Source organism: Mesorhizobium sp. M0909 (assembly GCF_040319515.1).
GTDB lineage: Bacteria > Pseudomonadota > Alphaproteobacteria > Rhizobiales > Rhizobiaceae > Mesorhizobium.
Genome location: NZ_JAMYOA010000002.1, coordinates 283,725 through 339,857 on the forward strand (window position 1 = coordinate 283,725; position 56,133 = coordinate 339,857).

A 56,133-nucleotide genomic window follows, 5' to 3' on the forward strand; every position below is an offset into this window, starting at 1 on the left:
CCACCGTCGGTGGCGAGTCGATCTATGAGGCAGTGCGCAAGCTCGCCGCCGACAAGCCAGTGGTGGCTGAGGTCGGCACGCTCGCGGCTTCGGCGGGCTACATGATCGCCACTGCGGCCGACCATATTGTCGCACGCAAATCCTCGATCGTCGGCTCGATCGGCGTGCTGATCCAGTACCCGGACGTCAGCGGCCTCATGGACAAGCTCGGCGTCAAGCTGGAGGAGGTGAAATCCTCGCCCTTGAAGGCCTCGCCTTCTCCGTTCAAGCCGACCAATGACGATGAGCGCGCCATGGTCCGCAAGCTCATCCTCGACAGCTACGACTGGTTCGTCGGCATCGTCGCCGAGCGCCGCAACATGACCAAACCGGAGGCGCTCGCGCTCGCAGACGGGTCGATCTTCACCGGCCGGCAGGCGGTCACCAACAGATTGATCGACGCGGTCGGCGGCGAAGCCGAAGCGATCGACTGGCTTGCAGGCAAGGGTGTCGATGCCAAGCTCAAGGTGGTGGAATGGAAGGACACGGAAAAACGCGGTGGTTTCCTGTTCTCCAAGGCGATGGCGCAGACCGTCGGCGCTGCGCTTGGCCTGCCCGGCCATGGCGGCGACATCCTTCACGAAATTGGAGTGGACCGCTTGTTTCTTGACGGTCTCGTTTCCGTCTGGCACCCTTGAGGAACCGCTTGGGACGAGTGAAAAACCAAATAAAATCATTCTGATAATTTCGGCGGCACTGCTTTCACGGGGAGCCTTTTCATGATCAAATCCGAACTTGTTCAGATCATCGCCACGCGTAATCCGCATCTTTTCCTGCGCGACGTCGAAAACATTGTCAGCGCTATCTTTGATGAAATCACCGACGCGCTTGCCGAGGGCAACCGGGTCGAGTTGCGCGGCTTCGGCGCGTTTTCGGTGAAAAACCGCCCTGCCCGCACCGGCCGCAACCCGCGCACCGGCGAATCCGTGGAGGTTGAGGAGAAATGGGTACCGTTCTTCAAGACCGGCAAGGAATTGCGTGAAAGGCTGAACGGAGGCAAATAGGCGCGGCACGCGCCACCGCTCCTGCCTTTTCTTCCGAACGGAAAAACATGTTCAATCGCTTCATTCTCATCGTGGTTTTCGTGCCGCTGGCCGTCATCCTGATTGCGCTGGCCGTCGCGAACCGCGAACCGGTAGCCTTCACACTCGATCCGTTCAATCCCGGCAATCCGGCGCTGACGCTGACCGTGCCGCTCTTCATTTTCCTGTTCCTGGCGCTGGCTATCGGCATGATCGTCGGCAGCCTGGCGACCTGGATCAAGCAGGGCCGCTACCGCAAGCTGGCGCGCCAGCGCGGCGCCGAGGCCGAGAACCTGCGCCAGGCGGTCAGCCGCGCGCCCACCGCGTCGCAGAGCCCAGTCTTGCCGAAGCCGACGAACTGAGCCGCGGCTCGGGCCTGAGGCACAACCGGCCTAGTTCTCCACGGAGCCTTTCATGCTGACCATTTCCGCCGCCGAGGTCGACCGCGCGCTGACCTTTTCCGGGCTGGTCGAGACGTTACGCGCCGCCTTTCGCGATGGCGCCGTGCAGCCGGTCAGGCACCATCACACTGTCGAGCGGCCCGATGGCGCCGCCTCGACGCTGCTTTTGATGCCGGCCTGGACCGACTTCAACGCAGCCGGCACCTCGGCCGATGGCCATATCGGCGTCAAGATCGTCACCGTGTCGCCTGACAACAATGCCGTCGGCAAGCCCGCGGTGATGGGGCTTTACCTCTTGCTCGACGGCGCCACAGGCGAGCCTCAGGCCTTGATCGATGGCCAGAGGCTGACACAGTGGCGCACGGCCTGTGCCTCGGCGCTGGCTGCCTCCTATCTGGCCCGCGAGGATGCATCACGGCTGCTGGTGGTCGGCGCCGGCGCGCTGTCGCCATTCCTTGCAAAGGCGCATTCGGCGGTGCGTCCGATCAAGAACATCCGCATCTGGAACCGCACGTCGTCGAATGCCGAAAAGGTCGCGGCAAAATTGCGTGCCGAGGGTTTTGCGGCCGAAGCAGCTGGCGATCTCGACGCCGAACTCGGAAAGGCCGATATCGTATCGTCGGCGACCATCACCACCATGCCACTGATCAAGGGCGCACTCTTGAAGTCCGGCACCCATGTCGATCTCGTCGGCGGCTTCACGCCGGCGATGCGCGAAAGCGACGACGACGCGATTGCACGCGCCCGCGTCTATGTCGACACCCGCGCCGGCGCCACCAAGGAAGCCGGCGATATCGTCCAGCCGCTGGCCTCCGGCGTTCTGAAGCCGGAAGCCATCGTCGCCGATCTCTATGAACTGGCGCGCGGCCAGAAAAAAGGCCGGCAGAACGACGACGAGATCACGCTGTTCAAGTCGGTCGGCGCAGCCCTCGAGGACCTCGCCGCCGGCATTGCCGTGTATCGGGCAGCGAAAGGGGAGTAGGAAACCGCACTGATCGTGCGGCGCCGCGCCAGCTATGTTTCCTGTCACGTACTGCCCTACTGCTCTACTGCCTCACTCCCTTTGCCAATAAACCCGCAGCCGGTGGCTGTCGGGATCAAGCGCGACGAAGGTGCGGCCGAAATCCATGTCGGTCGGCGTCTGCAGAATTTTCAGCCCGCGGCCGGCCCACTCGGCATGGGTGGCGTCGACGGCACCCGGCGTGTCCAGCGCAAAGACGATCTCGGCGCCGCCGCCCGCTGCCGCAGCGGCCGGCTCCACGGTGTGACGCGACCAGAGGCCGAGCTTGAAGCCGTTGTCGAGCACGAACAGCACGAAGGTCGGCGAGGTCTCGACCGGTTGCCGCCCAAGCAGCGCGCCATAGAAGGCGCCGCTTTGCTCAGGCTTGTCGACATAGAGGATGACGAAATTGGGCGGTGTCATGAATTGCTCTCCAGATGGTTTCGACTGGAGGAGCATAGCGTATGCCACTGCCAGATTCTGGCAGCAGTCTCAACTGAGCAGCAGCCTTAGCTTGGTGTGTCGAGCGTCGCCCGCCATTCTTTGAGCAGCACCTGACGGCGGCGCGGATAGCGCATCTCGGTGGCGTTGAGGCCGGATATCCGATCGGCGCGAAAGTGCCTGAAATCCTGGCGCATCTCGCACCAGGCCGCGACGACGCGCACCTTGTCGAAGAAGCCGAGTGCGGTGCGCTCGGAGGCAGCGCCGCCGGCGTCGCGATAGACAAAGCTCAGCTTGCGCTCCTCGCGGATGGCCTGCCGCACCACGCCGAGATCGATGCCTTCTGTGACCTCGGTGCGCGACCCGACCAGCAGCGTCGAGGCATCGAGTTCCTCGCGCAAATCGTCCGGCAGCACCGCCGCGATCTTGGCCAGCGCGTCGGTGGCGGCGTTCGCAAGCCGCCAGTCCGGCTGCTTGGCCACCCAGCGCGAACCGAGAACGATCGCCTCGATCTCCTCATCGGTGAACATCAAGGGCGGCAGCATGAAACCTGGCCTGAGCACGTAACCCAGCCCCGCCTCACCCTCGATCGGCGCACCCTGCCCCTGCAGCGTGGCGATATCGCGATAGAGCGTGCGGATCGACACACCCATTTCGCCCGCGAGGCTGCGGCCGCTGACCGGCCGGCGATGCCGGCGCAGGATCTGGATCAGGTCGAGCAGGCGTTCGGCGCGGGACATGGATCGCAACCCGGTTTGATGGATGTCCAATTTGAATGGACGATAGTGCGCCTGCCCTTTCGACGGCAAGCAAGACGATCGCCGACCGGAACGTCTGCGCCCTGACGTCGTTGTCTGGCCATTATGGATATACGCGGTTTTCTGTTGTTCTGGTCGGTTTTGACCGCCATCGTCGCGGCGCTCAGCCTTGGGCCGTCTTTCGCCCATGTGCTGGAATCGGTGCCGCGGCTGACCAGATGGCCGCCTTCGCTCTGGCGTGAAACCACTGTCTTTAACGCTCAGTTCCAATTCTTCGCGATTGTCGGCGCACCGCTGGACCTGGCGGCAATCGTCTGTCCGGGCCTCCTCGCCTGGATGCTGCGCAGCGATCGCCCGGCATTCTGGTGGGTCTTGGCCGCCACCGTGCTCTACCTGATAGCGCTTGGGGCGTGGTTTGCGCTGGTCAAACCGGCAAACGATGTCCTGGCCACCTGGGTACCTGGACCGATCCCGGACAATTTCGAAACTATCCGGAGCCGCTGGGAAACCGGCCATATGGTCGTCACCGGCTTCAAGGCCGTTGGTTTCATAGCGCTCGCAATCGGCCTGCTGTCGATCAGGCGCGGCTGATCCGGCTGCGCACGTCGGCAGCCCTTTTGTTGCGCCGGTCAATGTGCTGTGGCAGAAGCGGCCAAGCCGCCGTCCGGAGATGCGCCTTCTTGAAACCTTTTCGCGACAGACGCCGCGATAGCCGACCGCCCGCAAAAGGCGGGGCGGAGCATGTCCGGCGGCGCGACGCCAGCCCAACCGCCGGTCCGGAGCCTAGACCGCAAGACCGGTCCGAGCCAAAAGCCGCGCCGCGCATGCTCTCGCGCCGCGATGGCGCGCTGCCTGCCGAACATTTGCCGCTGATCCTCGAAGTCGGCCCCAATCAGGACTACGCGCTGCTAGACAGTGGTGCCGGAGAAAAACTCGAGCAATACGGCCCCTACCGCATCGTTCGGCCGGAGGGCCAGGCGATCTGGCAAAAGGCATTGGCGGCCAGGGACTGGGAACGCGCCGACGCCATTTTCACCGGCGATACCGACGAGGAAGGCATCGGCCGCTGGCGCTTCCCCAAGACGCCGCTCGGCGAGACCTGGCCGATGAAGCATGACGGCATCGACTATCTCGGCCGCTTCACTTCGTTTCGCCATGTCGGCGTCTTTCCCGAGCAGGCCTCGCACTGGGACCACATGGCCGGACTGATCGCGGCGGCAAAACGGCCGGTGAAGGTGCTGAACCTGTTCGGTTACACCGGCCTTGCCTCCCTGGTGGCGGCGCATGCCGGCGCCGAGGTCACCCATGTCGATGCTTCCAAGAAGGCGATCGGCTGGGCACGCGAAAACCAGGAGATGGCTGGGCTGTCGCAAAAGCCGATCCGCTGGATCGTCGACGATGCCGTGAAATTCGCCGAACGCGAGGAGCGCCGCGGCAGCCGCTACGACATCATCCTGTTCGACCCGCCCGCCTATGGCCGCGGACCGAAAGGCGAGGTCTGGCAGTTGTTCGAGGACCTGCCGGCGCTGACCGACATCTGCCGCGCGATCCTGACGCCGAAGCCGCTCGCCGTGGTACTGACCGCCTATTCGATCCGCGCCTCTTTTTTCGCGATCCATGCCCTGATGCGCGACACCTTCGCCGGCATGGGCGGCACGGTCGAGTCGGGCGAATTGATCATCCGCGAGAAATCTGCCGGTCGGGCGCTTTCGACCTCGCTGTTCTCGCGCTGGGTGGCCTGAATGAGTGCGTACGAACGGCACGCAGGCGCGCCAGGGCAGGTGAAGGAAGTCACCAGCCTCGCCAACCCGCTGATCAAGGAGATCAAGGCGCTCGCGCTGAAGAAATTCCGTGACCAGCAGAATGCCTTCATGGCCGAAGGCCTGAAGCTGGTCATCGACGCGCTCGATCTCGGCTGGTCGATCAGGACATTGGTCTTCGCCAAGGCCGGACGTGGCAACGCGGCAGTCGAAAAGGTCGCGGCGCGCACGGTCGCCGCCGGCGGCACGGTACTTGAAGTCTCGGAAAAGGTGCTGGTCGCCATCACCCGCCGTGACAATCCGCAAATGGTCGTCGGCGTGTTCTCGCAGAAATTGCTGTCGCTGAAGGACATCCGCGTCGAGGACAGCGATGTCTGGGTAGCACTCGACCGCGTTCGCGACCCCGGCAATCTCGGCACCGTCATCCGCACGGTCGACGCTGTCGGCGCCAGGGGCGTCATCCTGGTCGGCGAGACCACCGATCCCTTTTCAGTCGAGACGGTGCGCGCCACAATGGGCTCGATCTTCGCCGTGCCCGTCGCCAAGGCGCCGCCCGAGGCTTTTCTCGCCTGGCGAACGAGCTTTCCCGGCCTCGTCGCCGGCACCCATCTGAAGGGTGCGGTCGACTACCGCTCGGTCGATTTTTCAAAAGGCCCGGTGCTTTTGGTGATGGGCAACGAGCAGCAAGGCCTGCCTGACGAGCTTGCCGCAAGCTGCGACAAGCTGCTGCGGATACCGCAGGCCGGCCGCGCCGATTCACTCAACCTTGCGGTGGCCACCGGCGTCATGCTGTTCGAGATCCGGCGCGACGCGCTGAAGCTCGGCCCGGAGGACGCCAGATCGTGACATCTCAAACCGTGAAACTGCAAACCATGAAGTCCTGGAGGCCGTACGCTCTTCTGGTCATCGCCGCGATAGCGCTCGACCAGTGGCTGAAATACCTGGTCGAAACCGGCCTTGCCTTTCAGGAACGGCTCGACCTGCTGCCGTTCCTGGCGCTGTACCGCACCTACAACACCGGCATCGCGTTCTCGCTGTTTTCGTCCTTCGGCGACACCGGCCTGGTGGTCGTCGCAGTTCTGGTGGTCGCTTTCGTGCTCTATCTTGCGGCCCGCACGCCGCCCGGCCACCTGCTTGCCCGCATCGGCTTCGCACTGATCGTCGGCGGCGCGCTCGGCAACCTGATCGATCGCGCAATCTACGGCCATGTCATCGACTATGTCCTGTTCCATACGCCGGTCTGGTCCTTCGCCGTCTTCAACCTCGCCGACGCCTTCATTTCCGTTGGTGCCGTGCTGGTCGTCTTCGATGAGCTCATTGGTTGGCGGCGCGGAATGTCGAGCGATTGACCTCACTCGCCTGGCGCCGCACATTCTGATCTGCAAGCCCGAGGAGAAAACATGCCCGAAACCTTCAAAGCCATCCTCGTTTCGCGCGACGCCGAGAAAAACCAGTCGGTCGCGGTGACCGAGCTTACAGAGGCAGACCTGATGGAGGGCGACGTCACCGTCGCGGTCGAGGCGACGACGGTGAACTACAAGGACGGCCTTGCGATTACCGGCAAGGCGCCGGTAATCCGCCGCTGGCCGCTGGTGCCGGGCATCGATCTCGCCGGCACCGTCATCTCGTCCTCCAATCCTGACTGGCGCAAGGGTGACAAGGTCATATTGAACGGCTGGGGCGTCGGCGAGACGCATTTCGGCGCCTTTGCCGGGCGCGCCCGCGTCAAGGGCGACTGGCTGGTGCCGCTGCCGGACGGAATGAGCCCGCATGATGCGATGGCGATCGGCACCGCCGGCTACACCGCCATGCTTTGCGTCATCGCGCTGGAGCGCCACGGCATCGTGCCCGATCGTGGTCCGGTGGTGGTGACCGGCGCTGCCGGTGGCGTCGGCTCGGTCGCGATCTCGATCCTGTCCAGCCTCGGCTATCACGTCATTGCCTCGACCGGCCGCGCTACCGAAAGCCCCTATCTGATCGACCTCGGCGCCGCGGAAGTGATTTCACGCGACGAGCTTGCCCAGCCGGCAAAACCGCTCGCCAAGGAACGCTGGGCCGGCGGCGTCGATGCCGTCGGCAGCCACACGCTGACCAACGTTCTGTCGATGACCTCCTATGGCGGCGCCGTCGCCGCTTGCGGCCTCGCCGGCGGCATGGACCTGCCGGCCAGCGTCGCCCCGTTCATCCTGCGCGGTGTCTCGCTGCTCGGCATTGATTCGGTGATGGCACCCAAGGCGGTCCGCCTCGAGGCCTGGCGCCGCATCGGCACCGATCTCGATCACGCAAAGCTTGCCAGTCTGTCGACCAGCATCGGCTTCGACGGCATCATCGGCGCCGCGCATGACATCGTCGAGGGCAAGATCCGCGGCCGTGTGGTGGTGGACATGTGAGCCCCCGGGGAAAAAGAGCGCGACCGCTAAAATTCGAACGATCAATCACAACCTTCGATAAGCTCTGTCTGGCAGGAGTTCCGTATGATTGCGGAACCCGGCATCAGAGCGGCGGAACCAGCCGAACGGGCCGACGGGCCGGCCCCCGAGGCGCCAGCACGGCAGCTTGTCGCCGCGCCACCGCTGGCGCCGGAATTACCCGACGCCAACCGCGAAGGCCTGTCCTTCCTGACGCTGGTCGCCATCGTCGTGCTGGCGGGCCTGTCGCATTTGACCGGAGCGCCGATCTTCATCACCATCGGCCTTTTGGCGACAGCCATGGCCGGGCTCGCCATGCATCTGCACAACAGGCGCACCGAGCGCCGCGCGGTGGCCCTGCTCGATGCCACCACCGCCCGCAGCCGCGCCGAAATCGAGACGCTGGCCGACCGCATGTGGGAGATGCAGGAGAGCGAGGAGCGCTTTCGCGGTCTGATCGATGCACTCGGCGATCTCGTCGTCCACCGCGACCGCGACGGCCACATCGTCTACGCCAACAAGGTTTTCGCCGACCTTGTCGAAACCGACCAGCGCGAGTTGGCCGGCAAGACCCTGGCCGAACTAGGCATCGATGTCGGAATCGTCCCCGACGCCGCCTTTTCCGACCATGAATGCCTGAGTTCCACCGACGTCGCCATTCGCACGCCGGACGGTCCACGCTGGTTCTCTTGGATCGAGCTGTCGGTGCGCGACAAGGACAGCGGCGCCGTTTCGCATCGCGCCATCGCCCGCGACATCACCGCCCGCAAGCGCGCCGAATCCTCGCTGATCACCGCCCGCGAGCGGGCCGAATATGCGAGCCAGGCCAAATCGCGTTTCCTCGCCACCGTCAGCCACGAGATCCGCACGCCGATGAACGGCATCATGGGCATGGCCCGGCTTCTCGCCGACACTAGCCTTTCGCCCGAGCAGCGGACCTATGTCGGCGCCATCTCGACCTCGGCCAGCGCGCTGCTGGCGCTGATCGAGGACCTGCTCGACTACTCCAAGATCGAGGCCGGCCGCTTCGACCCCGAACCGCAGCCGATGTCGGTGCGTGAGATCGCCGACAATGTCGTCGAGCTTTTGGCGGCGCGGGCTTTTGCCAAGGATATCGGCCTCGGCTGTCATGTCGAACCCGACGTGCCGCAGCTGATCACCGCCGACCCCGGCAGGGTCAGGCAGGTGCTGCTCAACCTCATCGGCAACGCCGTCAAGTTCACCGACAGCGGCGGCGTCCTGGCAAGCATCGCCCGCGTCCGCACCGAAACCACCGACCGCATCCGCTTCACCATCACCGACACCGGCCCCGGTCTGCGCGAGGAGGACATGGAGCGTATCTTCGAGGACTTTGAACAGGCTGACGGCACCTCGACCCGTGCGCATGGCGGTGCCGGCCTCGGTCTTGCCATTTCCAAGCGCCTGGTGACCGCCATGGGCGGCACCATCTCTGTTTCGAGCCGCCTTGGCCAGGGATCTGAATTCGTCTTCGAGATTCCCGCTATTTCCGCCGTCGAGGCGCCGCAGATCCGCGAGAACCCGCTGTCGGGCCGGCATGCGGTGATCGTGTCGAAGAACCCGGTCGAGGCCGAAGCCATCGCCCGCACCATTCGCGCCAATGGCGGCACGGTCGATCTGGCCACCGCCGCCGCCCAGGCCACCGCTTTCGCCGAGGGCTGTGACGTGCTGCTGATCGATGCTGCCATGGAGCAAAGCGACGGCAGGCTGCTCAGGCGCCTGCGCCAGAGCGGATTTGCCGAGTGCGAGGCAGTGACGCTGATCGCGCCGACCGACCGCGGCATGCTTGGCGAGTTCCGTGCCAATGGTTACGCCACCTTCCTGGCGAGGCCGGTGCGCGGCGAGACACTGCTGCGCGTGCTTTTGACCAGCCATGCACCGGTCATCGCCGAGCCGCAACTGCAAAGGCGCGGCGCGCAGGCCGGGCATGCCATTGGCGCCCGCCAGCAGGGCCTGTCGGTGCTGATCGCCGAGGACAACGACATCAATGCCATGCTGGCCCGCGCCACGCTGCTGAAGGCCGGGCATCGCGTGAAAGTGGTCGGCAACGGCAAGGCCGCGGTCGAGGCGGTCATCAGCACCGGCCACAAGCACCGCTACGACGTGGTGCTGATGGACTTGCACATGCCTGTCATGGACGGCCTGGACGCCATCGCCGCCATCCGCCGCCATGAGGAGGAGACCGCGGTGCCGCCGGTGCCGATCATGGTGCTGTCGGCCGACAGCCAGGAAAAGACCCGCCATGCCGTGCTCGCTCACGGTGCCAGCGGCTTCGTCACCAAGCCGCTCGACCCCGATGCCCTGGTTCATGCCGTCGAGGGGCAAGTGGCCGCCTGAGGCACAACATAGACGGTTGATAGATTACCCAGCCGACGAAGTATTGCCCGCAGAGCCGTATCACGGTACTGTCACAATCCTGTTGCACCTACACCGTATCCCCGTGCCAAGAGGGATGGCTCGAAGGAGAATCACTCGTGCATACAGTCATGCCGGAATGTGATGCTCGGCCGAACGCCAGCGGGCCTTTGCTCGTCGGCCGGAACGCCGATGCCGTCATAAAAGGCGCATCGCTCGGCCGCATCGGCAATCTCGAAGTGCGGCTCGCCCGCAACGAGGCCGAGATCGCTGCCGCGCAGGAAGTGCGCTACCGGGTGTTCTACGACGAGCTTGGTGCCAGGAAGGACCTGTTCCAGATGCAGGACCGCCGCGATGCCGATCGCTTCGATCCCCTCTGCGATCATCTGCTTGTGTTCGATACTTCGCTTTCCGGCCCCGAGCATCGCCGCATCGTCGGCACCTACCGCCTGCTGCGGCAGGAGATTGCCGCGGCGGCCGGCGGCTTCTATTCCGAAGGCGAATTCGAGCTGACCAAGCTGATCGCGCGGCATCCCGGCCAGCGTTTCCTCGAGCTCGGCCGCTCCTGTGTTCTGCCGGAATACCGCTCGAAGCGCACCATCGAGGCGCTGTGGCAAGGCATCTGGGCCTATATCAACCATTACGGCATCGGCGTGATGACCGGATGCGCGTCGTTCCACGGCACCGTGCCGGCGGCACATGCGGAGGCGCTGACCTATCTTGCCCACCACTGCCGGACGAATTCATCCTGGGACGTGCGCGCCGTCGCCGGGCGCTATTGTTCCATGGACCTGATGCCGATCGAGGCCGTCAACACCAAGGCGGCGATCGCCGCGATGCCGCCGCTGGTCAAGGGCTATCTGCGCGTCGGCGCGCGCATCGGCGACGGCTGCGTCATCGACCGTGAATTCTCGACGGTCGACGTGTTCGTGGTGATGCCGGTCAAGGAGATCGGTGCCCGCTACGTCAATTATTATGGCGGAGAAGCGCAGCGGTTTGCTGCCTGAGTAGGGCAGTAGGGGAGAGAAGGTAACGGCCGGAGTAGGCAATTGCTCTACTTTATCCGACGTAGCGTTAATCCCTGATCCCCTACTCCCCTAACCTACGCATCCTTCTCAGCTTGCTCATTCACCGGCCCCGGCTCCACCGGCGCTTCGCTCGCCACATGCTTGGGGCCGCCCTTGGCGACGCCGACCATGGCCGGCCGCAGCACACGCTCGCCGATCGAATAGCCGGGCTGCACGACCTGCACGACCGTGTTGGCCGGTACGTCGGGATTGGGCACCTCGAACATCGCCTGGTGGAAATTCGGATCGAATTTCTCGCCCTCGGGCTCAAGCTTCTTCACGCCGTGACGTTCCAGCGCCGACAGCATGGCGCGCTCGGTGATCTCGACGCCGTCGATCAGCGCCTTGAAACCGGCATCGCCCGAAGCCTTGGCCTCCTCCGGGATGGCATCCAGAGCACGGCGCAGATTGTCTGACACCGAAAGCATGTCGCGGGCAAAGTTGGCAACCGCATAGGCACGCGCATCGTGGACGTCGCGGGCGGTGCGGCGGCGCAAATTCTCCATGTCGGCCGCGACGCGCAGCGCGCGATCCTTCAGCTCTTCGTTTTCCTTCAGAAGCCGCACAAGCGCTTCATAGTCGCCGTCGGCGCCGCTTTCCCTTGGCTCCGCGGCAGCCTCGGTCTTCTCGGCTTCATCGGGCGCGCGTTCGTCTTTTGCCTGGTCGCTCATCGCCGTTTCCCGTCATTTTCGATGGTGTGGATTTGCGCCCGATATCGAGGTTTGGCGGCCAAAAATCAAGGGGCAAGCGCTACTGCAGCCGCTGCCGCGGCTGGAAGGCGAACAGCGGAGACTTTTCGATTTTAATTCAAACTTTACCGTATCCGACGGCTTTGCTTGCCAGGCTACTACAATGCGGGAACCATTTCTCTCCTGGAGGAGTTTCGAAGCCGACACAGGATTTTGGAAGATGTCCCGCACCAATGGCGAAAAGCACGACGCGCTCGCCGTCGATATCCGGCGCCAGCTCGGCAATGAGACCACCAAGCGCTTCCTGCGCACCCTGCCGGCATTCCGCACGGAGACGGATATTCCCGACCGCCTGAAGAAATTGCTCGACCGCCTGGATGGCATCGAAACCAACATGGTCGCAGGCGGGCGCCGTCGATAGGCGCCGTTGCCGGCGACGCGCCCGGCGACTGTGGCCGGAATTCGTCGCATCGCGCGACATTTACCCGCAGTAACTTTGCGTGATCTTCGTCTTGCGGCAGCGCCCTGCTCCGCCTATGTTTCATGATGAACATGATTTCCCCCGAAGCTGTGGCAAACAGCAAGCGCGCCTGGTTGAAAATCCTGTCGCGCTATAAAAAGCCCGACAGGCGTCGCAGCGCCGTCGAACTCGCCATCACCCTCATTCCCTTCGCCACGCTGTGGGCACTGTCTTCGGCCGCCTATGCCTATGGCCATTGGTGGGGTCTGGTCCTCATCCTTCCGGCAGCCGGCTTTCTGGTGCGGATCTTCATGATCCAGCACGATTGTGGCCACGGTTCCTTTTTTGCCAATCGCTATGCCGACGACTGGATCGGCCGTGTGCTTGGCGTGCTGACGCTGACGCCCTACGATTGCTGGCGCCGCGCCCACGCAACCCATCACGCCAGCGCAGGCAATCTCGACGAGCGCGGCACCGGCGACATCAAGACACTGACCGTCGCTGAATATCGGCAACTGTCGTGGCGGGGCCGGCTCGCCTATCGCCTCTATCGCCATCCGCTGGTGATGTTCGGCCTTGGCCCGATATGGATTTTCATGTTCGAGCAGAGACTGCCCTTGGGCATGATGCGGGGCGGTTTCACCCCCTGGGTGTCGTCGATGTCGACCAACCTCGCCATTGCGGTCATCGCCGCGCTGCTCATCTGGTTCGTTGGCCCCGGCGCGTTTCTGGTCGTGCATCTGCCGATCGTCATCCTCGCCGGATCGGCCGGCATCTGGCTGTTCTATGTCCAGCATCAGTTCGAGGAGACGGAGTGGACAAAGGACTCCGAGTGGGAATTCCAGCACGCTGCCCTGCACGGTTCGTCCTATTACGACCTGCCGCCGGTGCTGAACTGGATCACCGGCAATATCGGCGTCCACCACGTGCACCACCTTTCGGCCAAGGTGCCGTGCTACCGGCTTCCGGAAGTGCTGAGGGACTATCCGGAATTGCGTGAGATCGGCCGCGTCACGCTCCTCGACAGCCTGCGCTGCGTCAAGCTGGCGCTGTGGGACGAGACCCGCAGCAAGCTGGTATCGTTCCGCGAAGCGCGGATGGCCGTGTAGGCGCACCGCCGCACCTAAGGCGCGTCGCGCTCGACCAGCCTCATGCGACGCGCTCTAGGTTCTTGTTTATGCATGCCGTTATCACAAAACCGCTGAACACACTTTTGCGCGACATGCGTTAGGGGTGCGGCAGGCTCCAAATTCCGAGCTTAAGCCGCCTGGCGTTGGTCGCGCATCAGGATCTCGCCTTGGCGGATCTCGGTGCCCAGCACTTTCAGGCATTCGCGCATGAACGCGGCAAGGCCCGGCCAGCCCTTGGCCGACACCAGATTGCCGTCGACATGGGCGCCGGTCGGCGCAACATCGATATAGATGCCGCCGGCCAGCGTGACTTCCGGCTCGCAATATTGCAGTGCCGCGACTTCGCGGCCGCGCACCACGCCGTCGACTGCGATCAGGATCTGCACGCCGTGGCAGATGGTGAAGATCGGCTTTCCCGTCTCATGGAAATGCCGCACCAGCGCCTGCACGCGTTTGTCGATGCGGATATATTCCGGCCCGCGCCCGCCCGCCGCGTAGACGGCATCGTAGTCGGAGGGATTGACCTCGGAAAACGTCTTGTTGAGGATGTAGTCGTGGCCGAGCTTTTCCGTATAGGTCTGGTGGCCCTCGAAGTCGTGCAGCGAGGTCTTCAGGATATCGCCGGCCTTTTTGTCGGGGCAAACGACATGGACGGTATGGCCGACCGCATGCATGGCCTGTTCAAAGACGAAAATCTCGTACTCCTCGCTGAACTCGCCAACGAGCATCAATATCTTCTTGCCAGCCATACCCGGTTCCTCCCTTGTGGCCACATTTATTCTGATCGCGAAATAATGGGCCTATCCTAAGGCGGATAGGCGCAAAATAAAAGGCTGGAATCAGGATGTGGTCCGACCAGATAGGCTTCTGGCCCTCTGGAGGGGATCAGCCGGGGCGCACCCGCCGCCAGGAATATTTCGGGCCTTTGGGCTCCGGCTTCACCGCCGGCTGATAGAACAGCGGCAGTCCGCCTGTGCGGCCTTGCTCGAGCCGCTTCAGCAGCACCGGGTGCGAGATCTCGAATTCGTCGAAGCCGAGGCGCAGCATATGCGGCAGCTGGTCGATAAGCACCTGCCCGGTGGCGCGCATGGCGCCGGTGAAGTGGTAACGGCTGCGCAGCAATTCGCCCTTGGAGAAGGAGCGGCCGTCATTGAACGCCGGAAAGGCCAGCGCCACCAACGACAGCTGGTCGAGCAGGCCGGCGATCTTGTCGAGCTGGTCGCCGGGCTGCAGCAGCACGCCGATGCGTTCCTTCGCCGACCGCCGCACCTCCGGATCAAAGCCGAGAAACGCCTGCAACGGCAGGATGAAACGGCCATTGCCGCCCAGCGCCTCGGCGCTTTCGGCATGAACCCACTCGTCCTCTCGGAACCCATCCGGTGTCCACAGCCGCATGGCGTTTTCGGCTATCAAGTCGCTCATCAAGAAAATTCCCAAGTCCAAAGATTCTAAAGTGCAAAACACCTCAGGGTGCGTTGAGATTCAGGTCAGGCCGAGCCGGAGCCGAAGGCGGACGCGAAGCGACCAAAATGGTGGCTTCCAGGAACCGGAGCGGAGCGTACTCTTGGGTACGTGAGCACCGGAAGCGCAGGAATCCGCCGTTTGCAGGCCGGCTGAATATCAATCTACCCTAAAGTGAGGCGTCAGTCAGCGACCTTTCCAACCCCGACAAGTGGATGCCGCATTCGGTCTTGGCGTGCCCGGCCCAGCGGCCGCTGCGCGCGTCGTCGCCCGGTTGCACCGGCTGCGTGCATGGGAAGCAGCCGATCGACAGATAGCCATAGGCGACCAGCGGGTTTTCACGCAGCGCATGTGCGCGCATGTAGCCGGCCTGGTCCGATGTCGTCCAGTGCGCCAGCGGATTTATGCGGATGCGCGAGCCGACCGCCTCGAACACCGGGAGCGCTGCCCGGGTCGCCGCCTGGAAGCGCTTGCGGCCGGTGAACCAGGCGCGGAACGGCTCGACGCCGCGCGCCAGCGGCTCGACCTTGCGCACCTCGCAGCAGGCGTCGGTGTCGGTCTCGTTCAGATTGCCGGTCGGATCGATCCTTGCCAGCGCCGCATCGTCGGGCCTGATCACCCGGATATCGGTCAGCCCGAAATCGGCGGCCAGCGCGTCACGATAGCCGAGCGTCTCCTCGAAATGCTTGCCGGTGTCGAGAAAGATCACCGGCAGCGTGCGGTCGATCTCGGCGATCATGTGCAGCAGCACCGCCGAATCCGCGCCGAAGGACGAGACGGCGGCGATTTCGCCGTGAAAGAATTCCCGGGTTGACCGCTCGATGATCTCCAGCGGCTTCAGATGGCCGTAGAGCGCGTCGAGACCCGCCGCTTGGGCGGCGATGCCGGCCTCGACGTCGACAATACGGTCAAGCGGCCTTGGCTTCGCCAGCATAGAGCGCCTCCTTGAACGGCGCAGGACCGACACGGCGGTAGGCGTCGATGAATCTTTCGTTTCTGTCCAGCCGAAGCCCGAGATAGGTCTCGACGATCTGCTCGATGGCATCGGTGATCTCTTCCGAACTGAAGCCGCGGCCGATGATCTCGCCGACCGAGGTGTTCTCGTCGGCCGAGCCGCCGAGCGTTACCTGGTAGAGCTCGGCGCCTTTCTTCTCGACCCCGAGGATGCCGATATGGCCGACATGGTGATGGCCGCAGGCATTGATGCAGCCGGAAATCTTCAGCTTCAATTCGCCGATCTCGCGCTGGCGCTCCAGTGAGGCGAAGCGCCGCGAGATTTCCTGCGCCACGGGAATCGAGCGCGCCGTCGCCAGCGCGCAATAATCGAGGCCGGGGCAGGAGATGATGTCGCTGATCAGGTTCGAATTGGCCGTCGCCAGCCCGATATCGACAAGCGCGTCATAGACCGCTTTGAGGTCGGCCCGCGCGACATGCGGCAGGATCAGGTTCTGCTCGTGGCTGACGCGCAGCTCGTCGAATGAATATTTTTCGGCAATGTCGGCGACCGCTTCCATCTGGCTGTCGGTGGCATCGCCCGGCGTCTCGCCGATGCCCTTGAGCGAGATGGTCACCGCCGCGTAGTCGGGATGGCGATGGGTGACCACATTCTGGTCCAGCCATTCGGAAAAGCTCTTGGAGTCGAGGCGGGCAAGCTTGACCGCCTCGTCGCCTTCCGGCCGGTCGACAAGCGGAGGCGGCGCGAAATAGGCATCGATGGCGCGGATGTCTTCTTCCGGCAGCCTCAGCTCGGCGTCCTTCAACTCCTGCCATTCGGCCTCGACCTGGCGGGTGATCTCCTCGACGCCGGTCTCATGGACCAGGATCTTGATGCGCGCCTTGAACTTGTTGTCGCGACGGCCGTAGAGGTTATAAACGCGCAGGATCGCCGTGCAGTAGGACAACAGATCCGCTTCGGGCAGGAAATCGCGGATCTTCTTGGCCACCATCGGCGTGCGGCCCTGGCCGCCGCCGACATAGACGGCGAAACCAAGCTCACCGGCGGCGTTCTTCTTCAGGTGCAGGCCGATGTCATGCGTCTGGATGGCGGCGCGGTCGCGCTCGGCGCCGGTCACCGCGATCTTGAATTTTCGCGGCAGGAACGAGAATTCCGGATGCACCGAGGACCATTGCCGCAGGATTTCGGCATAGGGACGCGGATCGGCAACCTCGTCGGCGGCGGCGCCGGCGAAGTGGTCGGCGGTGACGTTGCGAATGCAGTTGCCGCTGGTCTGGATGGCGTGCATCTCGACGCTTGCCAGATCGGCCAGGATCGCCGGGATGTCCGACAGCGCCGGCCAGTTGAACTGGATGTTCTGGCGCGTCGTGAAATGCCCATAGCCCTTGTCGTATTTGCGGGCGATGTGGCCGAGCATGCGCAGCTGCTTGCTGTTCAGCGTGCCGTAGGGCACCGCGATGCGCAGCATATAGGCATGCAGCTGCAGATAGACGCCGTTCATCAGCCGCAGCGGCCGGAACTGGTCCTCGGTGATCTCGCCGGCAAGGCGCCGCGCGACCTGGTCGCTGAACTCGGCGACGCGGGCCTTGACGAAATCGTGGTCGAACTCATCGTAACGGTACATATTCAGGTCTTTCCGGGCGCGTCCGCCCGTTATTTTCTTCGTTCGAGCATGATCGGGATCATGCTTGTGTCATCTATGCCGCGCGTGCGGCTTGCAGACGGGCCTGCTTGCCCAGATCGTTGCGGGTGGTCGGGCCGGCGGCACGGATCTTTTCGCGCAACCGGACCGCTTCGACCGTGCCGTTGGCCACGGTCACGTCTATCAGGTTGACGTCGACCACTTCGTTGGCGGCGGAGGCCTTGGCGCCGATCGCCTCCAGCCGGTCCTCGGCCGCCTTGTCATGGGCGATGTCGGCATGGTCGATGGTCTCGGCCCAGCCGCCATTGGCGTACCAGACGGCTATGCCGTCGGCGAGGCGGTTCGCGGTCAGGACTTTCATTGGCTCACTCCATGCGCGGCAGACCGGAGCACGCTTTCCTGCCTGTGTGCCGCCAGCGGCTCGGACCGTTCGAAATTGGCGCCGGCGACCGCGTCGCCGATGATGGTCATCACCGGGCCGCTAAGGTCGGCGCGCGCCTCCAACGACGGCAGGTCGGCGAGTGTGCCGTGGAAACGGCGGCGGTTGGCAAGGCTGGCATTCTCGACCACGGCGACGGCCGTATCCGGCGACAGGCCGGCTTCGATCAGCCGGCCGGCGACCTCGGCGGCGACCGAGCGGCCCATATAGACGGCGACCGTCGCGCCGGAAATGGCGAGCTTTGCCCAGTCGGGCAGCGAATTGCCCTTGAGGTCATGGCCGGTGGTGAACACCATCGACGACGACACGCCGCGCAGCGTCAGCGGCAGTTCGAAATCGGCGGCGGCGGCAAAGGCTGCGGTGACGCCCGGAACCACTTCGTAGGCGACGCCGGCATCGCGAAGCGCCGCCATCTCCTCGCCGGCCCGGCCGAACACCAGCGGGTCGCCGGACTTCAGCCGCACGACGCGCTTGCCGGCGTGGCCAAGCTCGACCAGCAGCGCATTGATCTCGGCCTGGCTCTTGGAATGGCAGCCCTTGCGCTTGCCGACCGGCAGGCGCTCCGCATCGCGGCGGCCCATGGCGACGATCGCCTCCGGCACCAGCGCGTCATGGACGATCACGTCGGCTTCCATCAGCAGGCGATGGGCGCGCAGCGTCAAAAGGTCCTCGGCGCCTGGACCGGCGCCTACAAGCGCGATATGGCCCGATGCCGGTTCCTTCGAAAGCAGCAGGCCGACGGCCGCATCATGCGCCTGCGAAAGCTCGCCGGCCTCGACAGCGCGGGCTGGCGCGCCGCCAAAGAAATCGCTCCAGAAGCGGCGGCGGGCATTGCCCTTCGGCAGCAGTCTTTCGGCGGTATCGCGAAACGAGGCGGCGAGCGCTGCGAGCGGACCGAGCGACGGCGACAGCATGCGGTCGATGCGGCTGCGCAGCATCTGCGCCAGCACCGGGCCGGCACCTTCCGTGCCGATGGCAATGGCGACCGGCGCGCGGTTGACCAGCGCCGGCGTGAAGAAATCGCATAGCTCCGGCCGGTCGACGGCATTGACCGGAATGCCCAGCCGGCGCGCATCCCCGGCAACGCGGCGATCGAGCGCCTCGTCGCCGCTGGCGGCAAACACCATCACCGCACCGTTGAGATGTGCTGCATCATAGGCGCTGGCAATGTGGGCGGCCCCCGTCTCGGCGATAAAGGCCAGCAGCTCCGGGCTTGTTTCATCGCTGACGATGCGCAGCACAGCGCTCGACTGCGCGAGCAGCCGCGCCTTGGCCAGCGCTTCCTCTGCGCCGCCGACGATGGCTATGGCTTCGCCCTCGACCCGCATGAAGACGGGAAAGGCATTGAGCTTGGGCGTGGCTTGCGGCATGACGAGCGGAATCCTGGAACCGTTTGTCAGTTCTACGCGGGGGCGCGAAAAACCAGAAGGCACCCACTCGCGCATCGCTTCGTAGCAGGCAATCTCTTTTCTGCAAGCACGAAGGCCAAGAGAAAAATATTCCACATTCAAAGGCGGAGCAGATTGAAGCCGCTGTTGCAGCCCTTGATCCGCTGCCTTTTTAGCGGCCGGAGGAGCTAACCACAAACCAGATTTTTCTAAATTCTATCAATTTAGTAGATTAAGCCGCCGGATGCTGACCGAGCAATCGACGGCGGCCCCGCACTCTCGCCGACCTCTGTCGGAGCACCGGGTCCGAGTGCCGGAACATTCCCGCCTCGGTACGCGTTTGCCCTATGGACCCGGGCCGGTCACACCCCTGCAGCAAAGGCCCGGCGAAAATCAAAAAGGAGCGCCCCATGAGCAACGTCAGACTGAAACGCGGACTGTGGATCGTGGTGGCAGATGGCGAAAAGGCGCTGTTCCTCGAGAACCGTGGAGACGTCCAATATCCCGACCTTCAAGTCGTGCACGAGATGGAGCAGGAAAATCCGGCAACCCGAGAACAAGGCACGGACCGCCCCGGCCGCTACAGCGACGGCCCTTCCGTCCACCGCAGTGCGGTCGAGGACACCGACTGGCACCGTCTCGGCAAGGAGCGTTTTGCCGAAGAGATTGCCGACAGGCTCTACAAGCTCGCGCATCGCGGCACATTCAAGGAGATCGTGCTGATCGCGCCGCCGCCGGTGCTGGGCGACATGCGCAGGAAACTGCACAAGGAGGTCACCGACAAGCTAACGGCCGAAATTCCAAAGACGCTGACCAACCACAGCATACCCGATATCGAGAGCCTGCTGCAGGCGACCTGATCGGGCATCGGCGGCGTGCAATTTCCTTACTAATCCCAGGCTGGGGCAGGTCCTCCCGTGAAGGATAGGGAGAGGGGGTCGCCAGCGCTGGAGGGAGCGCCGACGATTGATAAAACTCAGCCGCTCAAACGTGCTGGCCGCCGTTGATGTGAATTTCCGAGCCGGTCACGTAGGACGCCTGCTGCGAGCACAGGAAGAAAATGATGTCGGCAACTTCCGCCGTGGTGCCCAGCCGCCTCAGCGGGATCGTCTCGACGATTTTTTCCGTGCCCGGCGACAGGATCGCCGTATCGATCTCGCCCGGCGCAATCGCATTGACGCGGATGCCGTGCGGGCCGAAATCATGCGCCATTTCGCGCGTCAGCGAGCCGAGCGCCGCCTTCGATGTCGCATAGGCGGTGCCGGCGAAAGGATGCACGCGGGTGCCGGCGATCGAGGTGACGTTGACGATCGAGCCCTTGGCCGATGCCAGTTCCTTGAACAGACCGCGCGCCAGCATGATCGGGGCGAAGAAATTGACCTGGAAGACGTCGCGCCAGACATGCATCGGCGTGTCGATCGAGTTCATGCGGCTGTTGCCGTCCTTGAGCTTCGGCGAGATACCGGCATTGTTGACCAGCGCGTGCAGCTGCCCGCCATGCGCCTCCAGCCGGTGGCGGATCTCGGATATGGCGATGCCGACATCCTCCTGGTCGGCGAGATCGACCTTGATGTGGTCTTCCGGGCCGGCCGGCCACGGGCAGTCCTCGGCAAATGCCTGGCGCGAGCAGGTGATGACGCGCCAGCCTTCGCGTGAAAAGCGCTTCACCGTGGCATGGCCGATGCCGCGGCTGGCGCCGGTCAGCACGATCGTCTTTCTGGTGTCGAGTTCAGCCATGTCGCTTGTCTCCAGGCGGACATGTAGCGGAACGCGGTCGCGGTTGCGAGGGGGATCAGCCTCAGCCGCCTGTCAGAATATCCAATATCGAGGTCTGCCGCTTCTTGACCGGTCCGCCGACTTCGCCGGGCGGCACCGGGTGCTTGATCGATGCGGTGGCGCTGTCGACGCCCGGCATGGCCAGGCCGCCGGCATCGACCGTCTCGGCAGGACGCACGGGACGCGAGGCCGGCTGGGTAGCTGCTGTTGGCGGCGCCGATTGGCCGACGGAAGCGACCGGCGCCGGCGGCGCCGTATCGGACGGTATCTCGTCCGGCACGATGGTGTCGGGCGGCGTCGACTTCCAGGTTCCAGGCAGCGGCCGCACCGGCACGCCCTCATGCGCGGCGACCATGAACTCGTGCCAGGCCTGCGCCGGTAGCGCGCCGCCGGTGACCTTCTTCATCGCGCTGCCGTCATCGTTGCCGAACCAGACGCCGGTGGTCAGATTGGCTGTATAGCCGATGAACCAGGCGTCGCGCGAATTCTGGCTGGTGCCGGTCTTGCCGGCCGCCGGCCAGGCGAACGCCGCCTTCCTGGCAGTGCCGATCTCGACCGTGCCGGTCATCATCGAGTTCATCATCCCCACGACATCGGGCTTGACGACGCGCGGCGCACCGCCGCCATTGTTTTCGTAGAGCACCTTGCCGTCGCTCGTCGTGACCCGGCGGATGAAATGGATGTCCGGCTTGTAACCGCCATTGGCGAAGGGAACATAGGCCGAGGTCAGTTCCAGCGGCGTCACTTCCGAGGTGCCCAGCGCGATCGAGGTGTTGGCGGTCAGCTCGGACTGAATGCCCATGCGGTGCGCCGCCTCGACCACCGCATTCGGCCCGACTTCCATGGTCAACTGCGCGGCCACCGAGTTCAGTGATTTTGCCAGCGCCGTCGCCAGCGTCACCTTGCCGAAATATTTGCCGCCGTAATTGTCGGGCGTCCAGTTGCCGATCTTGATCGGCGCGTCGTTGCGCACGCTGTCGGGCGTGCGGCCGGATTCCAGCGCCGCCATATAGACGAACGGCTTGAACGCCGAGCCCGGCTGCCGGCGCGCTTCCGAGGCGCGGTCGAACTGGCTGGTCGAATAGTCGTAACCGCCGACCATCGCGCGCACCGCGCCGGAATTGTCGATCGACACCAGCGCGCCCTGGCTGACATTGAGTTTTTTGCCGCTCTGGTCGATCAGCCGGCGGATCGATTGCTCGGCGAGCTTCTGCAGCGTCAGATCGACTGTTGTGTCGACGACGATATCGCGGCGCACGTCGCCGATCAGGTCGGGCAGTTCTTCCATGATGGTGTCGGCGACGTAGTTTTCCGAGCCGGTCCAGTAGGATGGCGCGCGTGTCGCCGGCGCGCTCATCGCCGTGGTCTGCTCCTTAGCGCTGATCTTGCCCTCGTCGCGCATCGCAGCGAGCACCAGCTGCGCGCGCTGCTCGGCCGCCTTCGGGTCGCGCGCTGGCGACAGCCGCGACGGCGCCTTGAGCAGGCCGGCGAGAAGTGCCGCCTCCGACAGCGTGACGTCACGCGCGCTCTTGCCGAAATAACGGCGCGAGGCTGCTTCGACACCATAGGCGCCAGAGCCGAAATAGACCCGGTTGAGGTACATTTCGAGGATCTGGTCCTTCGTATGCTTGTGCTCCAGCCAGAGCGCCAAGAGCACTTCCTGCACCTTGCGTTCCAGCGTGCGGTCCGGCGTCAGGAACAGGTTCTTGGCCAGCTGCTGGGTCAGCGTCGAGCCGCCCTGCGAAAAATGTCCGCCCAGCACATTGGTCACCATGGCCCGGGAAAGGCCGATCGGGTCGATGCCGAAATGCGAATAGAAGCGGCGGTCTTCGATGGCGATGACGGCCTCGGGAATATAGGGCGACATTTCGTGCAGGCCGACGGCCTCGCCGCCGCTCATGCCGCGATTGCCAAGCAGCTGACCGTCGACCGAGACGATCTTGATGTTGGGGGCGCGATCGGGAATGGCCCAGGTGGTGGCCGCCGGCATTTTCGCGCCGTAATAGACGACGATGCCGGCAGTGGCGATGCCGCCCCAGATGGCCAGCACGAAGCACCAGTAGAACAGCCGGCCAAGCACGCCGAACACGCCGCGCCGGCTTTTGCCGCGCCCGCCACGAGACGGCTTGGCCTTGGTCGATTTGCGCTTTGCAGCGGCTTTACGGTTGCTCGGCACGACGCGGTCCTCCTCGCTCACCGAAAAACCGGCCGAAGATCTCGCCCCCGGCGATGCCTCGAAGCTGGGCTCGATGCGGCTGTCTTTCCGGTTCGCCATGCGCTGTGCTGTCTTTCCGATGCCTATGGCGTTCGGGTTGAAGACTAGATGCGGCGATTTAAGGGCGGGTTAAGCCGGGAAAAATCGAAGTAAAGTGTATTCAACCGTTTGCGGAACAGGCGCGGCCCGCGACAGCGCCAAAGCCGGAAATGAAAAACCCGCCTCGGCGGACGGGTCCTTGGAGCCAATGAGCACCATAGCGAGATTAGTAGCATAGCTGCCGGCACAAAGCAAGAACAAAATATGCCTTGCCTCAGAATAATCACTTCAGTTCGGCGGTTGCGACAACCCTCAGTCGTCGGCGTCCGGATCGTCGGAGGCCGGCCGCCAGCTGATTGGCTCGATCTTCCTTTGCGTATGGCCGTCGGTATAGGCCCACCAGCCGGCATCGCTTTCGTCCCAGTCGCCGCCGGCCGCCTTCAGCCGGTCGAGCGAACGGTATTGCGCGATGCTCTCGTTCATCACGCCGTCGCTGTCCTGCCAGTAGACGGTGACCTTGGAACCGTCCTTGGGTGCCGTCTCGATTGGTTTTCGCGCAGCCATTTCAATTCCTCCCGGCCGACGGCGTTAAAGTGCCAGAAGGCCATTAGCTGTGGGCGAAGATGTCCTCTTCATCCCAGCCCATCAGGTCGAGTTTCGCACGCGTCGGCAGGAAGCGGAAGCAGGCATCGGCCTCCCTGGTCCGGTTGTCGCGCGCCAGACGCGCGCTCAGTACGTCGCGCAGTCGGTGCAGATAGAGCACGTCGGAGGCGGCATATTCGAGCTGCTCAGGCGACAGCGTCTCGGCTGCCCAGTCGGATGATTGCTGCGCCTTCGACAGGCCGACCCCGAGAAGCTCGAAGCAGATGTCCTTCAGCCCGTGCCGGTCGGTGTAGGTGCGCGTCAGCCGCGACGCGATCTTGGTGCAGAACACCGGCTCCGGCATGACGCCGAAGGCGTTGTAGAGCACGGCGAGATCGAAGCGGCCGTAATGAAAAAGCTTGGTGATGCTGCGGTTCTTGAGCAGGCTGACGAGGTTCGGCGCCTTCTTCTGGCCGGGCGCAATTTGGATGACGTCGGCCGAGCCGTCGCCCGGCGAGATCTGCACGACGCAGAGCCGGTCGCGATGCGGGTTCAGCCCTAGCGTCTCGGTATCGATGGCGACCGCCCCGACATCGTAATGCAGCAGGCCGGGCAGATCGTTTTTGTGGAAACGTATGTCGCTCATCGTCTTCTCCGGTCGCGGCCCCGTGCAGCGATGCGCGACGGACCGTGCCCGTCCTTGCCGCGATCCGGCGAAAAATCAACAAAAACTTGAGTCTGGCGCAATTTCAGCGTGTCAGCGCCTCGAGAATGCGCGCCCAGGAGCGCTGGCCCTTGTGGAAGGAGCTCATCTCGTACTTCTCGTTCGGCGAGTGGATGCGGTCATCGTCGAGGCCGAAACCGACCAGCAGCGATTCCATGCCGAGATAGGTCTGGAAATCGCCGACCACCGGGATCGAGCCGCCGCCGCCGGTTATTACCGCCGGCTTCGGCCATTCGTCCGACAGCGCCTGCTTGGCCTTGGCCAGGAAGGGCGAGTCGTAGGAAAGCTGGATTGCCGGCGAGCCGCCATGCGGATGAAATTCGACCGAGCAGTCCGCTGGCACGCGCTGCCTGGCAAATGCCTGGAAGGCGGCGCGGATTTTTTCCGGATCCTGTTTGTGGACCAGGCGGAAGGAGACTTTTGCCGAGGCTTGCGCGGCGATCACCGTCTTGAAGCCCTTGCCGGTATAGCCGCCGATAATGCCGTTGAACTCGGCCGTCGGTCGCGCCCAGGTGAGCTCGAGCACCGAGCGGCCCTTTTCGCCGGACGGAATCGACAGGCCAATCGGGCCGAGGAAGGTCTCGGCCGTCTCGCCGAGCGACAGCCACGACTGCAATATCTGCGACGGCGTTTCCTCGACGCCGTCATAAAAACCTGGAATGGTGACGTGACCATCGGCATCGTGGATGTCGGCCAGGATCTTTGCCAGGACGCGGATCGGATTGGCGGCCGCACCGCCATAGAGCCCGGAATGCAGGTCGCGGTCGGCGGCAGTCACCGTGATCTCCTCGCCGACCAGCCCGCGCAGCGAGACGCAGATCGACGGCGTATCACGGTCCCACATGCCGGTGTCGCAGACGAGCGCGAAATCGGCCTTGAGCTCATCCGCATTCGCCTCGAGAAACGGCTTCAGCGACGGCGATCCGGACTCCTCCTCGCCCTCGAACAGGATTGTGATTCGGCACGGCAATCCGCCATGCACCTGCTTCCACGCCCGGCAGGCCTCGACGAAGGTCATCAGCTGGCCCTTGTCGTCGGCCGCGCCGCGGCCGGTGATCACCTTGTGGCCGGGCCCGATCTCCTTGACCGCCGGCGCGAACGGGTCGCTTTCCCACAGCTCGATCGGATCGACCGGCTGGACGTCGTAATGGCCGTAAAACAACAGATGCGGCGCGCCCGCCGGCCCATCGTGATGCGCGACCACCATCGGATGCCCCGGCGTGTCGCGCAAGCTGGCGTCGAAGCCGATCAGCTTGAGCTCGGCGACCAGCCATTCGGCGGCCTTGCGGCAGTCGGCGGCGTAGTCCGGATCGGTGGAGATCGACTTGATGCCGAGCAGGCCGAACAGCCGTTCCAGGCTCTGGTCGAAGTTCTTGTCTAGGCGGTCGAGAACAGGGGAAACTGCGGACATCTGGCGGGCCTTTCGATTCTGGCGGCAAATCTAGAGCCCATGCGGCGAAACGGAAAGCCCGCGACCGTTGGGCCACAGCTTCCTGTCCAACGGCAAAAAAATGCCGCCGTGGTGGAGGGGAACCACGGCGGCCTTTACTCGAAACGATGCGGCAGCCCGGAGAGGGGGGATAGGCTGCCGCAAGTGTCCGGGATAGGCGGGGGACGGGCCTTGCTCCGGACTTCGGCGAAAACTGCCGATGCGTTTTATCTGTGTCTGCGAACGTGGCGATTCAAGGGCACAAAAATTACACTTTTGTAACATAGGCGTGAGCGAACAAAGCTGCGGCCAAGCGCCAGGGCCGGCCAAGCTCGCACGCCATTTGTCAGGGTGTTGCCGGAACCCTTGGCGCAAGCCGCCTTTGGCATGGACCGCGGCGCTGCGCCGCGCTATCCCTCGTGCCATGAAAAAAGGCGATCATCTCTTCCTTGTCGACGGCTCCGGCTACATCTTCCGTGCCTATCACGCGCTGCCGCCGCTGTCCCGCAAGTCCGACGGGCTGCCGACCAGTGCCGTGCTCGGCTTCTGCAACATGGTCTGGAAGCTGACGCAGGACGCCCGCAACACCGATGTCGGCATCGTGCCGACGCATTTCGCCGTGATTTTCGACTATTCGTCGAAGACCTTCCGCAACGACCTCTACCCCGAATACAAGGCCAACCGCTCGGCGCCGCCGGAAGATTTGATCCCGCAATTCGGCCTGATCCGCCAGGCGACCAGGGCCTTCAACCTGCCATGCCTTGAGACGGAAGGCTACGAGGCCGACGATTTGATCGCCACCTATTGCCGGCTTGCCGGCGAAGCCGGCGCCGACACCACCATCATCTCCTCTGACAAGGACCTGATGCAACTGGTCGGCCCAACGGTTGCCATGTACGACCCGATGAAGGACCGCCAGATAGGCGTTTCCGAGGTGATCGAGAAATGGGGCGTGCCGCCGGAGAAGATGATCGACCTGCAGGCACTGACCGGCGATTCGGTCGACAATGTGCCCGGCGTGCCCGGCATCGGGCCGAAGACGGCGGCGCAATTGCTCGAACAGTTCGGCGACCTCGACACGCTGCTTGCCCGCGCCGGCGAGATCAAGCAGGACAAGCGGCGCGAATCGATCATCGCCAATGCCGACAAGGCGCGCATTTCGCGTGACCTGGTGAGGTTGAAGAACGACGTGCCGGTGACCGAAGGGCTTGACGAGTTCGTGTTGCATGCGCCGGACGGCCCCAGGCTGATCGGCTTTCTCAAGACCATGGAATTCTCGACGCTGACCCGCCGCGTGGCCGAAGCGACCGGAACCGACGCGGGCGATGTTCCAGCCACTCCCGTCACCATAGAGCGTGCCGATACCGCGCATGGCCCCGATATGGGTTTTGGCCTGCCCGCCGCCGCCGAGAGCGCGCCGCCGCCGGACGAAGCGGCGCTCGAAGCCCCGGCTGCAGCCAAGCAAGGCGACACCCCATCCCTGCTTTCGGCGCTTCGCCTGGAGGCTGCCACCACCCGCAAGATCGACACCAGCGCCTACGCGTGCATCCGCGATGCCGCGACGCTGAAGGTCTGGATCGCCGAGGCGATGGAGAGAGGCATCGTCGCCTTCGACGTTAAGGCCTCCTCGCCCGATCCGATGCGGGCCGAACTGATCGGCCTTGCCATGGCCGTCGCGCCTGGCCATGCCGCCTATGTGCCGCTTGCCCATAAAAACGGCAATGGCGACCTGCTCGGCGGCGGCGCGGTCGAAAACCAGGTCCCGGTCCGCGACGCGCTGGCGTTGCTCAAGCCGCTGCTCGAGGACAAATCCGTCCTCAAGATCGTGCACGACATGAAATACCGCCTAGTCATCATGAGCCGTCACGGCATCGAGATCGGCCCCTATGACGACACCATGCTGATCTCCTACGTGCTCGAGGCCGGCACCCACGGTGGCCACGGCCTGGAGGCGCTGGCCGATAAATGGCTCGGCCACGCGACCATTCCGCTGAAGGAATTGGCCGGTTCGGGAAGAAGCTTCGTCGGCCTCGATCAGGCCGACCTCGGCAAGGCGACGGCTTACGGCGCCGAGCACGCCGACGTCGCGCTCAGGCTCTGGCAGGTGCTGAAGCCACGGCTTGCCGCCAAGGGCCTGGTCTCGGTCTATGAACGGCTGGAACGGCCGCTGGTGCCGGTCTTGGCGCGGATGGAACAGCGCGGCATCTCCGTCGACCGGCAGATTCTGTCGCGGCTCTCCGGCGAACTGGCACAGGGTGCCGCACGGCTCGAGGACGAAATCTACCAGCTGGTCGGCGAACGCATCAACATCGGCTCGCCAAAACAGCTCGGCGACATCCTGTTCGGCAGGATGGGCCTGCCCGGCGGTTCTAAAACCAAGACCGGCCAGTGGTCGACCTCGGCGCAGCTTCTCGAAGACCTCGCCGCCGAAGGCCATGAATTGCCGCGCAAGATCGTCGACTGGCGCCAGCTGACCAAGCTGAAATCGACCTATACCGATGCGCTGCCCGGCTTCATCCATCCCGACACCAAGCGCGTCCACACCTCCTACGCGCTTGCCGCGACGACGACCGGGCGGCTTTCGTCCTCGGATCCCAATCTGCAGAACATTCCGGTGCGCACCGTCGAGGGCCGAAAGATCAGGACGGCCTTCATTGCCGAAAAGGGCAACAAGCTGGTTTCCGCCGACTACAGCCAGATCGAGCTGCGCGTGCTCGCCCACGTCGCCGAAATCCCGCAGCTCAAGCAGGCCTTCGCCGACGGCGCCGACATCCACGCGATCACCGCGTCTGAAATGTTCAACGTGCCGGTCGAGGGCATGCCTTCGGAAGTGCGCCGCCGTGCCAAGGCGATCAATTTCGGCATCATCTACGGCATTTCCGCTTTTGGCCTCGCCAACCAGCTGTCGATCGCGCGCGAGGAAGCCGGCGACTACATCAAGAAATATTTCGAGCGTTTCCCCGGCATCCGCGACTATATCGATGCGACCAAGGCCTATGCCCGCGAGCACGGCTATGTCGAAACCATTTTCGGCCGCCGCATCCACTATCCGGAAATCAGATCGTCAAATCCTTCGGTCCGTGCCTTCAACGAGCGCGCCTCGATCAACGCCCGCCTGCAGGGCACCGCGGCCGACATCATCCGCCGCGCCATGATCCGCATGGACGATGCCCTGGACAAAGCCAGGCTTTCCGCCCGCATGCTGCTGCAGGTGCATGACGAGCTGGTCTTCGAGACCGTCGAAGCCGAGGTCGAGGCGACGATCCCGGTCGTCTGCCACGTCATGGAGAACGCCGCCATGCCGGCGGTGTCGATGTCGGTGCCGCTGCACGTCGACGCCCGCGCCGCCGACAACTGGGAAGAGGCGCATTAGCGTGCGGACGTCCGCGGCCGACCAATTGTAATCTGTAGCGATCTTTCGCGCCCCCTCTGTCCTGCCGACATCAAAAGGTCGCCACCGCTATGTTGCGGCCTAACCGGCCTTCAAGCCGCTTCAGCCAAACACTTCGCACATGTCCCACGAAACTCGATCACCGCCTTCTTGGCGGCGAAGCCGGTCGAACGCACCCATTCGTCGAGCCGGTGGCCGACATCGTGGTCGGAGAACTCGGTCACCTGGCCGCAGGTGTCGCAGATAGCAAACGCCGTCATCGAATGGCTGTGGTCGTGCGGCTCGGCACAGGCGACGAAGGAATTGAGGCTTTCGAGCCTGTGCACGAAGCCGGATTTCACCAGCGTGTCGAGCGCCCGGTAGACCTGCAGCGGCGCGCGAAAACCGCGCTCGCGCAATTGGTCGAGCAAAGTATAGGCGCTGAGCGGTCCGCTGGCGGCCTCGAGTTTCTCGAGCACGCAAAGCTGGTTCTTCGTCAGTACATCCCTTGCCGCCATGATCCCGTTCCAAGCCGCTCCGTGCCGATCGCTGCCATTAGGCATGCAATCCGGCCTCTTCCACTGAGATAGCGACGAACTGCCTTTTTTGCTACTGTTTGTATCGCAGCCGATGGTCGGCAGACCGGCGACGCCATATTCAAAATACTGACATCCTCGGCCAGGCTGGCCGTGCTTGGAAATTCGATCGGGCTTGGGGAAGCAATCATGATCAAAGTGACGCGGCGGACGCTGCTTGCCGGCACGTCCGCGCTGGCCGCTGCCGGCCTGGTGCCGTTTCGGGCATTCGCAGCGGCGCGCACCTACCATGCGCTGCTTGTTGCCTGCACCGATTATCCGAACCTGCCGAAGAAGAACTGGCTGATCGGACCGAAGAACGATGCCGGCCTGGTGCGCGATTACCTCCTGAAGTACACGCCCGCGCCGGTGAAGTTTTCAGCCGAAAACGTCGCGCTGCTCGCCAAGGATGTCGAAGGCGCCAACGGACCGCCGACACATGCGGCGATCAAGGCAGCACTCGCCGACCTTGCCGCCAAGGTCCAGCGTGACGATTTCGTCTACCTGCATTTGTCCGGTCACGGCGCGCAGCAGCCGGCGGCGAACAAGGGCGACGAGACGGACGGCCTCGACGAGATTTTCTTGCCGTCCGACATCGACAAATGGGTCAACCGCGAAACGGGCGTGCCCAATGCGCTGGTCGACAACGAGATCGGCACCGCGCTCGACGCTATCCGCGACAAGGGCGCCTTTATCTGGGCCGTATTCGACTGCTGCCATTCCGGCACTGCGACGCGCGCCGCCGAGGTCGACGACGAGCTGGAACGCAAGGTCGAGTTCGCCGATCTGGTCGGCGGCGGCGACGCTGCCAGGGCGGCTGCGGTGAAAGCCTATGACGCGATTGCGTCGGCCGCGCCGCGCGGCTTTGACGAGGACGGGCAGCGCAAGCCAGCCTTCAAGCTGACGCCGACCGGCGCCGAGCCGACCACCAAAGGCAAATTGGTCGCCTTCTACGCGGCGCAGACGGTGGAGACGACGCCCGAGATGCCGCTGCCCAAGGGCACGGCCGATGCGCCTCGATTCGGGCTGTTCACCTTCACCATCCTGTCGAAACTGGCCGAGAATCCCAACATCACCTACCGCCAGCTCGGCCAGGCCGTGCTGCAGCAATATTCGGCGGACGGCCGCACCCGGCCGACGCCGCTGTTCGAAGGGGAACTCGACGCCCGCGTCTTCGGCACCGACAAGACAGACGCGGTCATGCAATGGCCGATCGTCATCGAGAACGACAAAGCCACGATCGGCGCCGGACTGCTGCATCGCCTCACCCCAGGCAGCAGGCTCGCAATATTGCCCTCGGCGCTGTCGCCGCTGTCGGACGCGCTTGGCTATCTCCAGGTGCAGTCGGCGAAAAACCTGGAAAGCCGGGTCAAGCCGGTCGAGTTCGGCGGCAAGCCGGCGATCAAGCTGGCCGACATCCCCGCCAATGCCTATGCCCGGCTCGCCGAGCTCGCCGTCGACTACAAGCTCGTGATTGCGCGGCCGGCGGCGACCAACGGCCTCGAGAAAGAGGCCGCGCTGGCGAACTCGGTTCTCGACGATCTGGCGGCCAGGGAGAACTCAGGGTTCCACATCGCGCTGGTCGAGCCGGGCAAGAGCGCAGATCTGCGTCTCGCCGTGCTGCGCGAGAACGCCATTGCCGGCGCCGCCGAAGATGCCACCGACGCGCCGGCGCTGTGGTTCCTGCCGGCTTCGGGCGACATGACGCTCAAGGAGGGCAGCAAGCCGCCGATGATCGTCATTCATCCGGACGGCCGCGAAAAGTTGGTCGATGCCGCGGCCAAGAACCTGACGAAAATCTTCCGCGCCATCGGCCTGTCGAGGCTGGCCGCCGCTTCCGATTATCGGCCGGAAGAGGTCAGCGTCGAGTTCCGGATCAAGCGTTTTGACAGCGACACGCTGCAGCCGATCGAACCGTCGACGGTGCCGCGTGTTTCGCCCGACGATCAGGTCCACGTGCTGGCCAGGAACGGTTCGACCAACCTGGTCGACATCAACGTGCTCTATGTCGGCTCCGACTATTCCATCCAGCTTTTTCTTGCCGAGCGCCTGACCGAAGGCGCCGTGCTCGAGGAAGGCCTGTTCAAATTCACCGACACCAGCTTCGGCATGGAGCGGATGATCGCCGTCTTGACCGAAGCACCGCCGCAGAGCGAGAAGCAGGATCTGAGTTTCCTGGCGCAAGAGGGCGTTGTCTCTGTAACGCGCGGACTTGGACAACCAAACTTCTCCGATATGCTGGCCGATATCGGCAGGGCGCCGGCGACGCGTTCGGCCATGCGGCTCACCGACGACAAGGGACCGAAGGGCGCCGTGATGATCTTCCCGATGGAGACGGTGCCGCGCGCCTGAGGCGAGGTCAGGTGCCCCGGCCGGGCCTCTTGCCTAATCGGCTGATAATGAACATTCTTCGACCGCCGCTGTCGGCGGCCGAACGGAACGGATGAGGGCGTTCGTGAACAGGACCGTATTTTCGTGGCGCGCAACAACCGCCGGCCTTGTCGCCGGGCTGCTGCTGGCCGCCAATGCTTCGGCGGACGAGACTTGCGGCCTCTGCGCCAAGGAGGTCGTCATCAATTCCGAACTGGCGAGTTGCTTTCTCGACCAGTACGACCAGATCGCCAAATCCGGCAACGCCGCCGTCGTCGTCGATCTCAGCAGCTGCACCTCCCGCGGCGTGGTCGAACCATTGCCGTCGCCGGGCAAGGCGCAGGTGGCGCCTGACGTGCAGTTCATCGTTTCGCGGGCGCAGCTGGATTGCCTGAAGAAGAAGCTGGAGACGCCGGGCATCGTGCTCGACCCGTCCGCCACCATAGACCTGGACAGCTGCGGATGACGAAAGCGGGGGGCCACGCAACGCAGCAGGCAGTGACGGCGCCGGTGCCGCAAAAGAAGCCGGTGTCGCTGCCGGAAACCGTCGAAGGCCTGCCGTGGGTGAGCAATCACGAGGTCAAGAAGGAGGCGAACCCATTCACCGATCGCGACTGGCGCATGCTCGTCTATGCCTGGTCCGGATTGCTGGTGCGCCTGGCGATCATCTTCACCCTGATCTTTTCGGTCTACCAGTTCCTGGCGAACCAGGAGCAGAAGCGCGTCGAGCAAACGATGTCGCTGGTCGAGCTCTGGGAAAGCAAGGATTACCAGCAGGCGCAACGGGCCCTCAAGCAACGCCTGGCGGCGCTCAACGCCAAATACGGCAATCTGCTCAGTGCCAATCCGACGCCGACCGAGGAACAGGTGTTCAGACAACGCATCGGCATCGAAGCGATGAGCGCAACCGGCGGCGACATGCCGCTTGCCGAGTTCAGCGACAATTTCGACCGCATCGTCTATTTCCTCAACCGCCTGTCCTTCTGCGTCGAAGGCAGGCTGTGCTCGCGTGAGGTCGCCGACTCCTATTTCCGCGACTATGCCGCTTCCTTCTGGAGCTATTTTGCCGGCTATATCGACAAGGAGCGCAAGGCCGGTTCACCGACTTTCGCCCAGCCAATCGAGAACTATGTCCGCCAGGCGCCACCCTCGGCCCAGTCCAGATAATCCCCGAAAAATGCGAAGCCGGCGACGGAAATGCTCCGCCGCCGCCTTTGATTGGAGCATTTTTGCAGCCGAGTGTGATCACACTTGGCGTCGCAGAAATGCGGCTAGTAGATAACCCGCCCCGACGATCGCGGCGGAAAGTCTGCAGGCCTATTTGTACAGGCTGTTGATCCACTGGACGTTGATGGCGTTCAGACGCACGGCGGTGTTGGCATCCGGGCTCTCGGCCACGTTCACGCCGGTGATGACGCGCTGCTTTGAGCCATTGTCATAAGCGTAGACCGAGCTGCCGCTCGATCCTGGATAAGTGTCGCAGTCGTACTGGAAATACTCGGTGGCGATGTGTTCGGCGAGCACTTCGCAGGTCGCCTTCCACATCGTGCCCATCGGCTTGTCGCCGGGATAGCCGACGATGTTGGCGGTGAAGTCGCCGAGATCCACATAATTGGCATAGCCCAGCCAGCCGAGGTTGGTGCCGACATCCTGCTTCAAGGTGACGATGCCGAGATCCCATGGCACGACCGAGCCGTAAAAGCCCTGATAATTGTCGATGAAGCCCTGGACGATATAGGCGCTTTCATAGGTGAAGGCGCCGAACGGTGCGTCGTCGGCAGTCTTGCCGTTGAGAGCCGGCACGAACAGGATATCGTCCAGCCAGGCCTTGTCTTCGTGGCTGTAGAGACAGTGCGCCGCTGTGAGCACCGTGCGCGGGCCGATCAGCGTCGCCGAGCAGCTGCCATAGCTGCCGCTCTTCGATTTGCCTTCGAGGTAGCCGATCGCGGTGAACGGGTAGGTTTTGGTATTCTTGATCTGCTCTCGGTCGTCCGTCCCGAACACCTGGCGGCCTGCCTCTTCGCCTCCGCTCAGCCCGGAATTCTCGGACTTCTGTCCCTCGGCGGGCGCGTTCATTTCCCTGATGACAAGGTCCTTCAGCGTCTCGTTCGGATCGATCTTGATGTCCTTGCCATCGGCGGAGCGGCCGACGATGCCATAGGATTTGACGGCCGTTGCTTCGTCGGTGAGCGGCGCGGCGCGGTTGGCCTCGTCCTCGGTCAGTTTCGGCGGGGCGATCGGTTTCGCCCGGCCAGGCTTGTAATCGCCCGATGTCACGTCACGCATGCTTTCGCCGTTGCCGGCGTTGGCGGAACCTGGCTCGGCAGCCAAGGCAGGAACCGCCCACATTGCGGTGGAAAGCAACGCGGACGCAATAATGCACTGTGTCAGTTTTGTCATGGTGAGACTCTCCCAAAAGTCAGCAAGGACTGGATCAAGATATAGAAATATTGTCGAGATCGTGGTGGCGCCGAAAAATGAATTTGGTTGCCGGCGCCTTTACCGGGCCATTATTCAGTGCAGCCAGTTTAGGTCCCCGCCAAAAATGCCCGCAACGGTATACTGCCTAAAATAATCCAACATTGGCAACGACAAATTGCTTCCACATAGCCCGTGGGGGATTATAGATTTGGGCGGGTTTGGCTCGACACCACGATTTAGCAAAAGTGGTACTCGGTTTTGTGACGGATCACGCTCCACATCGGCGCATGATCGGCTCACCGGCCGGTTCCCATTTCAGTGGATCGCGCGTCGAGGCCGATCTGTCGGAACATCGTCTCAGGGGGTTCGAGGTGAAGATCATCCACAGGTTCAGACCGATTGCTGCCGCCTCGCTGCTTGCCATCGCGGCGGCCTTGCCGGTCGTCAATTCCGTTCATGCCACGGACGCGGCCGCCCGGCCGGAGGCGGCGATCTCGCCGATGAAACGCGTGGTCGAGGCCAGGGCAAAAGCCAAGGCGGAGAACCCCGACGGCACCGATCGCGTCTACGGCGGCAAAGAGGCCGAGAAGGGCGCCTACCCGTTCCAGGTGGCGTTGCTGACCACCGGCAAACTGGACGAAAGTCCGGCCTCGCAGGCAAATGCCCAGTTCTGCGGCGGCAGCCTGATCGCGCCGCAATGGGTGCTGACGGCGGCGCACTGCCTCAACGACGACGGCGAGCCGATTTCGCCTGATGTAGTCACCGTGCTCACCGGCGCCACCGATCTCAGCGAGGGCAATCGCTACAAGGCGGTGGAGATCATCGTCAACGAGGGCTACAGCGAGCAGACGCTGGACAACGATCTCGGCCTGATCCGGCTGGCCGAGCCGGCCGATGCCCCGATCATCAAGATTGCCCGTGAGCCGACCCCCGACGCCGGCAAGACCACGGTCACCGGCTGGGGCAAGATGCAGGACGGAACATTTCCCACCGCGCTGATGGTTGCCGACCTGGACCTCCAGCCGAACGCAACCTGCAACAACGGCATCAAGGCGATTTATGCGCGTGATTTGAAGGCTGCGCTCGGCGAGCTCGCCCGCCGCATGCGTTACTCGGAAAGGAGCATCGAGGCGGCCGCCAATGCAATTGCTGCTGATATGGCCGATCCGCTGACCGGCAACATGATCTGCGCCGGCACCGTCAGCGGCGAGCGCGACGCCTGCAATGGCGACAGCGGCGGACCGCTGTTCATGACCGGCGCCGATGGTCCGGTGCAGGTTGGCGTCGTCAGCTGGGGCGAAGGTCCGGCCGACGGCAGCACCGCCTGCGGCCACAAGAACGCCTACGGCATCTACACGCGGCTGGCCAATTACACCGGCTGGATCGAGGAGAAGATGAAGACGGCAGCGCCTGCAGCGCCCAAAGCCCTCGGCACGGCGCAGAAGCCCGCCACGCCCTGACCGGTGTCATTTGCTGAACGACGGGGGAGCAATCCCGCCGTTTCTGCCCGGAACCTTAGGTTTGGACTAGAACCAGCGATCGCGGCGCTGGTCTGTGGCGGCCAAGGTGAGGCCCAGTAGCGCCCCTACGGCCGCTCCGAGTATGAATGCGGACGATACCGTGCCGGGATTCTCCTGGACGACCCCGGACACCGTCTGCGCCCTGTTGCGCAGGGCTTGTGCCGTCCGGGAGGCGCGCTCGGCAGCGCTGTCATACCAGTCGCCGGCGTCTTCGATCGCCTCTTCCGCGCGTTCGGCCAAGGTCCGATTGATCTTGCTGATCTCGCGCTTCAGCTGCGCGACCTGCTTCTCCAGGGCTTCCTGAGCTTCACGTTGAGTCATCTTCGGTGTTGCGGATTCGTTCGGTTCGTCGGCCATGGTAATCTCCTTTGCTCAGGTTCGGCTCAACGGCCGGCCCGCTATCTAGGTTCCTCCGCAAAACGCATCTGTCCGGTGTTTGTTCGATGAGAGACCGGGTTTTGTCCGGCATGTGTGCGAAATCGGCCTGAACATAGGATCGTTCCGGCGCTCCCCGCGTTGGTGAAAACGCCACAAGGGAGGAACCGTCATGGACAACGATCGGCATGAAAAGATTCGGCAGCGAGCCTATGAAATCTGGATGCGCGAGGGCCGACCGGATGGCGCGCATGAGCGTCATTGGCAGCAGGCGAAGCAAGAGCTTGGCTACGATGAGACGACGACCGGTCAGGCTGATGATGACGCGGCCGAGCACGGTCCCACTGGAACGATCGCCAGTTCCGACGTTCTGACGGTCGAGGCACTGGCGATGCGCACCGGGATAACCGGTGATCAGGCGCAAGAGCTGATCGACAGGCTTGGCAACGACAGGGCGACGCTCGAGCAAGCCGCGCGGAACATCAAGGCAGCCGAAAGTTAGAGCCTGTTTGAGGAGAAATCTCCAACGTGCCTCTGGCGTGATTCATCGCACGCTCTTAGCGGCGCTCGACACCCTTTGCCGCCAGCATGTCGTCAACGGCTGCCGACATCAGAAATTCCGACAGCTGCTCGGCAGCTTCTGCGTTCGTTGAACCGGCACTGATGCCAATGGCGAAGTCGACGTAACTTTGGAGTTCTGCCGGAAACCGACCGACAAGCACGACCTCGGGAGCGGCCGCGAGAATCGAAGTCACGGGAACGACCCCCAACTCGGCTTCCCCACGGCCCACGGCGGGCGCTGTCTGCCCTCCTGGTATGGCCACCAGCTTCGGCTTCACCTCATCCGCTATCCCCAAGCGTTCCAGCAAACCGGAGAAGTAGCCACCGCTGGTTCCTTCACTGGCATAGGCGATCGATCTGGCGCTCTTCAACGCCTGTTCGAATGCTTCCACGGACCCGATATCGAGCGGTCGACTGCCCGCCTTGGCTGCCACCCCCATTGCTATCCGGCCAAACGCCACCTGGCTCCCCGCCTTGACCTTTCCCGAGGCAGTCAGATCCTGAACCAGGTCCGGATTGGTGATGACGAGGTCAAAAGCTTCCCCAGCTTCAATCTGCTTCTTTACTGTCGGATTGAGCTCCCACCTGACCGCAACCGTGAATCCTGTGGCCGTTTCGAACTGGGGTATGAGGGCTAGGATGGCGGGGCGGACCGCAATAGCGCCAAAAAGCCGGGTTTCCTGATTCATGGCCTAATCCCGAATCGGTCTAAACGACTTCCTTACAATGCGCATCTGGCCTTCATTCCACGGCTGCCCGGCCATTCTATGCTCAGCGTCGCGGAAGCCGTCACTGTTTGGCGACCGGATGCGGTCGTCGCCTACTTCCTCGGCGGCCCCTTGCGCTCGGCCGATGCCGCCCAGAGGTTGATGTCCGACTCGCGGGCAAAGGTATCGATCTCGGCGAGCTCGGCATCGCTGAAGGCGAGCGCCTTCAGCGCCCCGACACAATCCTCGACCTGTTCCGGCCGGCTGGCGCCAATCAGCGCCGACGTCACCCTGCCCCTGCGCAGCACCCAGGCCAGCGCCATCTGCGCCAGCGTCTGGCCGCGGCGACGGGCGAGGACGTTCAGCGCCTCGATATTGGCGATCGACTTGTCGTTGATGAATGCCGGGCGCAGCGACTTGCCCTGGCTGGCGCGGCTGCCATCGGGGATGCCGCCGAGATATTTGTCGGTCAGCATGCCTTGCGCCAGCGGCGAGAACACGATCGAGCCGACGCCAAGCCCCTCCAGCGTATCGAGCAAGCCATCATCCTCGACCCAGCGGTTGAGCATCGAATAGCTCGGCTGATGGATCACGCAAGGCGTGCCGAGCTGCTTCAAAATATCGGCGGCCTCGCGGGTGCGCTGCGAATTATAGGAGGAAATGCCGGCATAGAGCGCCTTGCCCGAGCGCACCGCGTGATCGAGTGCGCCCATCGTCTCTTCCAGCGGGGTGTCGGGGTCGAAGCGGTGCGAATAGAAGATGTCGACATAGTCGAGCCCCATCCGCCTCAGGCTCTGGTCGAGGCTGGCCAGCACATATTTGCGGCCGCCCCATTCGCCATAGGGCCCTGCCCACATTTCGTAGCCTGCCTTGGTCGAGATGATCAGCTCGTCGCGATAACCGGCAAAGTCCGTCCGCAGGATCTCGCCGAACGCCCGCTCCGCCGAGCCGGGCGGCGGGCCGTAATTGTTGGCGAGATCGAAATGCGTGATGCCCAGATCGAAGGCCCTGCGCGTGATCGCCTGCTTGGTTCTATGCGGCGTGTCGTCGCCGAAATTGTGCCACAGCCCAAGCGAGATCGCCGGCAGCTTCAGGCCGGACCGCCCGCAGCGATTGTAGACCATCTTTTCGTAGCGGTTTTCGGCGGGAACATAGGGCATGGGAAATCCTCATATCGAAACGAGCCCGACGGCTGCCGCCGCGATGACGGGCAAGTCGAGTCCGGCCCACCCTTAGCCTCTCCCCGCGCAAACGGGGAGAGGCTTTTTGCGGTGCTTGGGAGGTGCGCCGACTACTTGGTTTTCTTCTTCGCCAGCAGCTCCTTCGCCGCCTTGACGCCGAGTGCCGCGGGCCGCTCGCAGCTGGTCTGCATGGCGACGAACTTTCCGGTCTCGCCCGAACGCAACAGGCCGGTCATGACGTCGACGGCATGCAGCGCCAGTTCCATCGAGCAGCGGTGCGGCCGGCCTTCTCTGATCGCGATCGCCATGTCGGCCAAACCGGCGGTGCGGTAGTTGGCCATCATGCCTTGCGAATGCATCTCGTTGGGCACGCCGAACGGATGCGGCCATTTCGGCAGCTTCTTCACCGGCTTGGCGGCTTCGGTGTAGCGCACCTCGCCGCCGAAGAAGTTCGGATCCGGCACGAACACCGTGCCCGCCTCGCCATAGAGCTCCATCGGCGCGTGGCCGTGGCTCCAGACATCCCAGCTGGTGTTGAGCGTCACCACGGCGCCGTTCTCGAATTCCAGCACGCCATGGATCGTCGTCGGCGTGGAGACCGGGATCTTTTCGCCGGCGCGCGGCTTCGAGCTGATGATGCGTTCCGTCATCGGGATCGAAGCGAAGGCGGCGACCCGCTTCACCGGCCCGATCAGCTGGATCAGGTTGGTGATGTAATAGGGTCCGGTGTCGAGCACCGGCCCGGCGCCCGGCTGGAAGAAGAAGTCCGGATTGGGGTGCCAATGCTCCATGCCATGGCTCATCACATGACAGGTGCCGCTGGTGACCTTGCCGAGCCTGCCGGTGTCGATCAGGTCGCGGACAAGCTGGTGGGCGCCGCCAAGGAAGGTGTCGGGGGCAGAGCCGATGCGCAGCCCCTTGTTTTCCGCGCGTTTCTTCAGGTCGAGCCCTTCCTTGACCGACAGCACGAAGGGCTTCTCCGAATAGACGTGCTTGCCGGCGTCTAGGATCTGCTTCGACACCTCGTAATGCACCGCCGGAATGGTCAGGTTGACGATGATGTCGATATCGTCGGCCTCGAGCAGCCCCTCGACAGTCTCGGCGCGCAGCTTGAACTCTTTTGCCCGCGCTTTCGCCGCTTCCATGTTGATGTCGGCGCAGGCGCGCATTTCGATGCCGCGAAACAGCGGCGCCAGAGAGAAATAAGCCTTCGAGATGTTGCCGCAGCCGATGACGCCGATCCCAAGTTTTGTTGCCATGCTGATGTGCTCCTAATAGGTCTTGGCGGCTGCGATCGAGCGGCGGGCGAAGCGCTCGATGTCGTTGGGATTGTCTTGTTCCATGACGTAGTATTTCGCAGCGCTTTTGGCGCGCAGCGCCTTGATCAGGCCGGGCCAGTCGATGGTGCCGTGGCCGACGTCGGACCAGCCGTCCTCGTCGAGGCCCTCGCCCGGCTTGGCCAAGTCCTTGACATGGACGGCGACGATGCGCTTGCCGTGCTTCTCGATCCAGGGCAGCGGATCGACGCCGCCGCGCACCACCCAGGCGACGTCCATCTCCCAGCCGATGTCGGGCGCGGAAGACAGGATATGGTCCTGCGGCACCGAGCCGTCGGCGAGCGCCTTGAATTCGAAATCATGATTGTGCCAGGCAAAACCATAGCCGGCTTTCCTGGCCGTCTCGCCGACTTTGGCCAGGCGTTCGCCGAAGCCGCGCCAGCCGGCCGCATCGGCCGGCCTGAACTCGGCGTTGAGGAACGGGCAGATGAGCAGCGTCATGCCGAGCGCGTCGGCCGTCCTGCGCACACCGTCGAAATCCTTCTCGAGCGCGTCGATCGAGAAATGCCCGGTCGGCATGGCAAGGCCGTTCTTGTCGAGCTCGGCACGGAACGCCTTGGGATCGTCATAGACGCCGCCGAACCCTTCGACTTGGCTGTAACCAAGCTCGCCCAGCATTTTGAGCACGCCCTCCCAGGGCTGGAAATTACGCGCGCTGTAAAGTTGAAATGACCAGTTCATCGTCTCTGTCCGTTTCTTGGGGATGGTTATTTTTGGGGGGATGAGTCTTGGGGATGGAAGAGTCTTGGGGGAATGGAAGAGTCTTGGGAGGCTATATCATGCTCTAGAGGCGGTTACCTGTGGCGGCGTCGAACAGCGAGGCCCGCATCGGGTCGAAACCGATGCCGACCGCCTCCGCGTTGTTTGGCGTGCGCTCGGCTGTCACCCGTACCGTGAAATTCTGGCCGGCGAGCTTCAGCCAGACCAGCGTGTCGGAACCCATGGGCTCGACGACCTCGACATTTGCCGTTGCTGCGAACGGCCATCCCGTGCCACTGTTGAACGCCACGTGCTCGGGGCGGATGCCGAACACGGCCGGCCCCGGCACCGGGTCCTTCTCGAAAGCATAGGTGGCAAGCGGGATCCGCACATCCTCGACGACGAAGTGCCAGTCGCCGTCCGCCTGCTCCAGCCTGCCCTCGAGGAAATTCATTGCCGGCGAGCCGAGGAAGCCGGCGACAAACCGGTTGACCGGCCGGTTATAGATGGTCTGCGGCGCATCGAGCTGCTGGATGACGCCGCCCTTCATCACCGCGATGCGGTCGGCCAGCGTCATCGCCTCGATCTGGTCGTGGGTGACGTAGATCATGGTGTTCTCGAGCTTGCGATGCAGCAGCTTGATCTCGACGCGCAATTCCGCGCGCAGCTTGGCGTCGAGGTTGGAGAGCGGCTCGTCGAACAGAAAGACATCGACGTCGCGCACAAGTGCGCGCCCGATCGCCACGCGCTGGCGCTGGCCGCCGGACAGGGCCGCCGGCTTGCGATGCAAAAGCGGTTCGATCTGCAGGATCTCGGCGGCCCGGGCGATGCGCTTGGCGATCTCGTCCTTGGCGAGACCGGCAACGCGCAGCCCAAACGACAGGTTCTTCTCCACCGTCATCTGCGGATAAAGCGCGTAGGACTGGAACACCATGCCGATGCCGCGATCCTTGGGCTCTTCCCAGGTGACGTTCTTGCCCTTGATGAAGATGCGGCCTTCGGAAACGTCGAGCAGCCCGGCAATGCAGTTGAGCAAGGTCGACTTGCCGCAGCCGGACGGGCCGAGCAGCACGATGAACTCGCCTTCCGCGACATCGAGGTTGAGCGTCTGCAGCACCGATATCGCGCCGAAATTCAGCGACAGGTTCTGGATCGAGACGCTGGTGCCGTTTGCCCCCTTGCTGCCGTTTGCCGCAATGCTGCCGTTTGCGTTCATCGCCATCATCCTTTCACCGCGCCGGCGGCGATGCCGCGCACAAACAATTTTCCGGACAGGAAATAGACGATCAGCGGCACCAGGCCGGTCAGGATGGTGGCTGCCATGTTGACGTTGTATTCCTTCACGCCTTGCACCGAGTTGACGATGTTGTTGAGCTGCACCGTCATCGGATAGGTGTCGGGGCGGGTGTAGACGACGCCGAACAGGAAGTCGTTCCAGATGCCGGTCACCTGCAGGATAATGGCGACGACGAAGATCGGCAGCGACATCGGCAGCATGATGCGGAAATAAATGCCCCAGAAGCCGGCGCCGTCGACACGCGCCGCCCGGAACAGCTCCTCCGGCATGGAGGTAAAGTAGTTGCGGAACAACAGCGTGAGGATCGGCATGCCAAAGATGGAATGGACGATCACCAGGCCGCTGAGGCTGCCGTAGAGGCCGACTTCGCGCAGGATGATGACGATCGGATAGATCATCACCTGATAAGGGATGAAGGCGCCGACGATCAGGATGATGAAGAAAGTGTCGGCGCCTTTGAAGCGCCAGTTGGCAAGCGCATAACCGTTCACCGAGGCGAGCGCGATCGACAGGATCACCGACGGGATGGTGATGCGCACCGAATTCCAGAACCCACGCGACAGCCCGTCGCAGTTGAGCCCGGTGCAGGCGCTCGACCAGGCCTTGACCCACGGCTCGAAAGTGATCTCCATCGGCGGCGAGAAGATGTTGCCGAGGCGTATCTCGGGCATGCCTTTGAGCGATGTCACCACCATCACGTAGAGCGGCAAAAGATAGTAGAGCGCCACCACGATCAGCGTGCCGTAGAGGAAGATGTTACGGCGCGAGAATGTGTGGCGCGGCTTCGGCCCGCTCGGCCCGTAGCCTTCCAGCCCGCCGGCGCCGGCAATCGCAGGCGATGAAACGGTATGGTCAGACACGCTTCTTGCCTCCGAACTCGAGATAGGCCCACGGCACGATGACGATGATCACCGACAGCAGCATCATCGTCGAGGCGGCGAATCCTTGGCCGAGGTTCTGGGCGAAGAACATGTAATCATAGACATATTTGGCCGGGACTTCGGAGGCGATGCCGGGCCCGCCGCTGGTCTGGGCGACGACAAGGTCGTAGACGCGAACGATGTTGGAGGCGACGATGACCAGCGTGGTGATGAAGACCGGCCGCATCATCGGTATGATGATGAACAGATAGGTCTTCCAGGTCGGTATCCCGTCGACCCGCGCGGCCTTCCAGATATCCTCGTCGATGCCGCGCAGGCCGGCCAGCATCAGGCACATTATGAGCCCGGTGCCTTGCCAGAGAGCGGCGATCAATATGCCGTAGATGACGATGCTGGAATCATAGAGCGGATTGAAGCTGAAGCTCGTCCAGCCGAGGCTGCGCACCACTGCCTGGACACCGAATTCGGGGTTGAGCAGCCACTGCCAGACCAGACCGGTGACGATGAAGGACAGGGCGAAGGGATAGAGGAAAATGGTCCGGAACGTGTCCTCGAACCGGATCTTCTGGTCGAGCAAGGCAGCAAGCAGAAAGCCGATCACCAGCGAGAACACCAGCGACAGCACGCCGTAGATCAGCAGGTTCTCGATCGAGATCAGCCAGCGCGGCGTCGCCCACAGCCGATAGTACTGGTCGAGACCGACGAAATGCAGCCGCGGCAGCAGCTTGGAATTTGTGAAGGAATACAACACCGTCCAGAGGGTGCCGCCGACAAAAATCACCAGCGCGGTGAAAATCATCGGGATCGAAGCGACTTTCGCATTGAGGTTGCGAAAGAGTTGGCTAGGGCGTTCGCTCTTGCTCATCTGCACAGCCGCGCTGGATCGGGTAAGGGCCGGAGGGTCAAGAGGCCTTGACCCTAGCTCCCGACCCTGCGTTCGCAGGGGCGGGAGTGAGGCGGTTGGTCGATCGCTCAATCTGCCGAACCGACTATGGCGGCGAAGCGCTTCTGCGCATCTTCCACGGTCATGTCCTGCTTGGCGAAGAACTCGGAGAACAGATCCTCCTTCTGCTTTTGCGTATCCTGCGAAAGCAGCTGGTCGGTCCAGGGCATGACATTGCCCTTGGCGAGAATTTCGAGCCCCTTCTTCATGCAGTCGTTCGCCGCCTTGAGGTCGACGTCGCCGCGCACCGGCAGCGAACCTTTCTTGAGATTGAAGGCGACCTGCGTCTTGGGATCGAGCAGCGTGTGGGCCAGCACTTCCTGTGCCTTCGATTTTTCGGGATCCTTCAGCAGCGGAAAGTAGAAAGCGTCGCCGCCGGTGGCGATCATCTCGTTGAGGCCGAGGCCCGGAAGGCAAGTATAGTCCTTGCCGGCGGTCTGGCCGGCAACCTGGAACTCGCCTTGCGCCCAGTCACCCATGATCTGGCCGCCCGCCTTGCCGGTGATGACCAGATTGGTGGCCTGGTTCCAGTCCTGCACATTGGTGTTCTTCGCCATCTTGCGGGCGTCGTCCGCGGCCTTGAAGACCTTGGCGACTTCGGGCCCGGCGGCGAATTCGGCGTCCTTGTCCTTGTAGACCTTGAGGAAGGCGTCGGTGCCGCCGACCGCCGCAAGCAGCACGTCGAAAGCGCCGGAGGCCTGCCAGGGCTGGCCGCCGACCGCAAGCGGCTGGATGCCTGCCTTTTCCAGCGCGGGCGCCGCAGCGACATATTCATTCCAGTTCTTCGGCACCGGCACGCCGGCCTTTTTGAAGGCGGCGTTCGACAGCCACAGCCACTGCCAGGAGTGGATATTGACCGGCACGCAATAGATCTTGCCGTCGAGGGTACAGCCGTCGAGCAGGCTCTTCGGCTGCACGATTTCCGTCCACTTTTCCTTGGTGGCGAGATCGGTGAGGTCGCGCATCAGCCCGGCCTGCACCAATTCTTCAGCCTGCCGGCCGTGATTGAACTGGGTCGCGCCCATCGGGTCGCCGCCGGTGATGCGGCTGATCATGATCGGCCGCGCCGTGCCGCCGGAACCGGCGATGGCGCCGTCCACCCAATGATTGCCGGTTGCGTCGAAAGCCTTGGCGAGTTCGGCGACCGCTGCCGCCTCGCCGCCGGAGGTCCACCAATGGGTGACTTCCAGATCCGTCGCGGCCGCCGGGCCGGCAAATTGCAGCGCGACCGTCGCTGCCAGCGCAGCAGTCATGAGTTGGTATCGCATTTCGTTCCTCCCAGAATCTGAAACGTTACAGATTTTCGATACGGCAATTGCTTGAGGCGCGCAACCCCTCAGGCGAAGGTGGCATCAAGTTTTTTCGAAGCACGAATAAAATCGCGCGGCTCGCTGGCCTACCGGATCGCAACCAGAGTGGTTGCACTGCAAAATGCAATGCTGCGACGCCAAAAAATCGGAAAAGCCCGTTCCAATCGCTGTTTTGCGCCGATTACAGCGCCGCTCGTTCTGCATCTGTCACCAGTGATATGGCAATGGTCGTGACAATCTGTAACGTTTCAGTATATAGCGGTCTCATTCGGTGAAGGCCGCGGCGTGCCCGCGGCCGGCCGATTGCCGGGCGGTTCGGCAACTGTTATGCGCCTGACGGGGCGGGACGAATGAACAGACATCAAAAAGAGAAGGCCGACGAAGCGTCGGGCCAGGGCCGGCCGACACTGAAGACGCTCGCCTTCATGACCGGGCTGGGCGTCACCACGGTGTCGCGCGCGCTGAAGGACGCCCCCGAGATCGGCGCCGAGACCAGGCGGCGCGTCCAGCTTGTCGCCAAGCAGATCGGCTATCGCCCCAACCGTGCAGGCGTACGCCTGCGCACCGGCAAGACCAATGTCATCAGCCTGGTGCTCAACACCGAGCACGAGATCATGAGCTTTGTCTCGGACATCATCTACGGCGTTTCGGAAGTGATCGCCGACACGCCCTATCATTTGATCGTGACGCCCTATTCGCGGTCCCAGGATCCGCTCGACCCGATCCGTTACCTCGTGGAAACCGGTTCAGCCGACGGCGTCATCATTTCGCGCACGCAGCCGAACGATCCCAGGGCCCGTTATATGCTGGAACGCGGCATTCCCTTTGCCACGCATGGCCGCACCGATATGGGGCTGATCCATCCCTATCATGATTTCGACAATTACGCTTTCGCAGCCGAGGCAGTGCGCCATCTGGCCGGCCTCGGCCGCCGCCGGCTGGCTCTGTTGGCGCCCCCGGTCGAGCTGACCTATCACGGCCACACGCTCGCCGGCTTTGCCGATGCGCTGAGCGAGGTCGGCGCCAGCGAGATTCCGTTCAACACCGTTTCGATCGATCATTCGATCGAGCAGATCAGAATGCGGACGGCGCAGCTGATGCGCCGCGATGTCAGGCCGGACGGGTTCATCAGCAGCGCCGCCGCCGCGACGCTCGCCATCGTCGCCGGCATCGAAGACGCCGGCCTCAAGCTTGGCCGCGATGTCGATGTGGTGTCCAAACAATCGTCGGAGCTTCTGCATCTGTTTCGCAGCGAATTGCTGGTCGTCAACGAGAACTTCCGGCTGGCCGGCGCCGAACTCGCCCGCTCGGTGCTGGGCTGGATCGGCGGCGCCGCCCCTGGTTCCTTGCAGAGCCTGAGCGAGCCGGGCGAAGTGCAGGCCTATCGCCGCCCCGACTAGGGCGGGATATGTTCAAATTGAAATGGGCTCCATCTATTTGCCTTCGCCGCATTTCTGCGACGCCAAGTGATTCCACTTGGCTGGAAAATGTGCGCTGCCGACGGCAACCTTGGGACCGAATGCTGTCCGTCCGATATGGGGACGAGATCACCAAAGAGCGGCCGTAGGAGCACGCGGCAGTCACGTTTCGGGACTAAGGGGCTCATCACTCTCCACGATGCAACAGCAGCTTGGACCGGCCATATTTGTTACGAATAGTGTCGATGTCGGATTGATCGCCCCGGCCTCGTCGTTCCAGAAAATGAAGGAGCAACGATATGTCTGAAAAGGAAGTCTTGTCTGTCATCCGGGGCCAGGAAGACGCAACTGCCAAGGGGGACGCCCGCGCCAACGTCGATGCCATGGACCCGGATGTCGTGGTTTTCGATCTGCCGCCGCCGCTTGCCTATAGAGGCGAACAGGCACGCGACATCGAAGGGATAAATGCTTGGTTTGCAACTTGGCGCAACGGCGTCACCGTTCACATGGCTGACCCGCAGCTCATGATCGACGGCGATCTTGCAGTGGCCTTCGGGCTGTCGCGCATGACTGGCATTAAGACGGATGGCACAGAGGTCGACTCCTGGAGCCGGCGAACCATCGTGCTAAGGCGCATCGGCGGTTCTTGGAAAATCATCCACGAACATGCCAGCTTCCCTATGGCAATGGACGGAAGTGGGCGCGCTGTGACGGATCTCTTGCCGTAGTTCCGGAACGCCTAACGTCCTCAACAGGGATGTCGGCTTCACGCGGCAAGGGTTCGTAGGCGAACGGTCGAATTGGCGGCCCGTTGCTGACAGTCAATCTTGGGGCCGAAAGCGGATTGGCAGCTCCGGGCCGCAGATCTTTAATTGCGGACATTTAGGTCGGCGTGGGCATCGTCGTGACCTGACCCGAAGCGGTCACGGGTCCGGTTGAGAGGCAACTGCCGCGAACAAGCGGTAGGGATAGATGGGACTCGCTCGTCAGTGGCGCTGCGCAGGAGAGCCAAGGCGTCGCGCGAGTCATACTCTCAAGAAGCGTGATCTGTGGTATAGAGGCCGGTGAGGGCACGCCGGAGGCGCCGGTCCTACTTGCCTCTGACCTGCGCCTGGCGTGTCGCGAATCTGAACTGAGGCTCAACATGGAGCGGAAGCTCGCTGCCATCCTTGCCATTGATGTTGTCGGTTACTCGGCGCTCATGGAGGTGGATGAAGCGGGCACCTTCGACCGGCTGAAACGGGGCCGCAAAGAGTTGTTCGAGCCGGAAATCGCGACGCGACACGGGCGAATCTTCAAGCTTATGGGAGACGGCCTGCTGGCGGAGTTCGGTAGCGTGGTGGATGCGGTCGAATGCGCGGTCACGCTTCAGCGCGGCATGACGGAACGTAACGCGAGCGTCGCCGAAGACCAGCGCTTCGAAGTTCGGATCGGAATCAACCTTGGGGAAGTGATCGTCGAAGGGGACGATCGCTATGGCGAGGGCGTGAATGTAGCGTCGCGCCTCCAACAACTCGCCGAGCCCGGTGGCATCTGCGTTTCGGAGAAGGTGTCCAAGGAGGTCAGGCAGAAGCTGGCGTTTGCGTTCGAGCCTATGGGCGAGCAGCGGGTGAAGAACATAGCCGAGCCGATATACTGCTATCGCGTCAACCTGCAGCTTCCGAGAGCCGCTCAGGTCGGGCGACTGGCATCGCTGGAATTGCCCGACAAGCCCTCGATCGCGGTCTTGCCTTTCACCAACATGAGCAACGATCCGGAGCAGGAAACCTTTGTCGACGGCTTGACCGAAGACCTGATCACCGACCTATCTCGCTGCCCCGGCCTCTTCGTCATCGCACGCAACTCGACCTTTGCTTACAAAGGGCGGTCGGTCGATGTGCGTTTGGCCGCGCGTGATCTTGGGGTGCGCTATGTGGTTGAAGGCAGCGCCCGGCGCGCCGCGGGGCGCGTGCGCATCAATGCGCAGCTGATCGACGCGATCGGCGGCGATCATATCTGGGCCGAGCGCTACGACAGCAGCCTCGAGGATATCTTTGCAGTGCAGGACGAGGTCACGGCCAAGATCGTCGAAGCCCTGGTCGGCCGATTGGCCGGACAGCCGGCGCGCAAACGGCCGACGAGTCTCGAAGCCTATGACCTCTGTGTACAAGCCCGCGGCGTCAGTTTTCAGACCGGGTTAGGCGCGCAGGAAGCGCGCATGCTGCTGGAGAAGGCGATCAGACTCGATCCCGACTATGCCGAAGCGCATAGCTTGCTGGCCCTCAATCTTTGGCTCGGCTGGCTGTTCTGGAACGAGCCGAAGGAAACCAACCAACCTCGCTCGCTCGCGGAAGCGCAGCAGGCAGTGGCGCTCGACCCTAACGATGCCGGGAACCGGTGGGTGCTGGGCATCATACTTGGTCACGAACGGCGTTTCGCGGAATCGGATGCAGAGTTCGAGGCGACTTTCAAGCTCGATCCCAATCATGCCGATGCCTGGGCGATGCGCTCGGATCTCATCACCTTGAGGGGCGATGCGGTCAAGGGCGTCGAATTCGTGAAGCGGGCGTTGCGGCTCAATCCGCGCCCTCCGGGGTGGTACCATTGGATGGCGGGCCAAGCCTATTATGCGCTCGGCGACTATCAATCCGCGGTCGAGGCTTTACGCAAGCCGGAAACCTACCGCACCACGTCGCGGCGCATGCTTGCGGCAGCCCTCGCGCAGCTCGGACGCCTGGATGAAGCCCGTCAGGAGGCGGAGTTCTTCATGATGAGCAATCCCCATTTCAGCATCAGGCACTGGGCGACATCGCAGCCATTCGACGACGAGGAAGTGCTCCAGCGCTTCGTCGAAGGCTACCGCAAGGCTGGCCTTCCCGACTAAAGAGCGCATCGCTTTGGATCGCCGGCTTGCTCTCGTCAGGACATAGGCTCGTCTTTTGGCTGTGAGGGCAAATGCCCGTGGGTTCCCTCGATCAATGTCCGTTGATGGCGCAACCACGATCTCCAGCGTGATCGCCAGCAAGGTCCGCTTTCAAGAAACTGCGAAGCCGATCTCTACGGCCGAGACCGGGCGCTAACCCGCCGCGCCGCTCCCCCACGGGCCATGGAAAGCACCCTGCCCGTCGATGCGCTCGAAGCCGTGTGCGCCGAAGAAATCGCGCTGCGCCTGGATCAGGTTCGAAGTGCCGCGGCCCTGCCGGTAACTGTCGAAATAGGCAAGTGCGGATGACAGGGCCGGCACCGGCGAGCCGGCTTCGGCCGCCCTTGCCACGACCCGGCGAAGCGACGGATGTGCCTCCTGCATCAACGAGACGAAAGCCGGCGCCATCAACAGGTTGGTGGCCGCACCGCCGGCGCCGAAGGCCTCCGCCATCGTATCCAGCAATTGCGAGCGTATGATGCAGCCGGCCCGCCAGATCTTGGCGATGACCGGCATCGGCAGGTTCCAGTTGAATTCCTTCGACGCGCCGCTCATCACCGCGAAGCCTTGCGCGTAGGCGGCTATCTTGCCGGCAAACAGCGCCAGCTCGAGATCGCCGAGCAGGGCGTCCCTGTCTCGGGAAATCTTGCTCACGCCGCCTCCATAGACCTTTTCGGCGGCCAGCCGCTCGTCCTTGATCGACGACAGCACGCGTGCCGCCACCGCGGCTTCGATCGCGGTGGCCGGAATGCCGAGTTGCTGCGCCTCGATCACCGACCATTTGCCGGTGCCCTTCTGGCCGGCGCGGTCGAGGATGATGTCGACCACCGGTTTGCCGGTCTTGGGATCGTCGGCGGCCAGCACCTTGGCGGTGATCTCGATCAGGTACGAATTGAGCCGGCCCGTGTTCCACTGCGAAAACACCTCGCCGATCTCCTTCGGCCCCATGCCCAGGCCGTCGCGCAGGATGCCGTAGATTTCGGCGATCATTTGCATGTCGGCATATTCGATGCCGTTGTGGATAGTCTTGACGAAATGGCCGGCGCCGTCGGTGCCAAGCCACGCCGCGCAAGGCTCGCCCTTGAACTTGGCCGAGATCGCGGTCAGCACCTTTTCGACGCGCTTCCAGGACTCTTCGGTGCCGCCGACCATGATCGAGGGACCGTGGCGTGCGCCCTCCTCGCCACCGGACACGCCCATGCCGATGAAGGTCAGGCCCGAATCGGTAAGCTCCGAGAAGCGCCGCATCGTATCACGGAAATTGGCGTTGCCGGCGTCGATGACGATATCGTTGGCCGACAGCACGCCGCGCAATGCCGCGATCTGCTCGTCGACCGGCTTGCCGGCCAGCACCATGATGATGATCGGCCGCGGCGGCCGGATCGCGGCGGCCAGTTCTTCGAGGCTGTAGCAGGGCACCACCCTATCCCTGAGCGCGCCGGCATTTTCGACAAAGGCATCGGTGCGCGCCGCCGTGCGGTTGAAGACGGCGATGCGGTGCCCCTTCTCGGCGATGTTGAGCGCCAGGTTGGAGCCCATCGTGCCAAGGCCGATCAGGCCGATTTCGGCTTTTTCCATTGTTTCTTCCCTGCTTTCGGATCTTGTTGCTTTGAGCCCGCGATTGGGTTGGACGCCCATTCTTGATGGCGATGATTGACGGGGGTTCGCGGCCGCGTCAACCGCCTCGTCGAATTGTGTTGCGTGGACCAGCGCTCTCGTCACGGCCTGATGTCGATCGGTGCCTCGATCTTCACCATCTCGAAATCGGAGACCAGGATATCGAGCCGCGCCGTCCACCGGCCGGCGACCGGAATGACGAGATCGTCGACGCGCCAGGTGCCGTCGCCAAGCCTCGTCGCCGGGCGCTTGATGGGTTCGATGCCGGAATCGGGCTTTGACAGCACCAGCGTCACCTGCTTGGCGTCGAGCGGGCCGAAATCGCCGGTCATGATGAAGATCGAAGCGGCAACAGGCCCGGCATGGCCGGGCGCAATACTGAGGTCGGCCATGGCTTGCAGCGTGTGGATATGCACCGACGCCGGCTGTGCCGCGGCGATCGCCAGCGCGCGCGGCGGCGGCGTGAAGCGCCAGCCGGCGGCAACGCCGAAGATCGCCAGCACGATCAGCAGCTCGATAAAGATCGAGCGGGCCAGCCGCCGCTGGACTTCCGTTTCGCCCGCCTCAGCCGGGGCCGTAAGCTTGAAGCGATTGACGGCGGCGAGCGTGAACAGAAAGACGAGCAGCACCAGCTTGAGCAGCAGCAGCCGGCCGTAAGCGGTATGGACCAGCGCCGACGGCGTTTGCACCTGGATGACGGCGAGCACGATGCCGGCTGCCGCAAGCACCGCCACGACGGGCAGGATCGCTCGCGAAAACCGGCGCAGCAATGGCCCGGCTTCGGCCGGCTGCCGTTTCAAGGCAAGACCGAGCGGCGCCAGCGCCCCGGCCCAGACCGCGATACCAGTCCCGTGCAGAAACACCATCGGCCGGGTCAGCCATTGCGGCTCGGCGGCACTGGCATGCCCGCTGGCGGCAAGTGCTGCGCCGACGCCAACCAGTCCGGCCAAGGCGAGCGGCTTTGCGTCGGCCGGCGGCACGACCAGCGACAACAGGCCAAGGCCGAGCGCCATCAGCGCGATCAGCACCGTCCAGCCGAAGCTGGTGCCGAGCCCGGTCTGCCAGATGACCGGCTGCGCCAGCCGGGCAAGCGGTGCACCGAGCGCATCCAGCCCCTGGAAACCGAGCGACAGCGGTGCCGCCGCCAACCCGCACAGGATCGCAGCGACGATCATGTTCCGGCCGGATCGCCCGCCTTGCGCCAGCCAGGCCTGCGCAAAGGCACCGCCGACGCCGAAAAACAGGCCGATATACAGAAAAACCTTGCCGATCCAGATCGCCGTTCGAAGCCCCCGGTCAACGGCATCGGAGGCGGCCGGCGCAGCACTCGGTGTGCCGACCGAGAACAGCACCGAGCCGCCGACCGGATGGCCGTCGGCGGAGATTACCCGCCAGCTCAGTACATGCGTGCCCGATTTCAGCGCCTGCGGATTGTCGATCTCGACGGTCTGGCCGCTGAGCCGGAAGGAGCTCAGCGGGACCGCCGTGCCGTCGGGCCGCACCAGCGTCAGCACCAGCGGCGAAACCGGCTCGCTGAAAGTCAGCGACAGCTGCGACGGGCTCTGCCCCAGCACCGCACCGTCAGCCGGCTCGGCCTTGATCAGCGCTGCATGGGCGAAGGCGGGACAAGGCATGGCAATTGCGGCGAGCAGCACGATGGCGGCCAGCAGGCCAGCCACAAGCCGGCCAGAACAGTTGCCGGCCATGCAAGCTTGCCGCAGGAAGGATGCCGCGCTCATCTCACCGCCAAGGGCAGCGGCGCGCTCATCTGCCAAAGCGCGCCGCTGGAGCTCACTTCGGCAGCAGCCTGAGGCCGGGCGCCGGAAATTCCAGCGCGTCCTCAGCCTGCCCGGCCGCCGGAATCTCGATCCAGCGATCGGCAACGCCGTCACATTCCTGCACCACCGGGAAATGCAGCGTCTGGCCTGCCGGCAGGTCGGACGCCAGCGTCGCGCGAAAGACGAATTCGTCGTAGAATTCGTCCGGCAGGCTGCCGGCGCTCCAGTCGATCTCCTTGACGCCGCTGGTCACTGCCTGGCCGTAGAGCTGGTAGGACTTCTCGTATTTGCCGTTCTTGACCTGCAGCGTCCAACCCGGCTTCGGCATCGGTTTGACCGAAAGCACGCCTTCCGGGATCTGCACGCGCAGCGCGGTCGTCGCCTTGCCCTCGCAGCCATGCGGCACCCGAAGAACCGCCTTGTAGGTCGAGCCTACCGCCGCCTCCGGCGTTTCGAGCGTGATGTGGGCAAAGGCCGCGCCAGTCCCGAGGACGAAAAGCACGCAGCCGGGCAAAAGAGATTTCTTCATGATGGTACCTCTCGAAGCGGCCAAGTCAGTGGTCGTCCTGCGGCGCCGCGCTGCCGATGCCCTGCACGGCGAATTCAATCTGCACGGGCCCGGCTTTTTCGAAGGTCAGGGTTGCGGAGAACATTTCGCCCTCCTTGGGCTGCCGCTTCAAATCCATGAACATCAAATGATAGCCGTTGGGCGCCAATGCGACCTTGCCGCCAGCCGGGATTTCGAGGCCGCCGCTGACCGGCCGCATGGTCATGACGCCATTGCTGACGCCCATCTCGTGCAATTCGGCCTTGGCCGAAATGTCGGAGGTGATCGACAGCAGGCGATCCGGCGCACTGCCGGTGTTGGTGATGGTGAAGTAGCCGCCGGCTACCTTGGCACCGGCTGGCGTGGCGCGCGACCAGGGGTGCCCGATCTCGAGATCGCCAAGCTTGAACTCGTGTGCCAACACGATCCGGACGCTGGCGAACAGGAGGGCAAGAACGCAAAGGGCGACGCCGAGACGCTGCTCGAAACGACCCAGTACGAAGCGCCTGCGACTGGATGCGGCAGCGCGAAAATAATGAGACATGATTGCTCCGTGGATTTTAAGGGACCGCGCCGATGGCCGGTCGCGAACGATGTCGATAAACGCGCCGGCAAAGGGTTGCGCGGCGCGAACCAGAACGGATCAGGCCGTCGCCGGTGGTGCGCGCGGATTGGACGGAGTGCGGGCGCGGGCGAAATCGCGATGCCGGAAGGCCGGCAGGAAAAAGGCGATGGTTTCGACGGAGAGGCTGCGAGCCAGGCTCCCGGCGGCATCGGGCGGGGCGTAGACCGCCGAAGCGAGGTTGCAGCCAAGCATGCAGCAAGCCGGCATGTGCTGCTGATGCGGATCGCCGGCGGGGAGTTGCGCCGCACCGTCATGGGTGCAGATCGTGTTGCCGAAAGCATCCAATTGCGAGGCGTTCGGCTCGCTGCCTGAAGCAAACGCGCCGAACATCGACTGGAGCACGAAAAGCCACGCCGCGGCGAACGCGACCGGCATGCTCCATCGTCTCCGGCGTATGGTCAAGAACCAGCCTCTTCACGCAGCAACGTCAGCTCTCTAGCACGGAGCCGGCGGCCGGAAAATCGCCAAAACGTTGCTGCGGCAACGCAACACAATCACGCGCGTTGCGGCTGCCTGCCCTCGGGAATGGACGTCAGCAGCGTGTGGCGGGCCGATTTCAGGTGCTTGCGGCAGGCGGCGTCGACCTTGGCGAGATCGCGCGATTTGAGCGCGGCGATATAGGCGAGATGCTCCTGGACCGCGACTTCGTTGCGCTCCCGCTCCTGCGCCTTGTTCCACTGGTAGTGGTAGTGGAAGATCATGGCGATGACGTCGTAGAAATCGACGATGAAGCGGTTGTGCGACGCCCGGTGGATCAGCCGGTGAAAGCGCTCGTCGAGCTCGGAGAATTCGTTGAAACGCACGGCGATCTCACGCGCCAGCAGGCGATGCTCGTCCTCCAGGCGGTCGAGGTCGGCCCACACCGGGCTGTCCTCGGGCAGAGCGGCAAAGGCTGCGGCCGAGCGCAGTTCGAACATTTCGCGGATCTCGGTCAACTCCAGCGCGAAGGCGCGGGTAAAGCCTTTCAGCACCCAGTGGCTGTTGCGGCGCTTCTCGATCAGCCCAAAGCGCGAGAAGCGGATCAGGAATTCGCGCACGCTGGTAGTGCCGACGCCGATCTCGCGCGCCAGCTCGAGCTCGTTGATCTGCATTCCGGCTTCGGCACCGCTGGCAAGCAGCCGCCGCATGAAGGAACGCTCGATGATCTCGGCCAGCGTGTCGGTTTCTTCCTCGGGGAAGAAATCATCCGGCCGCGGCTCGCGCAGAACCGTCTTGCTGCGCTTGTTCCAGTCGATCAGCCCGGTCTCTTCCATGCGCGCAAGGATAGTGCGGACCGTCGTGCGGCTGACGCCGAGCAGCGTACCCAGTTCCGGCTCCGAAGGCAGGCTCCTGGTTTCGTCGAGCAGCCTCAGACCGCGATTATAAGCGTCCTTGTAAACGTTGTTGCTCTTCGACATCCCCTGCCCCGTGGCGCATTGGCGATTGCGGCCGGTTTGAAGCGTTTCGCGCGCATGAAATCGGAATCGCTTCGCAAAACACCGTGCGCAACGCTAGTCTTGGT

54 protein-coding genes (1 of these 54 cut by a window edge) are annotated in these 56,133 nt (G+C 63.5%); 23 read left to right on the forward strand and 31 right to left on the reverse strand.

Annotated elements, in window-relative coordinates; genetic code table 11:
* The 4 genes from sppA to lhpI all read left to right on the forward strand — a co-directional run.
* Positions 1–677: the 3' portion of a signal peptide peptidase SppA gene (gene sppA / locus NKH83_RS03955; protein ID WP_352802186.1), read on the forward strand. 280 nt of this gene lie to the left of the window's left edge; only the last 677 of its 957 coding nucleotides appear in the window; its start codon lies beyond the left edge, outside the window; its stop codon occupies positions 675–677.
* 81 nt (positions 678–758) lie between these two features.
* Entirely contained in the window at positions 759–1,043 is a 285-nt protein-coding gene (locus tag NKH83_RS03960) for an integration host factor subunit beta (protein WP_023675261.1), read from the forward strand.
* 47 nt (positions 1,044–1,090) lie between these two features.
* Entirely contained in the window at positions 1,091–1,423 is a 333-nt protein-coding gene (locus tag NKH83_RS03965; protein WP_352649557.1) for a LapA family protein, read from the forward strand.
* 52 nt (positions 1,424–1,475) lie between these two features.
* The gene (gene lhpI / locus NKH83_RS03970; RefSeq protein ID WP_352802188.1) at positions 1,476–2,444 is read left to right on the forward strand and encodes a bifunctional Delta(1)-pyrroline-2-carboxylate/Delta(1)-piperideine-2-carboxylate reductase; all 969 of its coding nucleotides are present in this window, start codon (positions 1,476–1,478) and stop codon (positions 2,442–2,444) included.
* A gap of 72 nt (positions 2,445–2,516) precedes the next feature.
* Here lhpI and NKH83_RS03975 read toward each other — a convergent pair whose 3' ends face one another.
* Together NKH83_RS03975 and NKH83_RS03980 are read right to left on the reverse strand one after the other, a co-directional pair.
* Positions 2,517–2,885 carry a VOC family protein gene (locus NKH83_RS03975; RefSeq protein ID WP_352802190.1) on the reverse strand — a complete coding sequence of 123 codons (369 nt, stop codon included), beginning with the start codon at positions 2,883–2,885 and terminating at the stop codon, positions 2,517–2,519.
* 86 nt (positions 2,886–2,971) lie between these two features.
* Complete coding sequence (locus NKH83_RS03980; protein ID WP_352802192.1) at positions 2,972–3,643, reverse strand: helix-turn-helix transcriptional regulator; 672 nt, start codon at positions 3,641–3,643, stop codon at positions 2,972–2,974.
* A 123-nt stretch (positions 3,644–3,766) separates the two neighbouring features.
* Here NKH83_RS03980 and NKH83_RS03985 point away from each other — a divergent pair, with 123 nt between their 5' ends.
* From NKH83_RS03985 to olsB, 7 genes are all read left to right on the forward strand, one after another.
* A complete protein-coding gene (locus NKH83_RS03985; RefSeq protein WP_352476402.1) occupies positions 3,767–4,252 on the forward strand; it encodes an anthrone oxygenase family protein in 486 nt (161 codons plus the stop codon).
* Positions 4,253–4,341: 89 nt separating this feature from the next.
* Positions 4,342–5,403, forward strand: coding sequence for an RsmD family RNA methyltransferase (locus NKH83_RS03990; RefSeq protein ID WP_352476401.1), 1,062 nt, complete (start codon positions 4,342–4,344; stop codon positions 5,401–5,403).
* Positions 5,404–6,267, forward strand: coding sequence for a TrmH family RNA methyltransferase (locus NKH83_RS03995; RefSeq protein WP_352802195.1), 864 nt, complete (start codon positions 5,404–5,406; stop codon positions 6,265–6,267).
* A 26-nt stretch (positions 6,268–6,293) separates the two neighbouring features.
* Complete coding sequence (gene lspA / locus NKH83_RS04000; protein WP_352476442.1) at positions 6,294–6,770, forward strand: signal peptidase II; 477 nt, start codon at positions 6,294–6,296, stop codon at positions 6,768–6,770.
* A 51-nt stretch (positions 6,771–6,821) separates the two neighbouring features.
* Complete coding sequence (acuI, locus tag NKH83_RS04005) at positions 6,822–7,811, forward strand: acrylyl-CoA reductase (NADPH) (protein ID WP_352802197.1); 990 nt, start codon at positions 6,822–6,824, stop codon at positions 7,809–7,811.
* Positions 7,812–7,895: 84 nt separating this feature from the next.
* Positions 7,896–10,184, forward strand: a complete 2,289-nt coding sequence (locus NKH83_RS04010) for a PAS domain-containing hybrid sensor histidine kinase/response regulator (RefSeq protein WP_352802199.1) — start codon at positions 7,896–7,898, stop codon at positions 10,182–10,184.
* A gap of 149 nt (positions 10,185–10,333) precedes the next feature.
* A complete protein-coding gene (olsB, locus tag NKH83_RS04015) occupies positions 10,334–11,209 on the forward strand; it encodes a l-ornithine N(alpha)-acyltransferase (RefSeq protein WP_023675251.1) in 876 nt (291 codons plus the stop codon).
* Positions 11,210–11,304: 95 nt separating this feature from the next.
* Here olsB and grpE read toward each other — a convergent pair whose 3' ends face one another.
* A complete protein-coding gene (grpE, locus tag NKH83_RS04020; protein WP_352649549.1) occupies positions 11,305–11,940 on the reverse strand; it encodes a nucleotide exchange factor GrpE in 636 nt (211 codons plus the stop codon).
* A gap of 238 nt (positions 11,941–12,178) precedes the next feature.
* Between grpE and NKH83_RS04025 the strand changes: the two genes are divergently transcribed.
* Together NKH83_RS04025 and NKH83_RS04030 are read left to right on the forward strand one after the other, a co-directional pair.
* Positions 12,179–12,379, forward strand: coding sequence for a hypothetical protein (locus tag NKH83_RS04025; protein ID WP_254816803.1), 201 nt, complete (start codon positions 12,179–12,181; stop codon positions 12,377–12,379).
* A gap of 125 nt (positions 12,380–12,504) precedes the next feature.
* A complete protein-coding gene (locus NKH83_RS04030) occupies positions 12,505–13,527 on the forward strand; it encodes a fatty acid desaturase (RefSeq protein ID WP_254816802.1) in 1,023 nt (340 codons plus the stop codon).
* A gap of 149 nt (positions 13,528–13,676) precedes the next feature.
* On the opposite strand, the gene NKH83_RS04035 is transcribed toward NKH83_RS04030, so the two are convergent.
* The 6 genes from NKH83_RS04035 to cysG form a co-directional block, all read right to left on the reverse strand.
* The gene (locus tag NKH83_RS04035; RefSeq protein WP_352476396.1) at positions 13,677–14,297 is read right to left on the reverse strand and encodes a DJ-1/PfpI family protein; all 621 of its coding nucleotides are present in this window, start codon (positions 14,295–14,297) and stop codon (positions 13,677–13,679) included.
* Positions 14,298–14,433: 136 nt separating this feature from the next.
* On the reverse strand, positions 14,434–14,970 hold the full coding sequence (locus NKH83_RS04040; protein ID WP_352476395.1) for a DUF934 domain-containing protein: 537 nt from the start codon (positions 14,968–14,970) through the stop codon (positions 14,434–14,436).
* A 208-nt stretch (positions 14,971–15,178) separates the two neighbouring features.
* Positions 15,179–15,943, reverse strand: a complete 765-nt coding sequence (locus NKH83_RS04045; RefSeq protein WP_352649547.1) for a phosphoadenylyl-sulfate reductase — start codon at positions 15,941–15,943, stop codon at positions 15,179–15,181.
* Positions 15,918–17,588: a nitrite/sulfite reductase gene (locus NKH83_RS04050; RefSeq protein WP_352802202.1), complete on the reverse strand. Its 1,671-nt coding sequence runs from the start codon at positions 17,586–17,588 to the stop codon at positions 15,918–15,920. Before NKH83_RS04050 ends, NKH83_RS04045 begins: the two co-directional genes overlap by 26 nt.
* A gap of 73 nt (positions 17,589–17,661) precedes the next feature.
* Positions 17,662–17,967 carry a DUF2849 domain-containing protein gene (locus NKH83_RS04055; RefSeq protein WP_352649545.1) on the reverse strand — a complete coding sequence of 102 codons (306 nt, stop codon included), beginning with the start codon at positions 17,965–17,967 and terminating at the stop codon, positions 17,662–17,664.
* On the reverse strand, positions 17,964–19,415 hold the full coding sequence (gene cysG, locus NKH83_RS04060) for a siroheme synthase CysG (RefSeq protein WP_352476391.1): 1,452 nt from the start codon (positions 19,413–19,415) through the stop codon (positions 17,964–17,966). Before cysG ends, NKH83_RS04055 begins: the two co-directional genes overlap by 4 nt.
* A 428-nt stretch (positions 19,416–19,843) precedes the next feature.
* Here cysG and NKH83_RS04065 point away from each other — a divergent pair, with 428 nt between their 5' ends.
* Positions 19,844–20,293 (forward strand): baeRF12 domain-containing protein, encoded by a 450-nt coding sequence (locus NKH83_RS04065; protein ID WP_254816796.1) that lies wholly within the window; start codon positions 19,844–19,846, stop codon positions 20,291–20,293.
* A gap of 124 nt (positions 20,294–20,417) precedes the next feature.
* Here NKH83_RS04065 and NKH83_RS04070 read toward each other — a convergent pair whose 3' ends face one another.
* The 5 genes from NKH83_RS04070 to NKH83_RS04090 all read right to left on the reverse strand — a co-directional run bounded on the left by NKH83_RS04070 (position 20,418) and on the right by NKH83_RS04090 (position 26,180).
* Complete coding sequence (locus tag NKH83_RS04070) at positions 20,418–21,170, reverse strand: SDR family NAD(P)-dependent oxidoreductase (RefSeq protein ID WP_254816795.1); 753 nt, start codon at positions 21,168–21,170, stop codon at positions 20,418–20,420.
* A gap of 61 nt (positions 21,171–21,231) precedes the next feature.
* The gene (locus tag NKH83_RS04075; RefSeq protein ID WP_352476390.1) at positions 21,232–23,484 is read right to left on the reverse strand and encodes a transglycosylase domain-containing protein; all 2,253 of its coding nucleotides are present in this window, start codon (positions 23,482–23,484) and stop codon (positions 21,232–21,234) included.
* 291 nt (positions 23,485–23,775) lie between these two features.
* On the reverse strand, positions 23,776–24,027 hold the full coding sequence (locus NKH83_RS04080; protein WP_352448348.1) for a hypothetical protein: 252 nt from the start codon (positions 24,025–24,027) through the stop codon (positions 23,776–23,778).
* 43 nt (positions 24,028–24,070) lie between these two features.
* Positions 24,071–24,691 (reverse strand): ribonuclease D, encoded by a 621-nt coding sequence (locus tag NKH83_RS04085; protein ID WP_023675237.1) that lies wholly within the window; start codon positions 24,689–24,691, stop codon positions 24,071–24,073.
* Between the two features lie 103 nt (positions 24,692–24,794).
* Entirely contained in the window at positions 24,795–26,180 is a 1,386-nt protein-coding gene (locus NKH83_RS04090; RefSeq protein ID WP_352476389.1) for a M20/M25/M40 family metallo-hydrolase, read from the reverse strand.
* Between the two features lie 442 nt (positions 26,181–26,622).
* Here NKH83_RS04090 and polA point away from each other — a divergent pair, with 442 nt between their 5' ends.
* A complete protein-coding gene (gene polA / locus NKH83_RS04095) occupies positions 26,623–29,571 on the forward strand; it encodes a DNA polymerase I (RefSeq protein WP_352476388.1) in 2,949 nt (982 codons plus the stop codon).
* Positions 29,572–29,681: 110 nt separating this feature from the next.
* Here polA and NKH83_RS04100 read toward each other — a convergent pair whose 3' ends face one another.
* On the reverse strand, positions 29,682–30,086 hold the full coding sequence (locus tag NKH83_RS04100; RefSeq protein ID WP_023675234.1) for a Fur family transcriptional regulator: 405 nt from the start codon (positions 30,084–30,086) through the stop codon (positions 29,682–29,684).
* A gap of 207 nt (positions 30,087–30,293) precedes the next feature.
* Between NKH83_RS04100 and NKH83_RS04105 the strand changes: the two genes are divergently transcribed.
* From NKH83_RS04105 to NKH83_RS04115, 3 genes are all read left to right on the forward strand, one after another.
* Complete coding sequence (locus NKH83_RS04105) at positions 30,294–32,495, forward strand: caspase family protein (RefSeq protein ID WP_352802206.1); 2,202 nt, start codon at positions 30,294–30,296, stop codon at positions 32,493–32,495.
* Between the two features lie 103 nt (positions 32,496–32,598).
* On the forward strand, positions 32,599–32,979 hold the full coding sequence (locus NKH83_RS04110; RefSeq protein ID WP_352802208.1) for a hypothetical protein: 381 nt from the start codon (positions 32,599–32,601) through the stop codon (positions 32,977–32,979).
* Entirely contained in the window at positions 32,976–33,680 is a 705-nt protein-coding gene (locus NKH83_RS04115) for a DUF4760 domain-containing protein (protein ID WP_352802210.1), read from the forward strand. Before NKH83_RS04110 ends, NKH83_RS04115 begins: the two co-directional genes overlap by 4 nt.
* Before the next feature lie 150 nt (positions 33,681–33,830).
* Here the strand turns inward: NKH83_RS04115 and NKH83_RS04120 are convergent, their stop codons facing one another.
* The gene (locus NKH83_RS04120) at positions 33,831–34,913 is read right to left on the reverse strand and encodes a trypsin-like serine peptidase (RefSeq protein WP_352802212.1); all 1,083 of its coding nucleotides are present in this window, start codon (positions 34,911–34,913) and stop codon (positions 33,831–33,833) included.
* Between the two features lie 308 nt (positions 34,914–35,221).
* Here NKH83_RS04120 and NKH83_RS04125 point away from each other — a divergent pair, with 308 nt between their 5' ends.
* Entirely contained in the window at positions 35,222–36,394 is a 1,173-nt protein-coding gene (locus tag NKH83_RS04125) for a S1 family serine peptidase (RefSeq protein ID WP_352802213.1), read from the forward strand.
* A 66-nt stretch (positions 36,395–36,460) separates the two neighbouring features.
* On the opposite strand, the gene NKH83_RS04130 is transcribed toward NKH83_RS04125, so the two are convergent.
* Positions 36,461–36,811, reverse strand: a complete 351-nt coding sequence (locus NKH83_RS04130) for a hypothetical protein (protein WP_254816784.1) — start codon at positions 36,809–36,811, stop codon at positions 36,461–36,463.
* A 190-nt stretch (positions 36,812–37,001) separates the two neighbouring features.
* Here NKH83_RS04130 and NKH83_RS04135 point away from each other — a divergent pair, with 190 nt between their 5' ends.
* Positions 37,002–37,331 carry a DUF2934 domain-containing protein gene (locus NKH83_RS04135; RefSeq protein WP_352649531.1) on the forward strand — a complete coding sequence of 110 codons (330 nt, stop codon included), beginning with the start codon at positions 37,002–37,004 and terminating at the stop codon, positions 37,329–37,331.
* A gap of 55 nt (positions 37,332–37,386) precedes the next feature.
* Here NKH83_RS04135 and NKH83_RS04140 read toward each other — a convergent pair whose 3' ends face one another.
* The 8 genes from NKH83_RS04140 to NKH83_RS04175 form a co-directional block, all read right to left on the reverse strand.
* Positions 37,387–38,079 (reverse strand): molybdate ABC transporter substrate-binding protein, encoded by a 693-nt coding sequence (locus NKH83_RS04140; RefSeq protein WP_352802215.1) that lies wholly within the window; start codon positions 38,077–38,079, stop codon positions 37,387–37,389.
* Between the two features lie 131 nt (positions 38,080–38,210).
* Positions 38,211–39,257 (reverse strand): L-glyceraldehyde 3-phosphate reductase, encoded by a 1,047-nt coding sequence (gene mgrA, locus NKH83_RS04145; RefSeq protein WP_352802217.1) that lies wholly within the window; start codon positions 39,255–39,257, stop codon positions 38,211–38,213.
* 131 nt (positions 39,258–39,388) lie between these two features.
* Positions 39,389–40,537: a Gfo/Idh/MocA family protein gene (locus tag NKH83_RS04150; RefSeq protein ID WP_352802219.1), complete on the reverse strand. Its 1,149-nt coding sequence runs from the start codon at positions 40,535–40,537 to the stop codon at positions 39,389–39,391.
* Between the two features lie 12 nt (positions 40,538–40,549).
* A complete protein-coding gene (locus NKH83_RS04155) occupies positions 40,550–41,296 on the reverse strand; it encodes a sugar phosphate isomerase/epimerase family protein (protein ID WP_352649528.1) in 747 nt (248 codons plus the stop codon).
* Positions 41,297–41,399: 103 nt separating this feature from the next.
* Positions 41,400–42,530, reverse strand: a complete 1,131-nt coding sequence (locus tag NKH83_RS04160) for an ABC transporter ATP-binding protein (RefSeq protein ID WP_352802221.1) — start codon at positions 42,528–42,530, stop codon at positions 41,400–41,402.
* A gap of 5 nt (positions 42,531–42,535) precedes the next feature.
* Positions 42,536–43,471, reverse strand: a complete 936-nt coding sequence (locus NKH83_RS04165; protein WP_352802223.1) for a carbohydrate ABC transporter permease — start codon at positions 43,469–43,471, stop codon at positions 42,536–42,538.
* Positions 43,464–44,357: a carbohydrate ABC transporter permease gene (locus NKH83_RS04170; RefSeq protein WP_352476374.1), complete on the reverse strand. Its 894-nt coding sequence runs from the start codon at positions 44,355–44,357 to the stop codon at positions 43,464–43,466. The genes NKH83_RS04165 and NKH83_RS04170 overlap by 8 nt, the downstream gene beginning before the upstream one ends.
* 107 nt (positions 44,358–44,464) lie before the next feature.
* Positions 44,465–45,703, reverse strand: a complete 1,239-nt coding sequence (locus NKH83_RS04175; protein WP_352476373.1) for an ABC transporter substrate-binding protein — start codon at positions 45,701–45,703, stop codon at positions 44,465–44,467.
* A gap of 392 nt (positions 45,704–46,095) precedes the next feature.
* On the opposite strand from NKH83_RS04175, the gene NKH83_RS04180 reads away from it, so the two are divergent.
* The 3 genes from NKH83_RS04180 to NKH83_RS04190 all read left to right on the forward strand — a co-directional run bounded on the left by NKH83_RS04180 (position 46,096) and on the right by NKH83_RS04190 (position 50,026).
* The gene (locus tag NKH83_RS04180; RefSeq protein ID WP_352802226.1) at positions 46,096–47,145 is read left to right on the forward strand and encodes a LacI family transcriptional regulator; all 1,050 of its coding nucleotides are present in this window, start codon (positions 46,096–46,098) and stop codon (positions 47,143–47,145) included.
* Positions 47,146–47,462: 317 nt separating this feature from the next.
* Positions 47,463–47,891 carry a YybH family protein gene (locus tag NKH83_RS04185; protein ID WP_352476371.1) on the forward strand — a complete coding sequence of 143 codons (429 nt, stop codon included), beginning with the start codon at positions 47,463–47,465 and terminating at the stop codon, positions 47,889–47,891.
* Positions 47,892–48,307: 416 nt separating this feature from the next.
* Complete coding sequence (locus NKH83_RS04190) at positions 48,308–50,026, forward strand: adenylate/guanylate cyclase domain-containing protein (protein WP_352476370.1); 1,719 nt, start codon at positions 48,308–48,310, stop codon at positions 50,024–50,026.
* A gap of 192 nt (positions 50,027–50,218) precedes the next feature.
* On the opposite strand, the gene gnd is transcribed toward NKH83_RS04190, so the two are convergent.
* The 6 genes from gnd to NKH83_RS04220 all read right to left on the reverse strand — a co-directional run bounded on the left by gnd (position 50,219) and on the right by NKH83_RS04220 (position 56,029).
* On the reverse strand, positions 50,219–51,643 hold the full coding sequence (gene gnd / locus NKH83_RS04195) for an NADP-dependent phosphogluconate dehydrogenase (RefSeq protein WP_352476369.1): 1,425 nt from the start codon (positions 51,641–51,643) through the stop codon (positions 50,219–50,221).
* Positions 51,644–51,783: 140 nt separating this feature from the next.
* Positions 51,784–53,421 (reverse strand): copper resistance CopC/CopD family protein, encoded by a 1,638-nt coding sequence (locus NKH83_RS04200; RefSeq protein WP_352476368.1) that lies wholly within the window; start codon positions 53,419–53,421, stop codon positions 51,784–51,786.
* Between the two features lie 52 nt (positions 53,422–53,473).
* A complete protein-coding gene (locus NKH83_RS04205; protein WP_352476367.1) occupies positions 53,474–53,989 on the reverse strand; it encodes a YcnI family copper-binding membrane protein in 516 nt (171 codons plus the stop codon).
* A gap of 25 nt (positions 53,990–54,014) precedes the next feature.
* The gene (locus tag NKH83_RS04210) at positions 54,015–54,551 is read right to left on the reverse strand and encodes a copper chaperone PCu(A)C (RefSeq protein ID WP_352476366.1); all 537 of its coding nucleotides are present in this window, start codon (positions 54,549–54,551) and stop codon (positions 54,015–54,017) included.
* 99 nt (positions 54,552–54,650) lie between these two features.
* Positions 54,651–55,007 carry a DUF2946 family protein gene (locus NKH83_RS04215; protein WP_352476365.1) on the reverse strand — a complete coding sequence of 119 codons (357 nt, stop codon included), beginning with the start codon at positions 55,005–55,007 and terminating at the stop codon, positions 54,651–54,653.
* A gap of 119 nt (positions 55,008–55,126) precedes the next feature.
* Positions 55,127–56,029: a GntR family transcriptional regulator gene (locus tag NKH83_RS04220; protein WP_352476364.1), complete on the reverse strand. Its 903-nt coding sequence runs from the start codon at positions 56,027–56,029 to the stop codon at positions 55,127–55,129.
* Between the last annotated feature and the right edge of the window lie 104 nt (positions 56,030–56,133).

Bases quoted from the DNA above. Each gene is read 5' to 3' on its own strand.
- NKH83_RS03960 (WP_023675261.1), top strand. From the start codon at position 759: ATGATCAAATCCGAACTTGTTCAGATCATCGCCACGCGTAATCCGCAT.
- NKH83_RS03965 (WP_352649557.1), top strand. From the start codon at position 1,091: ATGTTCAATCGCTTCATTCTCATCGTGGTTTTCGTGCCGCTGGCCGTC.
- lhpI (WP_352802188.1), top strand. From the start codon at position 1,476: ATGCTGACCATTTCCGCCGCCGAGGTCGACCGCGCGCTGACCTTTTCC.
- NKH83_RS03975 (WP_352802190.1), bottom strand. From the start codon at position 2,885: ATGACACCGCCCAATTTCGTCATCCTCTATGTCGACAAGCCTGAGCAA.
- NKH83_RS03980 (WP_352802192.1), bottom strand. From the start codon at position 3,643: ATGTCCCGCGCCGAACGCCTGCTCGACCTGATCCAGATCCTGCGCCGG.
- NKH83_RS03985 (WP_352476402.1), top strand. From the start codon at position 3,767: ATGGATATACGCGGTTTTCTGTTGTTCTGGTCGGTTTTGACCGCCATC.
- NKH83_RS03995 (WP_352802195.1), top strand. From the start codon at position 5,404: ATGAGTGCGTACGAACGGCACGCAGGCGCGCCAGGGCAGGTGAAGGAA.
- lspA (WP_352476442.1), top strand. From the start codon at position 6,294: ATGAAGTCCTGGAGGCCGTACGCTCTTCTGGTCATCGCCGCGATAGCG.
- acuI (WP_352802197.1), top strand. From the start codon at position 6,822: ATGCCCGAAACCTTCAAAGCCATCCTCGTTTCGCGCGACGCCGAGAAA.
- NKH83_RS04010 (WP_352802199.1), top strand. From the start codon at position 7,896: ATGATTGCGGAACCCGGCATCAGAGCGGCGGAACCAGCCGAACGGGCC.
- olsB (WP_023675251.1), top strand. From the start codon at position 10,334: ATGCCGGAATGTGATGCTCGGCCGAACGCCAGCGGGCCTTTGCTCGTC.
- grpE (WP_352649549.1), bottom strand. From the start codon at position 11,940: ATGAGCGACCAGGCAAAAGACGAACGCGCGCCCGATGAAGCCGAGAAG.
- NKH83_RS04025 (WP_254816803.1), top strand. From the start codon at position 12,179: ATGTCCCGCACCAATGGCGAAAAGCACGACGCGCTCGCCGTCGATATC.
- NKH83_RS04030 (WP_254816802.1), top strand. From the start codon at position 12,505: ATGAACATGATTTCCCCCGAAGCTGTGGCAAACAGCAAGCGCGCCTGG.
- NKH83_RS04035 (WP_352476396.1), bottom strand. From the start codon at position 14,297: ATGGCTGGCAAGAAGATATTGATGCTCGTTGGCGAGTTCAGCGAGGAG.
- NKH83_RS04040 (WP_352476395.1), bottom strand. From the start codon at position 14,970: ATGAGCGACTTGATAGCCGAAAACGCCATGCGGCTGTGGACACCGGAT.
- NKH83_RS04045 (WP_352649547.1), bottom strand. From the start codon at position 15,943: ATGCTGGCGAAGCCAAGGCCGCTTGACCGTATTGTCGACGTCGAGGCC.
- NKH83_RS04050 (WP_352802202.1), bottom strand. From the start codon at position 17,588: ATGTACCGTTACGATGAGTTCGACCACGATTTCGTCAAGGCCCGCGTC.
- NKH83_RS04055 (WP_352649545.1), bottom strand. From the start codon at position 17,967: ATGAAAGTCCTGACCGCGAACCGCCTCGCCGACGGCATAGCCGTCTGG.
- cysG (WP_352476391.1), bottom strand. From the start codon at position 19,415: ATGCCGCAAGCCACGCCCAAGCTCAATGCCTTTCCCGTCTTCATGCGG.
- NKH83_RS04065 (WP_254816796.1), top strand. From the start codon at position 19,844: ATGAGCAACGTCAGACTGAAACGCGGACTGTGGATCGTGGTGGCAGAT.
- NKH83_RS04070 (WP_254816795.1), bottom strand. From the start codon at position 21,170: ATGGCTGAACTCGACACCAGAAAGACGATCGTGCTGACCGGCGCCAGC.
- NKH83_RS04075 (WP_352476390.1), bottom strand. From the start codon at position 23,484: ATGGCGAACCGGAAAGACAGCCGCATCGAGCCCAGCTTCGAGGCATCG.
- NKH83_RS04080 (WP_352448348.1), bottom strand. From the start codon at position 24,027: ATGGCTGCGCGAAAACCAATCGAGACGGCACCCAAGGACGGTTCCAAG.
- NKH83_RS04085 (WP_023675237.1), bottom strand. From the start codon at position 24,691: ATGAGCGACATACGTTTCCACAAAAACGATCTGCCCGGCCTGCTGCAT.
- NKH83_RS04090 (WP_352476389.1), bottom strand. From the start codon at position 26,180: ATGTCCGCAGTTTCCCCTGTTCTCGACCGCCTAGACAAGAACTTCGAC.
- polA (WP_352476388.1), top strand. From the start codon at position 26,623: ATGAAAAAAGGCGATCATCTCTTCCTTGTCGACGGCTCCGGCTACATC.
- NKH83_RS04100 (WP_023675234.1), bottom strand. From the start codon at position 30,086: ATGGCGGCAAGGGATGTACTGACGAAGAACCAGCTTTGCGTGCTCGAG.
- NKH83_RS04105 (WP_352802206.1), top strand. From the start codon at position 30,294: ATGATCAAAGTGACGCGGCGGACGCTGCTTGCCGGCACGTCCGCGCTG.
- NKH83_RS04115 (WP_352802210.1), top strand. From the start codon at position 32,976: ATGACGAAAGCGGGGGGCCACGCAACGCAGCAGGCAGTGACGGCGCCG.
- NKH83_RS04120 (WP_352802212.1), bottom strand. From the start codon at position 34,913: ATGACAAAACTGACACAGTGCATTATTGCGTCCGCGTTGCTTTCCACC.
- NKH83_RS04125 (WP_352802213.1), top strand. From the start codon at position 35,222: ATGATCGGCTCACCGGCCGGTTCCCATTTCAGTGGATCGCGCGTCGAG.
- NKH83_RS04130 (WP_254816784.1), bottom strand. From the start codon at position 36,811: ATGGCCGACGAACCGAACGAATCCGCAACACCGAAGATGACTCAACGT.
- NKH83_RS04135 (WP_352649531.1), top strand. From the start codon at position 37,002: ATGGACAACGATCGGCATGAAAAGATTCGGCAGCGAGCCTATGAAATC.
- NKH83_RS04140 (WP_352802215.1), bottom strand. From the start codon at position 38,079: ATGAATCAGGAAACCCGGCTTTTTGGCGCTATTGCGGTCCGCCCCGCC.
- mgrA (WP_352802217.1), bottom strand. From the start codon at position 39,257: ATGCCCTATGTTCCCGCCGAAAACCGCTACGAAAAGATGGTCTACAAT.
- NKH83_RS04150 (WP_352802219.1), bottom strand. From the start codon at position 40,537: ATGGCAACAAAACTTGGGATCGGCGTCATCGGCTGCGGCAACATCTCG.
- NKH83_RS04155 (WP_352649528.1), bottom strand. From the start codon at position 41,296: ATGAACTGGTCATTTCAACTTTACAGCGCGCGTAATTTCCAGCCCTGG.
- NKH83_RS04160 (WP_352802221.1), bottom strand. From the start codon at position 42,530: ATGAACGCAAACGGCAGCATTGCGGCAAACGGCAGCAAGGGGGCAAAC.
- NKH83_RS04170 (WP_352476374.1), bottom strand. From the start codon at position 44,357: ATGAGCAAGAGCGAACGCCCTAGCCAACTCTTTCGCAACCTCAATGCG.
- NKH83_RS04175 (WP_352476373.1), bottom strand. From the start codon at position 45,703: ATGCGATACCAACTCATGACTGCTGCGCTGGCAGCGACGGTCGCGCTG.
- NKH83_RS04180 (WP_352802226.1), top strand. From the start codon at position 46,096: ATGAACAGACATCAAAAAGAGAAGGCCGACGAAGCGTCGGGCCAGGGC.
- NKH83_RS04185 (WP_352476371.1), top strand. From the start codon at position 47,463: ATGTCTGAAAAGGAAGTCTTGTCTGTCATCCGGGGCCAGGAAGACGCA.
- NKH83_RS04190 (WP_352476370.1), top strand. From the start codon at position 48,308: ATGGAGCGGAAGCTCGCTGCCATCCTTGCCATTGATGTTGTCGGTTAC.
- gnd (WP_352476369.1), bottom strand. From the start codon at position 51,643: ATGGAAAAAGCCGAAATCGGCCTGATCGGCCTTGGCACGATGGGCTCC.
- NKH83_RS04200 (WP_352476368.1), bottom strand. From the start codon at position 53,421: ATGAGCGCGGCATCCTTCCTGCGGCAAGCTTGCATGGCCGGCAACTGT.
- NKH83_RS04205 (WP_352476367.1), bottom strand. From the start codon at position 53,989: ATGAAGAAATCTCTTTTGCCCGGCTGCGTGCTTTTCGTCCTCGGGACT.
- NKH83_RS04210 (WP_352476366.1), bottom strand. From the start codon at position 54,551: ATGTCTCATTATTTTCGCGCTGCCGCATCCAGTCGCAGGCGCTTCGTA.
- NKH83_RS04215 (WP_352476365.1), bottom strand. From the start codon at position 55,007: ATGCCGGTCGCGTTCGCCGCGGCGTGGCTTTTCGTGCTCCAGTCGATG.
- NKH83_RS04220 (WP_352476364.1), bottom strand. From the start codon at position 56,029: ATGTCGAAGAGCAACAACGTTTACAAGGACGCTTATAATCGCGGTCTG.